Here is a 57,671-nt window from a genome sequence, read left to right as displayed (position 1 = left end):
CGAAAGGAGCTAGGGGAGAAGGAAAGCTTCGAATTTAGCTATATAGTTAATTCTGACAAGGTTAGGACAGTAGAATATAAGCGTCTTTTAATGGATGATACTGGAAAGCCTATTAAGGCTTTAATGGGCTATAAAAGAATTCTAGATGATAGAGCTGAGGTTTTTAAGCTTAAGTTAGAGAGAAAAAAGCACAGAGATCTTTTAGAGGAAAAGCTTAATGAAGCGAAAGCTGCAAGCCTTGAAAAGTTGAGATTTTTATCAAACATGTCCCATGATATAAGAACACCTATTAGTTCAATGATGGGCTATATTAACCTATCTAAAACCCACATCGACAACAAGGATTTGGTTTTAACTTATCTTGATAAGATGGAGAGTAACTCAGAACAGCTAATCTCCCTTATTAATGATGTCCTTGATATTTCAAGGATTGAGAGCGGCAGGGCAAGCATTGAAGAATATCAGCAAAGTCTTTATTCAATTATTGAGGAAGTTAAGGACTTAATAGAGCCTATAGCTCAGTCAAGGGAACAAAACTTTAATGTAAATATAGAAGTGGAAAATGAAGAGATTCTAGCAGATAAGTTAAGACTAGTTAAGATTTTATCTAACATCCTTACAAATGCTGTGAAATACACACATAGATGTGGAACTATAGATTTTACAATTAAAGAGGATTTAGAAAGGAAAGAAGAGGGCTATATAGCTTATCTTTTTGAAATAAAGGATAATGGTGTGGGTATTAGTGAAGAGTTTTTACCACGTATTTTTGATCCCTTTGAAAGAGAAAATGATAGAGAAATCGCAGCCATACAAGGAACTGGCCTTGGCCTTTCTATAGCAAGGGAATTAACTAAGATGTTATCTGGTGAACTTGAGGTGGAAAGTGAGAAATATAAGGGCACAAAGGTAACAATAGCCATGAAGTTTAAGCTCTTTAGACAGGATATCCTTGCTAATAAGTCTAATTTAATTCACGAGTCTAACTTTAGAAGAGCCGAGGATTTGGCTAATCAGAGAACTTTTGAAAGAAAGAGATTCTTGATTGTGGATGATAATGAGGCAAACCTAGAGATTTTGTCTACATTTTTACAAGACCTAGGAGCTAGCACAGATACTGCAACTAACGGTTTTGATGCCCTAAATAAGTTTAAGAAAAGCAGAATCTATCAGTATAATGCGGTGCTTATGGACATTAAGATGCCAATTATGAATGGAAATGATACAACAAGGGAAATTAGAAAGCTTTCCAATAGAACCCTTGCTGCCGTTCCTATTGTGGGTATTAGTGCAAATGTATATCCCCAGGATAGATTAGATTCCCTTGATGCAGGGATGGACGCCTATTTAGTAAAGCCTGTTAATACCACAGAACTTATTAGAGTTTTAAAGGAAGTAATGCTCTAAATTTTGTAAATAATAGACATATTAGAATTGAATAAAAAAGACATAAAAATGCTATGTAACTAAAAGGGGTTGTTACATAGCATTTATTTTTTGACCGTATTTATTCTGCTTATACAAGGCTATTTAGCTCTGTTGCAAGATTATCAAGATTAGATGCGATATTGCTATCTAGCTTATCTATCTTTGTCTTTGCAAGGGCACGTTTTAAGTCGTTTAGGGAACGCTTAACTTCCTTTTTCTTTTGCTTATCCCAAATCTTTTTATTTGCTTCTAAGAGATTTACAGCATTGTTATAAGCTTTAGTTGCTTCATTATAGCTATCAATATAGCCCTGGTAGGTTTCATCCCTTTTACCATAGATTTCAGCTTCCCACTTTGCCTTTGCGATTTCTTCCTCTGTCATGTTGTCATTAGAAGTGATGGTAATGGATTGCTCATTTCCTGTACCTAAATCCTTAGCAGATACATTTACAATTCCATTGGCATCAATATCAAAGGTAACTTCAATCTGTGGGATACCAGCGGCAGCTCTTTTAATTCCTGAAAGCCTGAAATTTCCAAGTAACTTATTGTCTCTTGTAAATTTACGCTCGCCCTGGAAAACCTTAATATCAACGGAAGTCTGGAAGTTTCCAGCAGTTGTAAAAATCTGGCTGTGTCTAGTTGGAATAGTTGTGTTTCTCTCAATTAATCTACTTGAAATACCACCTACTGTCTCAATAGATAGAGAAAGTGGTGTTACATCCATAAGTAAAATCTCAGAGGCCTTAGAACCAGGAACTAACTGGTTTCCTAGCTTACCACCCTGAATTGCAGCACCTAGGGCTACGCATTCATCTGGATTAATATTTCTTGTAGGTTCCTGTCCCATGATTTGACGAACCATGTTAACTACAGCAGGGATTCTTGTAGAACCACCAACTAAAACTACCGAATTAATATCATTTTTACTAAGCCCCGCATCCCTTAGGGCATTCTCCACTGGAGGGATTGTTCTCTCCACAAGGTCCTGGCATAATTCTTCAAACTTAGCTCTTGTAATATTAGATTCTAAGTGATATGTCTGGCCCTTTTGCTGTGTAATAAAGGGAAGATTAATATTAGCGGTTGTGGCGCAGGAAAGGACCTTTTTAGCATTTTCCGCTTCTTCATATAAACGTCTCTTTGCAGCGTCATCCTTTGCTAGATTAATTCCATGGGCCTCTTTAAATTCTTCTATTAAATATTCTACAATTCGTTCATCAAAGTCATCGCCACCTAGGTGATTGTCGCCGGATGTGGCTAAAACCTCGATTGTGTTGTCATCAATTTCAATTACTGATACATCAAATGTACCACCGCCTAAGTCATAGACCAAAATCTTTTGAGATTGTCCATTATCAAGTCCATAAGCTAGGGCAGCAGAAGTTGGCTCATTAATTATTCGTAGTACGTTTAGACCTGCAATCTTACCAGCGTCTTTAGTGGCTGTTCTTTGAGCGTCGTTGAAATAAGCGGGAACAGTAATAACAGCGTCTGTAACTTCTTCTCCTAAATAATTTGAGGCATCTTCTTTAAGTTTCATAAGGATATATGCTGATATTTCTTGAGGGGTGTATACTTTTTGGTCGATCTTTTTAGTGAAGCTTGAACCCATATGTCTCTTTATTGAGAAAAATGTTCTGTCGGGATTAATAGCTGCCTGTCTTTTAGCTAAATCTCCCACTAATCTCTCTTTATTCTTATCAAATGCAACAACTGATGGAGTTGTTCTATATCCTTCTTTATTAGTGATAACTACTGGCTTATTACCTTCAATTACAGCAACACAACTATTTGTGGTGCCTAAGTCAATTCCTATAACCTTACTCATAATCTGCCTTCCTTAGAAAATATTCATTTTTATTTAACTCTATTGTAGCATGTCCTTAGAAATATAAAATGGATAAAAAATGATAAATGATAAAAAAAGTATAAAGAAAATTATAGGTTTAATTTTAGCTTAAAATATGGTAACTTATTATGGTATAGAAGCAGAAGTGTTTTCTATTTTCGATATGTAATAAGTTTTGTAAGAACGTCCAAACTACTTGTTTGTGACTTTGATTGGAGGTAAATTTTGGCAGGCTCAACATTTGGCAACATTTTTAAGATATCAACTTGGGGAGAGTCCCATGGAGAGGCTCTAGGCGTCGTAATTGACGGTTGTCCCGCAGGACTTAAACTAGAGGCTAAGGATATTCAAGATTTCCTTAATAGAAGAAAGCCAGGTACATCTAAGTTTACTACACCAAGAAAGGAAGACGATGAAGTTTCCATTCTATCAGGTATTTTTGAAGGTAAGACAACAGGATGCCCAATTTCTTTAGTAGTATTTAATAAGCAGCAAAGATCCGCTGACTATAGCGAGATTGCAAGCTATTATAGACCAGGTCATGCAGATTATACATTTGATATGAAGTATGGTTTTAGAGACTACAGAGGGGGCGGTAGAAGTTCTGGTAGAGAGACTATTGGTAGAGTTGCAGCAGGAGCAATTGCAATTAAGATTTTAGAAAGTCTAGGAATTAAGATTGATGCTTATGCAAAGGAAATTGGTGGAGTTTCTATTGATTATAACAATTTTGATTTAAAAGAAAGAGAAAAGAATCCTTTTAATATGCCAGATAGCAAAGCAGCTAGTGAGGTGGAAGAGCTTGCTAGTAAGAAGAGAGCCGAAGGGGATTCCCTTGGTGGAGTCATTGAATGCCAGATAAAGGGCGTCATGCCAGGAATTGGCGAGACAGTTTTTGATAAGTTAGATGCTAGACTAGCACAGGCTATTATGTCTATCGGGGCTTGCAAGGGCTTTGAAATTGGAAAGGGCTTTGAAGTGGCTAGTATGTTTGGCTCTACTAATAATGATGCATTTTCAATAAAAGATGGCAAGATAACTAAGGGAACTAACAATGCCGGCGGAATACTTGGCGGTATGTCAGATGGTAGCGATATTATCTTTAGAGCTGCCTTTAAGCCAACACCATCTATTTCTAAAATGCAGAACACAGTTAATAAATCTAACGAAGAAATTGAGGTTAGCATTAAAGGCCGCCATGACCCATTAGTGGTTCCAAGAGCGGTGGTTGTAGTTGAAGCAATGGCAGCCCTAAGCCTTGTAGATTTAATATTTACCAACATGACAGCAAGAATGGACAAGATTGTTGATTTTTATAAAAATTAGGAGAAAATAATATGTATAAGATTTTAGCAACTTCAGGAAATGCTAAGAGAGCTGAATTTACAACAGTTCACGGAACAGTTCAAACTCCTGTCTTTATGAATGTAGGTACAGTTGCAGCAATTAAGGGTGCTGTAGCAACAACAGACCTTCAGGAAATTGGCACACAGATTGAACTTTCTAACACATATCATCTTCATGTACGTACAGGAGATAAGCTAATTAAAGAATTAGGCGGCTTACATAAGTTTATGAATTGGGATAAGCCAATCCTTACAGATTCAGGCGGATTCCAGGTATTCTCTCTTGCAGGCTTAAGAAAGATTAAGGAAGAGGGAGTTACTTTCCAGTCTCACATTGATGGACATAAGATTTTTATGGGTCCTGAGGAGAGTATGCAGATTCAGTCAAACCTTGGTTCAACAATTGCCATGGCCTTTGATGAGTGTGCTCCTGCTAAGGCTGATAGAAACTATGTTGAGAAGTCAGTAGCAAGAACTACACGTTGGCTTGAGCGTTGTAAGAAGGAAATGGATAGACTTAATTCTTTAGAGGATACAGTTAATCCACATCAGATGCTCTTTGGTATTAATCAGGGTGCAGTTTATGATGATATTAGAATTGAACATGCAAAGAGAATTACTGAGATGGATCTTGACGGTTATGCTGTTGGTGGTCTTGCAGTTGGTGAGACTCATGAGGAAATGTATCACGTACTTGATAAGGTAGTGCCATACCTTCCAAAGGAAAAGCCTACATATCTTATGGGTGTTGGTACACCAGCTAATATCTTAGAGGCAGTTGATAGAGGTATTGATTTCTTTGATTGCGTTTACCCATCAAGAAATGGTAGACATGGTCATGTTTATACTAAGTTTGGTAAAATCAACCTCTTTAATGCTAAGTATGAAAAGGATTTAGCACCAATTGAAGAGGGCTGTAATTGTCCTGCTTGTCGCAATTATTCAAGAGCCTATATAAGACACTTACTTAAGGCTAAGGAAATGCTTGGTATGAGACTTTGCGTATTACACAATCTCTATTTCTATAATCATTTAATGACAGATATTAGAGGAGCTATTGAAGCTGGTAATTATAAGAGCTTTAAGGATGAGAGATTATATTTACTAAAAACTTATGATAAGGATAAAAAATAATTGTTTGAATTTATTATTATTTAATGGACATAGCAGTTAATTTGGTTTATTATTCTTAAAGTGAAGTTAGTTTTAGACTAGCGATTAATGAAGAAAAATTAGGAGGTTATTTATGTCAGCTATAGTTATGGTCATTTATATTGTTGCTATCATCGCTATGATGTATTTCTTGGCAATTAGACCACAGAAGAAGCAGCAGAAGGAACAGCAGATTCTTATGGAATCAATGGAGGTAGGAGATGTAGTTCTTACTACTAGTGGTTTCTACGGAGTGATCATCAGTCTTTCTGAGGATGATGTTATCGTTGAATTTGGTAACAACAAGAACTGTCGTATTCCAATGCAGAAGAAGGCAATTGCTCAGGTTGAAAAGGCTACAACATCAGAAGATAACTAATTTATATAATAAAGCTTAAGTCGCTAGAGATTTCTAGCGACTTTTTTTAATGCAAATTTTTTATAGTCATGATATAATATATAAAAATATTGTGATTTTAACTCAGTCGGAGTACAAGCTCCGACTGAGTTAAACGCTCCGCGAGGATGCGCACGGATTCGGACAGGAATTTGTCTGCTGAAGGAACATCAGCCATTAGAATTTTGCTTGAGCAAAATCGGGCTGACGCTACATCGTAACTGCTTCGCAGTTGCGACATCTGTAGCAGACCCGAATCCGGCGCGCAAGACTCGCGAGCGAGTCTTGACATTAGTCTAAGTATTGGGGGTAAAAGTGAAATCTAAACTAGTAAAATTGCTAAAAATCAATCTTAGTTTACTTATATATGCGCTTCTAGTCTTAATTGTTGTGATTACATTTTCATATGCCAAATATCTAGACAAGGCTAATGAGACCATAAATTTAACCATTGAGAGCATTCAGACTAATATTGATAAAGAGGACTTAGAAAATCTAAATGCTTACGTTTCTAGCATTTTTTCAAGTCTTTCTGATAGAAATGTGGCAGAAGACGAGATAAACACTAAGCACACGGCAGATTTTGGCCACATAAAGGACTATAAGGAATATGTATCCATAAAGAATGCCCTTTCCCTAGTTTATGGGGCCAATGAAAGTATCTATGACTTGTCGCTTTTATACATAGATCTTGATAATAACAGAATGGTATATTTAGCTGATGAGGGGCCATATGATTTAGGGGTCTTTAGGGGACTTAGCTATTCTTATTATAGTAAGATTGTCTTAAAGAAGAAGGCTAGCCTATCAAGCTTAAATAAAACCTGGATTGTCTACAGGGGCGCTAATATCTATAACGACAACAACAAGGTAATTGCCACTATCAATGTAAGTATTAATATGGATTTGTTTAAGGAAAATGTAATCTCTATATGCATTTTATGCTTAATAATCTATCTTTGTACTTGCCTAGTAGTTTCCTTAGTTTTCTTAAAGCTACCGGCAGCCTATAAAAAGGCCAGCGTCTATTTAAAGGCTAATGAAATAATTGTCCTATCTAAGAAGGAAAAGAAAAGAAGGGCAAAGGAAGAAAAGAGACTAAGAAAGAAGGAAGCCAAGGCAAGGGAAGAAAAGGAGTTAGAGGAAGAGTTTAAAAAAGATATCTTAGAGGAGAATAAAAGAAATTATGAAACTGAGGAAACTAAAGAGTCCGAAGAACTAAAGGAGCCTGTAGAGTTAAAGGAGACACAAAAAAGTGATGCAGCTAAGGAAATCCTAGAGGATTCAGATATAGATTCTAATTCTAAAACCGAGACTTCATCTGCAGATATGGAGCCTATGTCAAAACCAAGAGAAACTAAAGAAGGGGAGGAAGAGCATCCAGTTATTGACTGGATTGTTGATCAATTATAAGCTTATTTGAGCCTCTTAATAAATTATAGTAAATTTTAGAGCTATCACTAATAATGGAAATCAATTTTTAAATTAAGAAAAATAAAATTAAGTTGTAATACAACTTGACTTATGCGGTTAGACAACTGTAATATATAATATAAACCAAATACACTTGGTTTAAATTAGGATAAGAGGTATGTAGTTATGGAATGTAAGATTACTTTAATTCCTGGTGATGGAATCGGACCAGAAATTGTAGGAGAGGCAGTTAAAGTGCTAAATAAGGTGGCTGATAAGTTTGGTCATACTTTTAATTATACTAAGATTTTAATGGGAGGTTGCTCCATTGATGAGTATGGCGTTCCACTAACTGATGAGGCGGTAGATATTTGCAAGGCTTCAGATGCAGTATTACTTGGCGCAGTTGGCGGTAATGTAGGTAACTCAAGATGGTATGATGTGGCACCTAATTTAAGACCAGAGGCTGGTCTTTTAAAGATTCGTAAGGATTTAGGTTTATTTGCTAATCTAAGACCTGCTTATCTTTATAATGAGTTAAAAAAAGCTTGTCCTTTAAAGGAAGAAATTACAAAGGATGGCTTTGATATGATTATTGTAAGAGAGCTTACAGGCGGTCTTTACTTTGGAGAAAGAGAAACTAAGACAGTTAATGGTATGTTAGAAGCTAGAGATACTCTTACATATAATGAAGAAGAAATTAGAAGAATTGCTATTAAGGCATTTGAAATTGCAAGAAAAAGAAAGAAGAAGGTAACATCAGTAGATAAGGCTAATGTACTTGATTCTTCTAGACTTTGGAGAAAAGTTGTAGCTGAGGTTTCTAAGGATTATGAGGATGTAGCCTTAGAGAATATGTTAGTAGATAACTGTGCAATGCAGCTTGTTATGAACCCTGGACAGTTTGACGTTATTTTAACTGAGAATATGTTTGGTGACATTTTATCAGACGAGGCAAGTATGATTACAGGTTCTATTGGAATGTTATCTTCTGCTTCTCTTGGTAAGACAAAGCTTGGACTATACGAGCCTAGTCATGGTTCGGCACCAGATATTGCAGGACAAAACAAGGCTAATCCAATTGCAACAATTCTTTCAGCAGCAATGATGCTTAAGTTTAGTCTTGATCTTGATAAGGAGGCTGATGCTATTGAGGAGGCAGTGGCTAAGGTATTAAGTGATGGTTATAGAACAGTTGATATAGCTTCTAATGAGACAAAGGAAGTTGTAGGAACTGATAAAATGGGCGATTTAATCGCTGCTAATATTTAATTAAAGGAAGGAAGTAGGATTATGAAGAGTGATAACGTAAAAAAAGGTATGCAACAGGCACCACATCGTTCCCTTTTTAATGCCTTGGGTTTTACTGAGGAAGAAATGGAAAAGCCATTAGTTGGTGTCGTTAGCTCATATAATGAAATTGTTCCAGGTCATATGAACCTAGATAAAATCGTAAATGCTGTAAAGATGGGTGTAGCAGAAGCTGGCGGTGTTCCAGTTGTTATTCCAGCTATTGCTGTATGTGATGGTATTGCTATGGGTCACATCGGTATGAAGTATTCTCTAGTAACTAGAGATTTAATTGCAGATTCAACAGAATCTCTTGCAATTGCTCATCAGTTTGATGCCCTAGTTATGGTACCTAATTGTGATAAGAACGTACCTGGTCTTCTTATGGCAGCAGCTAGAGTAAATGTACCTACTGTATTTGTTTCAGGCGGACCAATGCTTGCTGGTAGAGTTAAGGGTCACAAGACCAGTCTTTCTTCTATGTTTGAGGCAGTTGGTGCTTGCGCAGCAGGTAAGATGACAGAAGAGGATGTAAAGGAATATGAGCATAAGGCATGTCCTACTTGTGGCTCATGTTCTGGTATGTATACAGCTAACTCTATGAACTGCTTAACAGAGGTTCTTGGTATGGGTCTTAGAGGAAATGGAACAATTCCTGCTGTTTACTCAGAAAGAATTAAGCTTGCTAAGCATGCAGGTATGGCTGTTATGGAAATGTATAGAAAGAATATTCGTCCAAGAGATATCATGACAAAGGATGCTATTATGAATGCCTTAACTGTTGATATGGCCCTTGGTTGTTCAACAAATTCAATGCTTCACCTTCCAGCTATTGCTCACGAAGTAGGCTTTGATTTTGATATTAAATTTGCAAATCCAATTTCAGAAAAGACTCCAAACCTTTGTCACCTTGCACCAGCAGGTCCAACTTATATGGAAGACTTAAACGAAGCTGGTGGTGTTTATGCAGTAATGAAGGAGCTTGATAGCTTAGGACTTATTAATAGAGATTGTATGACTGTTACAGGTAAGACTGTTGGTGAGAATATAAAGGATGCTAAAAACTTAGATCCAGAAGTTATTAGACCAGTTTCAAATCCATATTCTAAGACAGGTGGACTTGCAGTACTTTCAGGTAACTTAGCTCCAGACGGTTCAGTTGTTAAGCGTTCAGCTGTTGTTGATGAAATGCTTGTACATGAAGGACCAGCAAGAGTATTTGATTGTGAAGATGATGCAATTGTTGCTATTAAGGGTGGAAAGATTAATCCTGGCGACGTTGTTGTTATTAGATATGAAGGACCAAAGGGTGGCCCTGGTATGAGAGAAATGCTTAATCCTACATCAGCTATTGCTGGTATGGGACTTGGCTCATCAGTAGCTTTAATTACTGATGGTAGATTCTCAGGCGCAAGCCGTGGTGCATCTATTGGACATGTTTCTCCAGAAGCTGCTGTTGGCGGACCTATTGCTTTAGTAGAAGAAGGAGATATTATTTCAATTGATATACCTAAGTTAAGCCTTAATCTAAAGGTTTCTGATGAAGAATTAGAAAAGAGAAAGAAGGCTTGGACTCCAAGAGAACCAAAGGTTACAACAGGTTACTTAAAGAGATATGCTTCTATGGTTACATCAGGTAACAGAGGTGCAATTCTAGAAGTTCCTAAGGGTGTAAACTAATATTTAGACTTTATTTATATATAAAAAAGTATTAAACTAAGTCTTAAGCTGTATTATGGCCACAGCTTAAGACTTATAACTTAATACCTAGGTATAATCGCATATAATTCAGTCGGAGTACAAGCTCCGACTGAGTTAAACGCTCCGCGAGGATGCGCACGGATTCGGATAGGAATTTGTCTGCTGTAGCAGACCCGAATCCGGCGCGCAAGACTCGCGAGCGAGTCTTGACAATAGGGTTTTAAGTATATTTTCCTAATAGTTACACATTTACTTTAAAAACTATAGGGTCGAAATAGGAGAGAAGGTTTATGAAAATTAATGGTTCAGAAATCATCGTTGAATGTTTGAAAGAACAGGGTGTTGATACTGTTTTTGGATATCCAGGTGGAGCTATCCTTAATGTATATGACGCTCTTTATAAGCATTCTGATGAAATTACTCATGTACTTACAAGTCATGAGCAGGGGGCTGCTCATGCTGCAGATGGTTATGCAAGAGCAACAGGTAAAGTAGGTGTTTGTTTTGCTACTTCAGGTCCTGGCGCAACTAATCTAGTAACTGGTATTGCTACAGCTTATATGGATTCAATTCCTGTAGTGGCAATTACTTGTAATGTTACTGTACCTTTACTTGGTAAGGATTCCTTCCAAGAGGTTGATATAGCTGGTGTTGCTATGCCTATTACAAAGCACAGCTATATTGTTAAAGATGTTAACAAGCTAGCTTCCACAATTAGAGAAGCGTTTAGAATAGCTAAAGAGGGACGACCAGGCCCTGTTTTAGTAGATGTAACAAAAGATGTAACAGCTAATTTAGCAGAATTTAAGAAGATGGAAATTGAAGCTCCAAAAAGAAAGGTTATTGACTTAACTGATGAGGATATAGATAAGGCAGTAGCAATGATTAAGCTTTCTAAAAAGCCTTTCCTTTATGTAGGAGGCGGTGTGATTTTATCTGATGCCTCTAAGGAATTAAGAGAATTTGCAGATTTGGTAGACGCACCGGTTTGTGATTCCTTAATGGGTAAAGGTGCATTTTCAGGACACGATAAGAAGTATACAGGTATGATTGGTATGCATGGTACTAAAACTTCTAACTTTGGTGTGTCTGAATGTGATCTTCTTATTGCCATTGGTGCAAGATTCTCAGATAGAGTAACAGGTAATGCTAAGAAGTTTGCACGTCATGCTAAGATTTTACATATTGATGTAGATCCAGCTGAAATTAATAAGAATATTCATACAGATGCCTCAATTATTGGCGATGCTAAGGAAGTCCTTACTCGCCTAAATGCTAAGCTTACAAAGCAAGATCACACAGAGTGGATTAAGCATATTGAGGAATATCAAAAGAAGTTCCCAATGAAGTTCAATAAGGATTCGCTAAATGGTCCTAATATTATGGAAAATATCGATAGAATCACTAAGGGTGAGGCTATTATTGCAACTGATGTTGGACAGCACCAGATGTGGGCAGCCCAGCATTATAAGTTTACTAATCCACGTACACTTCTTACATCTGGTGGCCTTGGAACAATGGGTTATGGCCTAGGTGCAGCAATTGGTGCTAAAGTGGGTGTAAAGGATAAGGTTGTAATTAATATTGCAGGTGATGGTTGCTTTAGAATGAATATGAATGAAATAGCAACAGCAACTCGTTATAATATTCCAGTTATTGAGATTATCTTTAACAATCATGTACTTGGTATGGTAAGACAGTGGCAGGATCTCTTTTATGGCAAGAGATATTCTGCAACAGTTTTAGAAGACCAGGTGGATTTTGTTAAGGTTTCAGAAGGTATGGGTGCTCATGCTGTAAGAGTAACAACTATTGAAGAGTTTAATAAGGCTCTAGAGGAGGCAATTAAGCTTAATATACCTTGCGTTATTGAATGTGTAATCCAAAAGGATGATAAGGTATTCCCAATGGTTTCTCCAGGGGCAGCTATTTCTGATGCATTTGATAGAGAAGATCTTAATAAAAAGGAAGCAGAAGCAAAGAAGGCTTCTAAGTAAAATAAATAACAGCTTCTAAATTTAGAGGCTAAAAAGTCACTAATTAATGCCATTAGCATTTATTAGATAGAAAATGTTTATAGCTATTAGCTTTGTTAATTAGTTGACAAAACTAGAACTATAAACTAAAATTCTACTTGTCTGATATCTTTTGGCTGATGTCAGACAAGCTGGGAAGCCCCAAATCTCTAACCGCAGACAAGAGAATATGGCTACTTAAGGGGCTTTGCAATTTAAAATCTAGGAGGAAGAGAAAAGTGGCAAGAGTTTATAACTTTAGTGCAGGTCCAGCTGTTTTACCTGAGGAAGTATTAAAAGAAGCAGCAGACGAAATGTTAGATTATAAGGGTTCTGGTCAGTCCGTAATGGAAATGAGTCATAGATCTAAGGTTTATGATGCAATTATTAAAGAGGCTGAGAAGGATTTAAGAGATCTATTAAACATTCCTGATAACTACAAGGTATTATTCCTTCAGGGTGGTGCATCACAGTTCTTTGCTGAAGTACCAATGAACCTTATGAAGAATAAGAAGGCTGGTTATATTATTACAGGCCAGTGGGCTAAGAAGGCCTTTGCTGAAGCTAAGATTTATGGTGAGGCTGTCGAATTAGCATCTTCTGCTGATAAGACTTTCTCATATATTCCTGATTGCTCAGATTTACCTATTACAGATGATATGGATTATGTATACATTTGTGAAAATAATACAATTTACGGAACAAAGTATAAGACTCTTCCTAATACAAAGGGTAAGTTACTTGTATCTGATGTATCTTCATGCTTCTTATCTGAACCTATGGATGTAACTAAGTATGGAGTAGTATACGGTGGTGTTCAAAAGAATATTGGACCTGCTGGTGTAGTTATTGCAATTATTAGAGAAGATTTAATCACAGACGATGTATTGACAGGTACTCCAACAATGCTTAAGTGGAAGACTCAAAGTGATAATGATTCACTTTATAATACACCTCCTTGTTATAATATTTATATTTGCGGTAAGGTATTTAAGTGGATTAAGAAAATGGGTGGCCTTAGCGCTATGAAGGAACATAACGAGAAGAAGGCTAAGATTCTTTACGATTTCCTTGATGAATCTAAGATGTTTAAGGGAACTGTTCGTAAGGAAGATAGATCTCTTATGAATGTACCATTTGTAACAGATAGCGAAGAGCTTAATGCTAAATTCATTAAGGAAGCAGCTGAAGCTGGTTTTGTTAACTTAAAGGGACACAGAACAGTAGGCGGTATGAGAGCTTCTATTTACAATGCTATGCCAATTGAAGGTGTAGAAAAGTTAGTAGAATTCATGAGAGAATTTGAACGCAGTGTAAGCAATGCCCCGCTTTAAAAGCGGAAGCTTTAAGCGGGGGTATAAAGCTTACTAGTGTCAGAAGGGGTTAAAGCCCCTTCTGACAGGTGGCACAAAGTGCCACTGCGTTCGTGAGGAAGTAGCGAAGCGGATTCCGAATGTCCGCTTTTACTAGAAGAACGCTTAAACTTACGAGTGAGTCTTGACTGAATTTGGAAAAAGGGAGATTAAAATGGTTAACGTACATTGTTTAAATAATATAGCTAGCTGTGGTTTAGACCTATTCACAGCAGATTATAATACAGAAAGTTCATATGAAGATGCAAATGTTGTTTTAGTAAGATCTGCAAAGATGCATGATTTAGAGCTTTCTAATAATTTAGTAGCAATTGCAAGAGCTGGTGCTGGTGTTAATAACATCCCTCTTGAAAGTTGTGCAGAGGCTGGTGTTGTAGTATTTAATACACCAGGTGCTAATGCTAATGCTGTTAAGGAGCAGGTTCTTGCTACAATGTTACTTGCTTCTCGTGATTTAATTGGCGGTAATAAGTGGGTAGAAGATAATAAGGATGATGCTGATATTGCTAAGTCAACAGAAAAAGCTAAGAAGGCTTTTGCTGGTAGAGAAATTGCAGGCAAGAAGCTTGGCGTAATTGGTCTTGGTGCTATTGGACAGTTAGTTGCTAATGCAGCTATTAGTCTTGGCATGGAGGTTTATGGTTATGATCCATATCTTTCAGTAGCAGCAGCTCTAAATCTTTCAAGAGAAGTAAAGCATGTTATTGATGTTAATGAGATTTATAAGGAATGTAATTATATTACAGTACATGTACCAGCACTTGATTCAACAAAGGGCATGATTGGTAAGGAAGCCTTTGAATTAATGCAGGATGGAACAGTAATTATTAACTGTGCAAGAGATGTATTAGTTGATGAGGATGTTATTGGAGATTATTTAAAATCTGGTAGAGTTAAGTGCTACGTTACAGATTTCCCAAATCCTAAGACAGCTAATATGGAGGGTGCTCTTTGCTTCCCTCATCTTGGTGCTTCTTCAGCAGAAGCTGAAGATAACTGTGCTATTATGGCAGTTAATGAAGTTAGAGATTTCATCGAGAATGGTAATATTAAGAATTCTGTAAATTATCCAGCTTGTAATTTAGGTGTTTGTGCTACTGAAAGTAGAGTTGCAGTTTGCCATAAGAACGTACCAGCTGTAATTTCTAAGATTACATCTGCTATGGGTGGAGCAAATGTAAACATTGAGTCTATGGCTAATGCTTCAAGAGGAGAGTATGCATATTCATTACTTGATCTAGATAAGCAGCCAGATACTTCAATTATTACAGAACTTGCTTCTATTGAAGGTGTTATTAAGGTAAGAGTTGTAAAGTAAATTATATAGTGCTATAATTTTTTGCGGGTATTGAGAGGTTAACTTTCAATACCCGTTTATTTTTTTGCTTATTTAGGAGTAATTTATGCAAATAGAGAAGAAATCAACAGTTAAAGATATGACAAGTGGAAATATTGGAAAACAACTTATTTTGTTTATGATTCCCTTGCTTGTAGGTAACATTTTTCAACAGCTATATAATACGATTGATAGTATTGTAGTTGGTAATTATGTAGGAAAGGATGCCCTTGCTGCAGTAACAAGTACATCACCAATTTCAATTATGCTTGTAGGATTTTTTATGGGTATGTCAACAGGTGCTGGTGTAATTGTTTCTCAATATTTTGGCGCAAGAGATGAGAAATCCTTAAGAAAAAGTGTTCATACAGCTATTATGTTAACCATTATTTTAGGCGTGGCATTTATGATTATTGGATATTTTATTACTCCAATAATGCTTAAGCTTATGGATACACCTGATTCAGTAATGGCAGATGCCAACACTTATCTTAGAACTTACTTTTTAGGTATTTTAGGCCTTATGCTTTATAATATGGCCTCAGGAATTTTAAGGGCTGTAGGTGATTCTAAGACACCGCTATACATTTTAATATTTAGCTCAATCCTTAATATCATTCTAGATTTATTATTTGTAATCGTGCTTAAATTAGGAGTTGCTGGCGTGGCCTATGCAACAATTATTTCTCAGTTTTTATCAGCTTTAATTGTAATAGGCATGCTTCTTTTGAGTAAGGATATTTATAGCCTAAGATTAAAGGAATTAAGAATTGATATGCCAATTCTTAAAAAGATAGTAAAGGTGGGACTTCCAGCAGGACTTCAAACAGCCATCGTTTCATTTTCAAATGTATTCGTTCAGTCTTATATCAATCACTTTGGGGCAGAAGCCGCTGCAGCTTGGGGCGTTTATAGTAGAATTGATGCCTTTGTTATTTTACCAATGCAGAGTATGGGACTTTCAATCACAACCTTTGTTGGACAAAATGCAGGTGCCGGTAAGAAAAAGAGAATTAGAGATGGTATTAGAATTGCCATGATTATGGCTATTGTTATAACTACAGTTATTTGTCTGCCTCTAGTTTACTTTGCACCAAAGATTGTAGTTTTGTTTAATAAGGAAGCACAGGTAATTGCCTTTGCCGCCCTCTTTATTAGAGTTAACGAGCTCTTTGATATTGTAGCTTGCACAAACCAGATTCAAGCCGGTGCCCTAAGAGGAGTTGGTAATGCCATAGTTCCTTCAATAGTTATGATTTTTAGTTTTGTATTTTTTAGACAAATTTATCTAAAAATCGTATCTATACTAACAAGCTCAATTATACCTATTGCCTGGGGTTACCCTGCAGGATGGATTTGTTGTAGTATAGTGCTTTTTATTTACTTTAGATTTAATAAAATAGCCTAAAAATATCTATAAATAATTGTAATAAACTAACTTCAATGATACAATATAATACGTGGAAAAATGATTTAAACAATGGTTTTTTGCCACTATGAGGAACTGGTAAAGAACATATTTGTTTAGTAAAACTATTGCATTTGGAGGAAGTTTTATGGCAATAATTAGACCATTTGAATGTGTAAGACCTAACACAGAGGTGGCATCAAGATTTGCGGCTCTCCCTTATGATGTTTATAACAGGGAAGAGGCAACAAAGGAAGTAGAAAGAGAACCAATGTCTTTTTTAAAAATTGATAGGGCAGAAACTCAATTTGGCGAAGACGTTGATACTTATGCGGATGAGGTATATTTAAAGGCAAGAGAACTATTTTTAAAGGCCCTAGAGGAGGGCACATTAATTACTGATAGTGATAAGGCTTATTACATATATGAATTAACAATGGATAACAGAACACAGACAGGTATTGTGGCAACTGCATCTATTGATAATTATGAGAATAATATAATTAAGAAACACGAGAATACTAGAGCCGATAAAGAAGCTGATAGAATAAGACATGTAGATAGTCTATCAGCTCAAACTGGCCCTATCTTTTTAGCATATAGAGCTAATGCTGTTATTAATGAAGAGGTAAGAAAGGCTAAGGAAAGTAAGCCTCTATACTCTTTTGTATCAGAGGATGGCATTAAGCATAGAGTATTTAAGATTAGTAATCCTGAATCAATTTCCTGCATTAGACAGGCTTTTGAAAAAATTGATTCTATCTATATAGCAGATGGCCACCATAGAGCAGCTTCAGCTGTTAAGGTTGGTTTAAAGCGTCGAGCTGAGGCTAAAAACTATACAGGGGAAGAAGAGTTTAATTTCTTCCTTTCAGTTTTATTCCCAGATGAAGAATTAATGATTATGGACTATAATAGAGTTGTTAAGGACTTGAATGGGTTAACAGTTACACAGTTTATAAAGGCCTTAGAGGATAAGGGCTTTAATGTGAAAAAGGCAACTAAGCCAGTTAAACCTAATAAGAAAGCAAGTTTTGGTATGTATATAGAGGAAACTTGGTATGAATTAGAGGCAAGAGAAGAGATTTTATCAAAAGATCCTGTAGATGGACTTGATGTGGCAATTTTACAAAACAATTGCTTAACTCCACTTCTTGGAATATCAGATCCAAAGACAGATAAAAGGATTGACTTTGTTGGTGGAATCAGAGGTTTAAAGGAATTAGAGGATAGATGTCATAAAGATTGTGTTTTAGCATTTTCAATGTATCCAACTTCAATTCAGGAGCTTTTTGCAGTAGCAGATGCTAGTAGACTAATGCCTCCTAAATCAACTTGGTTTGAGCCAAAGCTTCGTTCAGGATTATTTATCCATAGAATTTAATCAAATAAATTCTTAAAAATTTTATTGGAAATATAAGAGGTATTATTATGATTCACGAAAGCTTTGAAATCGATATAGACTACGAAAAATTAGGTCTAAAACACGATTGTAAAAAAGCGACAATAACAACTTATATTAAGGATTCTTATCCTAATGATCAGGATAAGTTTAATAGACCTTTAATTGTTATTTTCCCAGGAGGGGGTTATCACCATCATTCTGTAAGAGAGGCAGAACCTATTGCAATTAAGATGATGGATTATGGCTTTAATGCAATAGTTGTTCGATATTCGCTTATGCCAAATACTTATCCTTGCCAGTTATATGAAGCCTGTGCTGCTATGAAATATGTTAGAGATAATGCAGCAAAATGGGATACTAATCCAGATAATATTGTAATTGCAGGTTTTTCAGCAGGTGCTCATGTGGCAGGACTTCTTGGAACTAAGTGGAATACTAGGGAAGTTGACCCCATCTTAAAGGAGCTAAATTGTGATAGGGAATATATAAAGCCTAACAAGATGATGCTTGGCTATCCTGTTATTTCTTCAGGAGAATGTGCTCATAGAGCTTCTTTTGAAAGACTTATATATGGTGGCACTAAAAACGAATTAGAAGGTCAAAGACTAGAAGGAATTGCTGGCCAGGATGGAGATTTAACAGGTGGAATGCTAACAGGAGATAGGGATTATCTTTATGAAGAATTGTCTTTGGAAAAATGTGTCACAAAGGATACTCCAACAACTTTCCTTTGGCATACTTTCAGTGATGCTTCAGTGCCAGTAAAGAATTCTTTACTAATGGCAGAAAGCCTTGAGGCTAACAATATTCCTTTTGAATATCATGTATTTCCAAAGGGACATCATGGCTCAGCTTTAGGAACTAGGGAAACCGCATCTAAAAACCTAGGTCATTATGAACCAAGTCTTGCTATATGGACTAAGATGTTTAGGAATTTTGTCTTGGGAGAAATTGTCTTATAGTAATGGAGAAATTGTAAAAGAGTAGATATAAAATGGGAGGTAGAAAAATGAATAAGAAATTGTACAGCGTTATGAATTGGCCAGAAATTGAAGGGATTGTTTATGCAGAAGCTAGTAATCCCTTTAGTTTACTGGGATCACATTCAATTAAGGAAGGTAATTTAATCCAGATTTTTAGACCAGATGCAGTAGCTGTGGCGGTTAAGGTAGATGGAAAGAATTATGAATTAGAAAAGGTAGATGAGGCTGGCTTTTTTGCATGTCTTATTCCTTCAAAAAAGAAAAAGCTAGATTATAGTGTAATTATAGAGGATGTTAAGGGTAAGACTATTAGCTATAAAGATGCTTATTCCTTTGATACATTTTCAAAAGCAACAGTTTTTAAAAACTTCTTTGCAGGTATGGAGTATAAGGCAAATGAAATCTTTAGCCCTAAGTTAACTAGTATTGATGGAGTAGAAGGCTGTCTATTTACTGTTTGGGTAGAAGATGCAATTAGAGTTAGTGTGGTAGCAGATTTTAACAACTGGGATGGACGTATTCATCAGATGGAAAAAATTGATGATAGAGGTATTTTCCAGCTCTTCATTCCTGGAGTTACTGCTGGGGCTAAGTATCTATATGAGATTAAGATTAGAGGTCAAAAGGTTTATAGAAAGTTTGACCCTTACGCAATTGAGATGTCAAAAAAGCCTGAAGATTGCTGTATTGTTATGGAAGATAAATTAGAGGCTAATATAGTTAAATTTAAGACTAAAAATAGTGATGCCCCTATTAGAATCTATGAATTAAATCTAGATGCCTGGAGTAAGAAATCAGAAGCGAAGACTTATAAGTATTTGGCAAATGATATTATTTCCTATGTTAAAAAGGTTGGCTATAACTATATTGATTTAATGCCAGTAGCACACTACCTAAATGATAAGACCTATGGATACACAACAGTTTCTATGTTTGCTCCTAGTTCTAGATTTGGTAGCCCAAAGGACTTCCTTGAATTTGTTAATGAATTCCATAAAAATGGCATTGGAGTAATTATTGATTGGAATTGCGCTTACTTTGGAACAGATGCTAGAGGCTTAGATAAGTTTAACGGAACTAATATTTATGGCGGGTTAAAGCCTATTTTGGAAAAAGATGAAACATGGGATGTTTATACCTATGATTATTATAACAACTGTGTTTTATCTTTCCTTTATAGTAGCTTGTATTACTGGATTGAGAATTTCTCAATTGATGGAATTAGAATAGATAGCCTTGCATCTATGTTATATCTTGATTATGGCAAGGAAGCAGGAAGCTGGATTCCTAATATTTATGGTGGTAATGAGAATTTAGCAGCAATTGATTTTATTAAGAAGGTAAATAAGATTGCAACTAAAGAAGGCATAATTACTATAGCTGATGAAACTAGTGGCTGGATTGGAATTACAAAGACTTTTGATGGTGATAATTTAGGATTTGATTATTTACAAAACAAGAACTGGACAGAGGAATATTTAAATTTCTATGAACAAGATCCTTTATTTAGAAAAGGCTTATATGAGAATTTAACCTTCCCTATGGTTTATCATTTTAATGAGAAATTTATTCAGAAATTTTCAAGTGCAGACCTTTATGGAACTGGAGTTTCTCTTTACTCATTAGCAGCTGGTAAAGATGATGAAGAAAAAAAATCCGATTTACGTACAGCTCTTGCTTATCTTTATTTCTATCCAGGTTCTAAGATGATTGCTTTTGGTCAAGATTTAGGATTTGATATGACAAATCCTGCAAAAAAGGAAGCGTGGGAATTAGTTGATGAGAATAGAGAAAACTATATTAAGTCATTAAATGGCTTCTTAGATAAATATGCAGATGTATTTAAGAATGATAATAATGAAGATTCTTTTGAATGGTTAGAAAATAATAATGCAACAGAGACTGTTTTAAGCTTTGCAAGAAAATCTGCAAAGGGTAAGATTTTAACAGTAGTATTTAACTTTACACCAGTAGAAAGAAAAGCATATAGATTATTCGTTTGTGAAGAAGGTAAATATAAGGAATGTTTTAATTCTTCTTTAAAAGAATTTGGTGGAAATTTGGCTAAAACAAAAACTGTATATAGATCAGATAGAGAAGACGAACATCCTGATGCAAGAAAATTTATTGATATTGATATTCCAGGATTTAGTGCTGTTTGTTATGAATGTGAGGCTTATACAGAAGAAGAAATTGAAGAGAATAAGATATTAAAGGAGGCTGCAGTTGCTAAAAAGAATGCTGAGGATAAAGCTAAAATAGCTAAAGAATTAGCAACTAAAGCAGAAGAAGAGGCAAGAGTTGCCCTTGAAGCAGAAAAGAAGGCTAAACAAAAAGCTGATGAAGCTGTTAGGGCTAAGGAAGAGGCTGAAAGAAAAGCAAAGGAAGCAATTAAAGCCTCTATAAGAATAGACGAAGAGACAAAATTACGCTTAGAGAAGTTAAGAGCTAAGCTTAATTTAGTAGATGATAAGTCTAAGAAGTCTACAAGTAAAAGAACTAAGAAATAGGATGGTTTGATTTATGTTAGAAGTATTAAATTCTACATCTGTAAATAATGCAACTACACAGATGACAACTTTTTTTTCAAAAGAAAATTTAATGAATCTAATTACTGATTTTTGCAATTGGGCAGTAGGAGCAGTGGGTACTCTTGTTCTTGCAATTGTAATATGGATTATTGGAAAAAAGATAATTAAGGCAGTAGGAAAGTTTTTAAGGAAAGTGCTTGATAGGGGAAAGCTAGATGAAGGGGTTAAAACTTTTGTGTTATCAGCAGCAAGAGTGCTTTTATACATTTTCTTATTTATTATTGTAGTTGATACATTGGGATTTCAAACTACTTCCTTAATAACACTTTTAGGTACAGGTGCCCTGGCTATTGGTATGTCACTACAAGGAAGTTTGTCTAATTTTGCAGGAGGAGTTTTGATACTTATATTTAAACCATTTACTATTGGTGATTATATTGTGGCGCAAAATTCTGAGGGTAGTGTAGTTTCTATAGGTATTCTTTATACTAAACTTAGAACAGTTGATAATAAAGTAATCATGTTACCAAATGGTACACTTAGTAATTCTAATATTACAAATGTTGGTGCAGAAAATTTACGTAGACTTGATATTGAAGTGGGAATATCTTATGAGGCTGATATTAAGGATGCAAAAAGAGTTTTATCTGAAATTATTGCAAAGAGAAAAAATATCCTTACATCAGCTGGAAAAGAACCTAGAGTTATTGTTAAGAGTTTAGATGATTCTTGTGTAACACTTGAGACAAGAACATGGCTAAAAACTGAAGATTATTGGGATACAAAATTTGAATTGCTAGAAGAATATAAAGAAGAACTTGAAAAGAATAATATTAGTATTCCATATAACCAAATGGATGTGCATATAATTAAATAAGATATGACTTTTGAGTAAAATTAAGTGCTATTGGAAGGGCTATAATATGTTTTGTTATTATAGCTCTTCTTTTTTGTTTTTAGTATATTTGAAAAATGATTTTGACCGATTAAAGCCAATCTATTGTAATATATAAAAATTATGATAAAATAAATTTATAAAACTTTTTTATAAATGGGAGGGATTTATGAAACTAAAAAGATTTTTTGTAGCGGCGTTATTGACATCGTCAGTTATATTGTCTTCATTAGCATTGGTATATGCAGGGGAGAATGTTGGAACATATGGATATGCGTATCGAAATGTAGAAGGAAGAGATAGGGTGTATAAAATTAATGCTGGTACAGTAAGAAGAAATGGTGCACAACAATCATCAGTTAAAATAACAAAGACATATGAGGATGGTGATTTTGAAACAATACATTCTGGTGTGAAAAATGAAGATGTTAGTTACACAAGCGGTTATGAATACATAGAAGATTATGTAACGGAACACAAAACATATAAGAATTCTTACCCAGTGTATAGTATTACATTGTATAAGTAATAGTAATTAATATTTATAAAATTTAGCAAGTAGATTATAATAATAATCTACTTGCCTAAAGATTATAGATTAAAAAAGGCGATATAATAGAGGGTGAATATGGTAGATGCTAGATTAATTTACAGAATATTTATGAAAAGACCATTATCTATATTTGTTATGACAATAATGACAATAATTTCTTTTTATATGATTTCCAATGAATTGATGGAAAGTATATCTAATAAAGTTTATACTCAAAGAATTCACAATATGTTTTCAATAAATGAAAGTCGAGTTGGATTGATAAAAATGACTGATGATGTTGAATCAGGAAATATTGATATAAAAAAAGTAAAGCAAGATTTTGAAAAAAGTGAATATATAAAAGGTATTGGTTTTAATTCCACAGAGTATATTTATGAAGGGATAAATGCAGAACTTTATATTATTGATGAAAGTATGTTAGCTTCATATAGTATAAGTGTGGAAAATGAATTAAAAGAGAATATGTTAAAAGATACAGAATATATACCGGTTGTAGTAGGTTACAATTTGAGAAATAAGTTTGATATAGGTGATGTTATTAATTTAAGCAGTGGAAAACAGTGTAAGGTTTATGGCTATTTAGATAAAGATGATGCTATGTATCATGAATCAGATTTATTTGGGGGCTGGTTTAATTCTGATTTATATAATTTGGATGATTCATTTGTTGCTATTGTAGATAATGTAGAGGATTATCAATTTTATAATTGGCATTATATAAATTTCTACGTAGATGAAGGTGATTATAATCTTGCAAAAGAGGAAATTTTAAAAATTGCAGAAAGTGATAACATCAACATACAAGTTATAAATAGGGGAGAGGAAATATTAGAAGCACAGGAAGATAATAATATTCTTCATAGTCCCAATCTTTATATTTTAATTGTAGTATTACTAGTTAATATAATTACTATAACTATAATGACAATAACATATGTAATGATTGAAAAAAGGCAATATGGTATTTTATCTATATGTACATATAGTAGAAGAAAGATATCATTTTTAATCATCAAACAGAATGCAATTATAGTCTATTTAGCAGCAATAATTGCTTGGACCATTAATCAAAAGTTATATAATGGAAGCATTATTATAAAATTAGCATATTACCCATCAAATTTGCCTTATAAGATAACATTATATAGTACAATGATTATTTTGCCATTAGTATTATTTCTTATTGCATCTCTTATTATAGTAATTTCAAGTATGATTCCGGTTATTCTAATAAATAGATATAAAATACCAGAGTTAATTCATAGTAATAATTAAACTAGAGGTGGATTAGAAATGAAAAAAATAATAAATATACTTTTTAGACATAAAATGATATTAATATTTGTTATGATAGGGCAATTTGCAATCTATATAAGTGTATTTGGAATTCTAAATACACTTAATATTGCTGAATTAAAAGAAAAGGATAGGATAGAATCTGTATATAAATCAAGAATAAAAATGGAAATAATGAAATCTTCTGATTCCTCTTTTATATCAGAGGATTTAAAGAATATTGATAAAGCTAATATTATTATTACAAAAGGCTTGGCTGTAAATTATAAAGAAGCAAATTCGTCATATATAGCAGACCTTATTATAGCTTTAAATGAAGAATTGCCCTACAAATTAATAGAGGGACATATACCAGGCACAGATCCGGATGATAAAGGGAAAAATCTTGTAGCAATAGGTAGAGATAAATGTAAATATACATATGAAGAAAATGGGAAAAAATATATTACTCTTGATAACGAAAAATATGAGGTATGTGGTATATTAGGGAGTAAATATTCAGATTTTTGGGATTATAAAATTATATTAAATGTAAATAATATTGGAGATAATATAATAAGTAGAATTAACGAGCTTACGTATTTTAATATAGAGATTTTATCAAATGAAATTAATGTAAGTGATATTTATGAAGATGTTTATGTTGCAATAAAAACATGTAATAATGACGCTGCTATAGATTCATATCAACTTTATGGTAGAGGAGAAAGTGAAATTGGAAAAACTTTAGCTAGAAATAACATTAGCAAAAAAATATGTATTTTGTTATTTAGTTTATGTAATTGTATTGTAATATCGGAATTCTATTTCCTAGACTATAAAAAAGAAATAGTAATTTATAAAATTCTTGGCGCAAAAAATTCATTCATCATAAAAAGATTAATGATATCATTTGTTGTTATTAGTAGCTTTACATTAATTTTATATGGATTAGTTGCTACATTATTAAATACAATTGGAATGAATGGATTAATGTATTTTAGTGTTGATGCTAAGAATATAATAAGTATGTTTATAGTTATATTATTAGTTACAGCTTTATCTATGATATATCCATATATAAAAATGACAAAATTAAATATTACAAGCATGAGATTAAAGGAGTAGTTATGATAGATATTAAGGGGTTAACAAAAGTTTTTAAAGATGGTGATTATAATAAAGTCGCTTTAGATGATATTAATTTAAAAATCAATGATGGAGAAATGGTTTCTATAATGGGCCCATCTGGTTCAGGAAAATCTACTTTGCTAAATATTATTGCATGCTTTGATGATGTAAGTAAAGGTGAGGTGTATATAAATGATAATAATATAACTTCACTTAAAAAAAGAAAAAAAGAAAAATTTAGAAGAGATAATATAAGCTTTATATTTCAAGATTATGCCTTATTAGAAAATTTTACATGTTATGAAAATGTAGAATTACCTTTATTAATTAACAAAGTAAGATCAAGAAAGACTAAGACCTTATCTTTATTAGAAAAGATGAATTTGTTAGAAGAGAAGAATAAAAAAATTAATAAATTATCAGGTGGACAAAGACAAAGAGTAGCAATTGCAAGAGCTCTAGCACTTGATACAAATTTAATTCTTGCTGATGAACCTACGGGTGCATTAGATCAAAAAATGGGTGAAGAAGTAACAGATATCTTACGCAGTATTAATAAAGAAGGAAAAACAGTTATTATTGTTACACATGATGAAAAGGTGGCTAATAAAACAGATAGAATTATTAAGCTAATGGATGGGAAAATAATAGATGATATAAAAAATGCTTAGATTAGGTAAAATCAAAGATTAGAAATTATAAAAGGTTATCAAGTAGCAAAACTTGATAACCTTTTTTGTTCACAAAGAAGTCTTTTTTCATCCACAATTAAAACACATATTTCAATTAACATAATAAATGTAAAGAGGAGATACATTAGTATTTAATTGAAAGGAGTAGTTATGGCTATTGAAGTATTTAATAGATATGAAAAAAAGTACATGCTGACAAAGAAAAGTTTTAGAAAGCTTTTAACTAGAATTGAAGATCATATGGATATGGATAAATACAATATAAATGGTAAGCCATACACAATAAGTAATATATATTTTGATACAGATAATGATGCCCTTATAAGAGCTTCTATTGAAAAGCCTGTGTATAAAGAAAAATTAAGAATGAGAGCATATGGCACACCATCACTAGATGATAAGGTTTTTATAGAAATAAAGAAGAAGTATGACGGCATAGTTAATAAGAGACGTACTTCTATGACTCTTAAAGATGCCTATAATTATATACTTAATGACAATCCACCAACACCCGCTTCAGGAAAGATTAATACTCAAGTCTTACAAGAAATCGACTATTTTAAAGATTTCTACAAGGTAAAACCTAAGTTATATCTTTCTTATGATAGATATGCATACTTTGAAAAAAATGATGGCGATTTCAGAGTAACATTTGACACAAACATTCAGACAAGACGATATGATGTTGCACTAGAAAAAGGCCAGTATGGAAAGCAATTATTAGAAGCAGACCAGGTTTTAATGGAAATTAAAATCAGTGGCGCGGTTCCTATGTGGTTTACGAAGATTTTATCAGAATTAAGAGTCTATCCAGTATCATTTTCTAAGTACGGAACGGAGTACAAGAGATATGTATTAGAGAATACTCAAAGAGAATTTATTGAAAATAAAGGAGAAATAATATGTTCGAATCAATTTTATCCTCAGCTACAAGCAGTAGCTTCACTGTAAATGAGTTTTTAATTGCCGAAGTAGTAGCTATTGTTTTAGGTTTAATTATTGGCGTTGCTTATATGGTAGCTTGCAAGAATGACGGTTATTCTAAGAATTTTATCGTGGGTTTATCAATCTTACCAACAGTTGTGGCGGCAGTAATTTTATTTATCGGTAGTGATGTAGCAAGAGCATTTTCAATGGCAGGAGCCCTTACACTTGTAAGATTCAGATCTGCTCCTGGTAATGCTAAAGACATTTCAGTAGTATTTTTATCTATGGCAACAGGCCTAGGATGTGGTTTAGGTTATATAGGATATGCAGTGATCTTTGCAGTAATAGCAGTAATTCTATTAATTATTTTAAGCTTAAGTACATTTGCAAAAAAGCCATCTAACAAGAAACAGCTTAGAGTAACAATTCCAGAGAACTTAAATTACACAAATGCTTTTAATGATGTGTTTGAAAAATTTGTTAATGAATGTAGACTTACAAGAGTAAAGATAACTAATATGGGTACAATGTTTGAATTGACTTATGAAGTGTCTTTAAAGGATGAATCAAAGGAAAAGAAATTTATTGATGAACTAAGAACTAGAAATGGCAATTTAAATATTATTTTTGGGATGATGCCAGCGGGAAATGAAGGTTCATTAAACGGTTAATCAATAGAATATAAAAGCCGCATCTAATGCGAGCACTTCCCATTATAATTTTCGTGAAAAAGCAGGTTGGCGTACTAGCTAGCCTGCTTTTTAAAAATATTGTATACATGTCCATTTCTATCTAAAATTTATTGACTATTCTATAAGATAGGGTTATTATAGAAGTAGCTTTTTTAAAACATTTTTATAAAAGTCTAGTTTATAATGTATAGGGAGGTATGCAAATGAAATCTAAAAGTTTGCGTAAAGCATTAGCGCTAGCTATGGCAAATGCCATGATCCTTGGGGTAGTAGGATCAAATTGTAGCTTAACTAGTGCATCGGGGTTACCATCAACTAATGGACATGATACTTATGTCAATAGTGATGTGTTTTCAGTAATATCAAGTGATAGTTTTGGTACAACAGCACTTGATAGTCCACTTTTTTCAAAAAATATTGGTAGTTATGATATTACTAATCTACAGGTACCAACATTAGCCTATGATGATACAAGCATAGGCTTGGTTTGGGAAAAACCAGAAAACTATGAAAATGTAGCTGATTATCATGTATATATTAACGGGGAATTACAGGAAACAGCTAGGGAAAATTTTAAAGAAAATGCTAAATGGACTTATACCTACATGCAGTCTTTCTACGATTATTATGAGACAGCTTCTGATGTAGATATGGTAGATGTAGATATCCATTCTTTTAGAGCAACAGATTTAAGTCCAGAGACAAGTTATGAAATTAGTGTCGTTGCAATTGATGCAAATGGTAATGAACTTGGTAATAAGGTTTCAATTACTGCAACAACAACTAAGACACCAGAAGTAGTTAATGTCTTAGATTATGGAGTTACATATACAGAAGGCTATACAGAATATAATGATGAAATCAATGCAATTATCGAAGCTAATACTAAGGCTATTCAGGCTGCTATTGATGCAGTTCCTGAAGGTGGTAAATTAGTTATTCCAGATAATGACCAGGGACTTGTATTAGTATCTGGTGCTCTTTGGCTTCATTCTAATATGACTCTTGAACTAGATGGAACACTTTGGGCTTCACCAAATTCAGATCATTTTGAAATTGGTTTCCTTATGTATCCATTCTACACAGATACAAGAGATTGGGGCCTTATTAATGCAGTTTCTCAAGATGAGAATGCACCACTAGAAAACATTAGAATTACAGGTAGTGGTACTCTTTACGGTAATGGTTGGAAGTATGGCGCAGGCGATACAATGTATGGAGATGGTTATACATCTAATGCTGGAGTGAATACTCAAAGTGGAGACCCAGATGTTAAAGATACTCAGTCTGAATACGGTCTTCCTAGATTTATGGGTGGTAGTAATACTAAGGTTTACTATTATGGTATTCAGGCAGCTGATTCTGCTAAGAAGTATTTAGCTAATCTTTACAATGAAGATGGTACAAGAAAGTATTCTGATGAATTAATTGAGAGCTTGACTTCAAAGATTAAAGCTAATAAGAGTGATAAGTTATCAAGTATTGAGACACAAGATTTAAAGGATGCTTATGCTACAAGAGCTTCTCTTTTAATTATGAGAAATGTAACTAATGTTTATGTAGCAGATATTACAGTAGAAAATCCTTCAAATCACTCAGTAAATATTCTTGATTCAAGAAATATTGCTACAACTAATGTTAAGGTATTCTCGTATGATGGAAACAACGGTGATGGTCTTGGCTATGGTTGTTCTCAAAATGTAATTTGCTGGAATAACTTTACAGATACAGGTGATGATAACTTAGGCTTTGGTGCATCTGTAGGTGAAGGAGCAAGAGATTGTGACATTCAGACAAACTCAGAGCTTTGGATGTTTAATAACTTCCTTCGTGAAGGACATGGCGGTCTTGCTGCTGGTTCTCATACAGGTAACGGTATTCAGGATGTATTATTTGAAGATACAGTAATGAACCATATTGATATGGCTTTTAGATTTAAGTCAGCACCTACTAATGGTGGTTTTGCTGCAAATATTACAATGCGTGATTGTGCTATTGCAGATACAAATCAGGCTTGGGTATTAACAACCTCTTATTCAGATCCTAACTCTGCATCTTCAACAGAGGCAGCTGAAATTGGAGAGTTTTATAATTTTGCATCTTATAACGTATCTGTTTATGGAGCAAGCCAGAACACAATTTGTGTTTATGCAGATGTAGATTATGATTCAAATCCACAAAAGCCAGCACATTGCCATCATAACTTATATTTCCAAGATATTACTTTTGGAAATGTAGGTGGAAATGGTAGCTATAAGTATTACAATGGTTGGGATACACTTACAGGCTGTGAAAATTCAGTATTCTATAATGTTAAAACAGTATCTTATAATAGTAAGGCAGTTTCTAAGAAAACAAATGCTGCATGGACTAATATAAAGTACTGCAAGAATATCATTTTCCAAGGAACAACTCTTGATAGTTTAAATATTAATAGTTCTAATGTGGAAAATGCTATGCAGGCACCAGAAGTAATTGACAATAATATTACAGCAACAAGTGCTGAAGATGGAAAGAGCGTTAGCTTGTCTTGGGCAACACAAAAGGATAACTATTCTATGACTTATGGAGTAGATACTTATGTAAATGGCGAAATGGTTGATTTTGTATCAGGCTTATCAGACACACAGACAACTATTAGCTCACTAAGCCCAGGAGTAGATTATACTTTCAAGGTTTATGTATCAGATAAGACAGGCAATAAGACATTAATTAATGAAGTATCTGTTAAAACAAAGGGTGAAGATACAGAAAGCATTGTAGCTCCAGCCTCTTCAACAGTTACTTTAACAAATCCAATTTACACATGTGCACAAGCAAGCTTTGCATCTGCTTATGTGAATGATAATAGAGTAAGAGGTTATAAAATTTATGCTAATGGTACATTAGTAAAGACAATTTATAACTATCAGATAAAAGATTACAAGAGTGCTGCTAGCATTTCAAATCAGGTTGGTAGATTAACAGCAGGCATTAATAATGAAGTAAGTGTTGTAGCCTTTACAGATTCTGGTAAGGAATACAAATATGATCTTGCATATGTAACAACTCTTGGTAATTATGATTATAAGGCACCTGTATTTGCAGCTACTGCTAAGATTACAGCAGTTGTAAATAAGGATAATACAATTGATTTAAGCTGGGATGAGGCAGTAGATGATACAGCAGTTGGCGGCTATAGAGTTTATGTAGATGGCGTAGCTGTTTATACAGAGGAATCAACAGATACTTTCAATCCTGTAAATGGTGCTTATACAACTAATAAGACAGAAATTACATTAACAAATGTAGATACAACTAAGTCTCATACAATTACAGTTCAGGCTGGAGATACATGGTGGAAAGCTGCTAAGACAATGGGTAACTTTGATAAGATGGCTTCTTATAACTGGACAGTTAAGGGTTTAAAGTTAACTACACAGGCTTATGAAGAGCCAACAACAGAGGAACCAACAACAGATGAGCCAGAAACACCTAGCGAAACTCCATCTGGTGATGTGGCAGCAGATACTGACATTGTTTATACAATGCTTACAGGTAGCGAGATTAACTATGTAAATGGTGAAAAACTAGTTCTTCGTAGTGAAGCAGACTTTGATAAGTTTGTGGGAGTAAGAGTAGATGGAACATTAATTGATAAGGCTAATTATAGTGCCTACTCAGGTTCAACAATTGTTGAGATTAGCGAAAACTACATGGCAAGCCTTTCTAATGGCAAGCATGATTTTGAAATCCTTTCTAAGGACGGAAGTGCTAAGGCTGTTGTAGTAGTTAATAAGCCTGAAAATGTATCAGATAAGAATACAACAGTTTCTAATGGTGCAGTAACTGAAGTAGCAGCAGATTCAAGCGAAGTTACAAATAGCTCAAAAAATACAGCAGACTTAAATAATATGTTAATTTATTTCTTAATGATTCTTACTTGTGGCACAATTAGTTTTGTGGTTGCAAGAAGAGAATATAAGAATCGTATGAACTAAAAATCTTACATATAAAAAACTTCATAAATCTATAATTTCCGTAGGGATTAATGACTATTAAAATTGTAAAAAAGAGACATTTTTATAGTTAAAATCCCTACGGATTTTTCATCTTAATCAGTTAAATACTTAACACAGTTAAATCCACAAAATATTTAGTGATTTAGCGTACTAAATTTATGCAATTTTAACATTGATATAAAACTTTAATTATGAAAAAATAACCTTACCGTGTGGTAAATGTTGAAATGAATGGAGTTTTAAAGTTATGGCAATCAATGTAGTAGAAGAAGCAAAAAGGTGCTTACAATGTAAAGTACCAATGTGTAGAAAAGGATGTCCGATTTCTACAAATATTCCAGAGATGAACAGACTCTTTTTAGAGTTTAAAAAGGATGAAGCAGGAAAGATGCTTTTTGATAATAATCCTCTTTCTGCCATCTGTTCACTTGTCTGTAATCATGAAAAACAGTGCGAAGGTAACTGCGTACTAGGAAGAAAGAGTTCCCCTGTACATGTATCAAGCATTGAGAATTATATATCAGATGCTTATCTTGATCATTTAAATTTACAAAGAGAAGATGATAAGAAGCAGAGAGTTGCTATTATTGGTGGTGGTCCTGCTGGTATTACAATTTCAGTAATTCTTGCACAGCGTGGATATGATGTAACAATTTTTGAATCAAGAGATAAGATCGGTGGCGTTTTAAGATATGGTATTCCAGAATTCAGACTTCCAAAGACAGTTCTTGATAGATATGAAGAAAGATTAAAGAAGTTAGGTATTAAGATTCGTCCTCATACAGTAGTAGGCTATGCCTTAACTATTGATGACCTTGAAAGAGATGGCTATGAGGCAATCTTTATTGGTACTGGTGTTTGGAGACCAAAGAAGCTTGGAATTAAGGGTGAGAGTTTAGGAAATGTACATTTTGCCATTGACTATCTTGCTAACCCAGATGTATATGACTTAGGTAAGAGAGTCGTTATTATTGGTGCCGGTAATTCAGCTATGGATGTGGCAAGAACTGCTACAAGAAAGGGCGTATCTGAAGTTTATGTATTCTGTAGAAGAGGACATGCAGCAGCTTCTGTTCGTGAATTAGAATACGCTGAGGCTGATGGCGTACAGATTCTTTACGGTTATAGACCAGATGAATTTACTGATAACGGCGTATTATATAAGATTGCAACAATGGATGAAGAGGATAATGTCTTAGAGATGAGTGAGCAGAAGTTCTTTGAGGCAGATAGTATTGTTGTAGCTGCATCTCAAGGTGCTATGAATAGAATTGTAAGTACAACAAAGGGTATTGAGACTAACGAGAAGGGCTTACTTAATACTGATGAGAAGGGTAGCACATCAAGACCTGGTATCTTTAGTGCTGGTGATGTTGTAAATGGCGCAAGAACAGTAGTAGAAGCAGTTAGATATTCTAAGGATGTAGCAGAGGCTATGGATGAATATTTAAAGGCAAAAAGAGAAGAAAAAGAAAATGCTAATGAGGATGAAGAAGTAAAGGCAAGCTAAATATTTGTCTTAACATACCTTGTTTGAAATATTAGGAGATTTATATAAAGGACCTATGTCATATCTTAGACATAGGCCCTTATTTTTTATAAAGACTATATATAGTAGATTTTTTTAAAAATAAAAAAGAAAATATCCAAGAAATTGTGAAAATTTATCGAAAGATTTCCCTTTAGTACTTGTTAAATAAGTAGATTTATTATATTATTAATACATATATAGGAAGGACGTGATTTATATGGCAGATAATAACACACAATTTTTTAAAACACAGCCTGAAAAGACAATTTCGGTTGAAGGAATTATTGAGCAAGTTTATCTTGCTTTAAAGGAGAAGGGATACAATCCTGTGAATCAAATAGTTGGATACATTATGTCTGGGGACCCAACTTATATTACTAGTCACAACAATGCTAGAAGTTTAATTATGAAAGTAGAACGTGATGAGCTTGTTGAAGAAGTAATCCGCTATTTTATTGAAGGTAAGGGACTTTAATCTTACATGAGATATTTAGGATTAGATTATGGCAGTAAAACTGTAGGCGTTGCGCTGTCTGACCCTCTTGGTTGGACAGCACAAGCCTTTGAGACAATTACAAGAAAAGAAGAGAATAAGTTAAGAAAGACTTATGCAAGAATAGAGGAAATAATAAAAGAATATGGAGTTACTAAGGTAGTAGTGGGCTTACCTAAGAATATGGACGATACGGAAGGTGAGAGAGCTCTATTAGCAAGAGATTTTGCAAGTAATATCCATAGAAGAACAGGGATAGAAATCGTTATGTGGGACGAGAGATTAACCACAATTGCAGCTGATGAGGTTCTAGAAGAAGCTGGAGTTAAAAAGGAGAACAGAAAGGCTGTTATAGATCAGATAGCAGCAGTTTTTATATTACAAGGTTATCTTGATTTTGAGGCAAAAGAGGCCAAAAAGCAAGATTTCAATAAATAGGATGGCTAATCATGGGGAGTTTTAGCACTGTGATTAGAGTCTTTTTATGTCTAGATATATGTGAAATATTTAGGCGAATGTATTAGGGTTTAAAATTTTTTTTTGGAGAGAGACATTTATGGAAAAGATTAGTTTTGTTTCAGAAGGTGGAGATAAGATTGAACTCTATGTTCTAGAAGAGACAAGAATTAGTGGAATTAATTACATTTTAGTCACTGAATCAGATGATGAGAATGAAGATGCAGAAGTTTATATCTTAAAGGATACTTCTAAGAGCACAGAAGCTGATGCTATTTATGAATTCGTGGAAGACGATAGTGAACTTGATGCAGTAGCAAAGGTTTTTAGTGAATTACTAGAGGATGTAGAATTTAGATAATTTATAACGTGAAATTTTATATGAAAGATATATTTTTAAATTAAGGAGAGTTATATGAAGAAAGAGGCGAATGCTACTTTAAAGATTGTGCCTTTAGGTGGTTTGGAACAAATTGGTATGAATATAACTGCGTTTTGCTATGAAGATAGTATTATCGTAGTGGATTGTGGACTTAAATTTCCAGATGATGATATGTTAGGTGTAGATTTAGTTATCCCTGACGTAACATTTTTAAAGGATAATATTGATAAGGTAAAGGGTTTTGTAATCACTCATGGTCATGAAGATCATATTGGTGCTATTCCATACATTTTAAAGGATATTAAGGTTCCTGTTTATGGTACAAAGCTTACAATTGCTTTAATTGAGTCAAAGCTTAAGGAACACAACATGATGAAGGAAGTTAAGAGAAAGGTTGTAAAGTACGGCCAGTCTATTTCTCTTGGAGACTTTAGAGTTGAATTTATTAGAACTAATCATAGTATCGCTGATGCAGCAGCACTTGCTATTTATTCACCAGCAGGTACTGTAGTTCATACAGGTGATTTCAAGGTAGATTATACACCAGTTGATGGAGATCCAATTGATTTACCTAGACTTGGCGAAATTGGTAAGAAGGGTGTACTTGCACTTATGTGTGATTCTACTAATGCCATTAGACCAGGTTTTACAATGTCAGAGCGTACAGTAGGTGCAACTTTTGATAAGATTTTTGCTGATAATAAGAATTCAAGAATTATCATTGCTACATTTGCATCAAATGTAGATAGAGTTCAGCAAATTATTAATACTGCGATTAAGTACGACCGTAAGGTTTGTGTTGAGGGACGTAGTATGGTAAATATTATTGAAGTCGCTCAAGACCTTGAATACCTTAAGTTCCCAGAGGGCACAATTATTGAAACAGAAGAAATGAAGAATTATAATCCTGAGCAGATTGTACTTATTACTACAGGTAGCCAGGGTGAATCAATGGCAGCTCTTTCAAGAATGGCAGCTAACATTCACCGTAAGGTTTCTATTATACCTGGTGACTGTGTTGTATTTTCATCAACACCAATTCCTGGTAATGAGAAGTCTGTATCAAAGGTTATTAATGAATTAGGAATGAAGGGCGCTAAGGTAATCTTCCAGGATACTCACGTTTCGGGACATGCCTGTCAGGAAGAAATCAAGCTTATTTATTCTTTAGTACGTCCTAAGTATTCAATTCCAGTCCATGGTGAATATCGCCACTTAATCGCTCAGAAAGAGCTTGTTATGGGACTTGGATATGATAAGCAGGATGTAATTATTGCTAAGTCTGGTGATATTATTGAATTATCAGAAAAGGAAGCTAAGATTGTTGGTAAGGCACCAGTTGGTGAAGTTATGGTTGATGGTCTTGGCGTTGGTGATATTGGTAATATCGTACTTCGTGATAGACAGAACTTAGCTGAGAACGGTATTATTATTGTAGTATTAACATTTGAGAGAAACTCAGGTCAGTTAATTGCTGGACCAGATATTGTTTCAAGAGGTTTCGTTTATGTACGTGGAGCTGAGGAATTACTTGATGAGGCAAGACTTATTGTTGAAGATTCAGTTCAGAAGTGTATTGATAATAGAATCTCTGACTGGGGCAAGATAAAGAATATTATTAAGGATGACTTATCAGAATTCTTATGGAAGAAAATGAAGAGAAATCCTTTAATTCTTCCAATTATTATGGAAGCTAATTTATAATTCAGACTTAAATAGGCGGCTAGATAAAAGGCCGCCTATTTTTAAAAGAAATCATTTAGGGAAAGTTAGTAGCAATTAGGTTTAAGTATTAATAGAGGTGAGAGACTATGACAGGGGATAAACTTGAAACACTAAAAAAGGAACTAACACAGACTATACTTGAAAGTGATGAGTATAAGGAGTACAAGCGCTTAGAGGCTATTATTAATAGAAACCCAGATTTAAGAAGAAGCGTGGACGAATTTAGAAGAAGAACATTTGAGATAGTTAATAATGATGATATTGAAGATGTCTATACAGCTATGCTAAATCTTAATATTGAGTTTGATAATATGAGAAGACAGGATATAGTTAATAGATATCTAACAGCAGAAATATGTTTTAGTAGCTTAGTAAAAGACATTGTAAAGTCTATTGTTGAGCCAATTGATATGGAACTTGATTTTTTGCGTTAAAACCCTTATTATAGCAAGTGATGGTAAAAAATGGAGGATTTCATGAGCAATAAAAATATTAGACTTATAATAGCAGTGTCAGTTAACGTAATAGTAATTCTTATTGGCGTTTTAATCATCTATAGAGTAGGAACTTATGCTTATACATTAGGCAATAACATATTTAATGAGGTTGCAGTAGATGATAGTTCTAATGCAAGATCTGTAGAAGTTACTATAACATCATCTATGTCTGCTAAGCAGGTTGCTAAATTATTCTACGAAAAGGGCTTAGTAGCTAAGGAGAAGCTTTTTTATTATCAGATTATAGCTTCAGATTATAATGGAGATTGGCTTGATGGAACATATACTCTAACAACAGATATGCTCCCAACAGATATGTTAAAGGCAATCTCAACTGCAACTACAAGCAGTAATTAGTGTGCAATTAATAATCAATTATGAATTTAATTTAGAAAGAGGATTATTTATGATAGTCAACGAAAGAATTGTGGCTTATATTAATTCTCTTGATTGTGGTAATTCAGATATTGTTAATACAATTGAAAAAGAAGCGATTGAAACAGGTGTTCCAATCATAAGGAAAGAGATGGGGAATTTACTTAAGGTCTTGCTTTCATTAAAGCAGCCCTTACGTATCTTAGAAGTAGGTACGGCAGTAGGTTACTCATCTATTCTTATGAGTGAGAATATGCCAGAGAATTGTCATATTACTACAATTGAGAATTATGAGAAAAGAATTCCAATAGCTAAGGAAAATTTTAAAAGGGCTAAAAAAGAAGATAAGATAACTTTAATTGAAGGCGATGCCACTCTAGTTTTAAAAGAATTAGAGGGAAGTTATGATTTTATTTTCATGGATGCGGCAAAGGGGCAGTATATTAACTTCCTCGATGACATTTTAAGGTTACTTAGTCCAGGAGGTCTACTAATTTCAGATAATATCCTACAGGAAGGCGAAATTGTAGAATCTCACTTTACAGTGGCAAGAAGAGATAAGACTATACATACAAGAATGAGAGAGTATGTCTATACCCTAACTCATCACAAAGACTTAATTACATCCATTGTTCCAATTGGCGATGGAATTACATTAAGCGTAAAAAGAAGCTAGGACTAGTATTACAGATATTAGTTAGATGTACTAGTTATATAAGAAAGGATTTATATGAGAAACAGAGTTTATAATGGTAGAAAGCTTGAATTACTTATTCCAGCTAGCAGTTTAGAAGTACTAAAGATTGCAGTTCTTTACGGAGCTGATGCAGTTTATATTGGTGGTGAAGCTTTTGGTCTTAGAGCTAATGCTAAAAACTTCTCTCCAGAGGATATGAGAGAGGGTATTAAGTTTGCCCATGAAAGAGATGTTAAGGTTTATGTCACAGCTAACATCTTAGCTCATAACTATGATTTAGAGGGCGCAAGACAGTATTTTGAAGAGCTTAAGGAAATTGGTCCTGATGCTTTAATTATTTCTGATCCTGGTATGTTTTCAATTGCTAAGGAAGTATGTCCTGAAATAGATATTCATATCTCAACTCAGGCTAACAACACTAACTATTTAACATACAATTTCTGGTGGAAGCAGGGAGCAACAAGAGTTGTATCTGCTAGAGAATTAAGCCTTGCAGAAATTAAGGAAATTAGAGAGCATATTCCAGAGGAAATGGAAATCGAGAGCTTTATGCATGGTGCTATGTGTATTTCATATTCAGGTAGATGCTTACTTTCTAACTATATGGCAGGAAGAGATGCTAACAGAGGTGCATGTACTCATCCATGCAGATGGAAGTATTCAATCGTTGAAGAAAACAGACCTGGTGAATATATGCCAGTATTTGAAAATGAAAGAGGAACATACATTTTCAACTCTAAGGATCTTAACATGATTGAACATATTCCAGAGATGGTAAGCTCAGGTATTGATTCCTTTAAGATTGAAGGTCGTATGAAGACTGCTCTTTATGTAGCAACAGTTGCAAGAACATACAGCCTTGCAATTGATGATTTCTTAGAAGACCCTAAGAAGTATGAAGCTAGAATTCCATTCTATAAAGAAGAAATTGGAAAATGTACATACAGACAGTTCACAACAGGCTTCTTCTTTAATAAGCCGACAGAAGAAACTCAGATTTATGATAGCAACACTTATGTTACAGAATATAAGTATCTTGGTATTGTAGGTAAGAAGAATAGCGAAGGCCTTTATAATATTGAACAGCGTAATAAGTTCTCTGTAGGTGAAACAATTGAGGTTATGAGACCTAACGGAGATAACATTCCTGTAGTAGTTAAAAGAATTGTTGATGAATTTGGACATGATATGGAAAGCTGTCCACATCCAAAGCAGCAGTTATTCATTGATTTAGGAATTGAGCTTAATGAGTTTGATATTTTAAGAAGAAAAGAAGGAAATAAAGAAATTGCGTAACATAATGTTCCTTACTTGTAGTAGAATAGCTAGTGAATACATTTATGAAGGAAGGTTTACTTATGTCGAAGGTAGAAACAATTAAAGAGAGATTGGCTTCTGTTAGAGAAACTATGGCTAAGACAGGGGTTGATATTTATCTCGTATTAACAAATGATTATCATATCTCTGAATATTCAGGAGATTACTTTAAGGAAAGAGAGTTTATAACTGGATTTACAGGTTCAGCAGGAACAGCTGTCATTTTAAAGAATGAAGCAAAGTTATTTACAGATGGTAGATATTATGTTCAGGCTGCAAAGGAAATCGAGGGTACAGGCTTTGAACTTATGAAGGATGGTTCTGCAGGTGTACCAACTTTATCAGAATATGTAGCTTCTAAGTTGGAAGAGGGTATGTGTCTAGGTTTTGATGGTAGAACAGTAGATGCAAGATTAGGTTTTAAATTAGCTGATATTGTAAAGGTTAAGAAGGCAACTCTTAATCTTTCCTTTGATGCTATAGCAGATATTTTTACTGATAGAGCAGCATTTCCAGAAAGCAAGGCTTTTTATCTTGACGAGAAATATTGTGGAACAACAATTAGTGAGAAATTAGAAATGGTTAGAGAAATCCTTAAGAAGGTTAATGCAGATTCTAATATTATTGCAAGCCTTGATGATGTTTGTTGGTTATTTAATATTAGAGGTAATGATGTTTGGTGTAATCCAGTAATTATGTCTTATGCTTACGTAAGTTTAGATAAGGCAATTCTTTATACTGATGGCGATAGATTTAATGAGGAAATCTTAGCTAAGTTTAAGGAAGCTAATGTAGAAATTCGTCCATATGAGGCAGTTTATACAGATGCAGCTAATATTTCAGGCCGATTAATTGTAGACCCTAAGAGAGTTAATATGCGACTTTATAACATTTGCATGGATAATGAAAACTTAAATTGTTTACTTTTAGAGAACCCTACAGTTTTACTTAAGTCTATTAAGAATGAAACAGAGATTAAGAACTTAAAAGAGATTCATCTTGAAGATGGTGCAGCTCTTACAAAGTTTATCTTCTGGACTAAGAAGCAGGTAAGAGAAGGAAAGCAGATTACTGAGGCAGATGCAGCCGAGTATCTTGATTCTTTAAGAGCTAAGATTAGTGATTATATTGAACTTAGCTTTGATACAATTTCAGCTACAGGTCCTAATGGTGCTATGATGCATTATCATGCAACTAAGGACAATGCTGATATTTTAAAACCAGAAGGTATGTTACTTGTAGATTCTGGTGGACAGTATTTAAGAGGTACAACAGATGTTACAAGAACTTTTGCCCTTGGTCCTGTAACAGATGAAATGAAGAAGTGCTTTACTCTTACACTTAAGGGAATGCTAAATCTTGCTAATGCTAGATTCCTACAGGGATGTAATGGCTTTAGTTTAGATATTCTAGCTCGTGGTCCATTATGGGATGAAGGTATTGATTATAGATGTGGAACAGGTCATGGAGTTGGATATTTACTTAATGTTCACGAATCTCCTAACGGCTTTAGATGGAGGCATATTCCTGGAGTTAATGATTTAGCAGTTCTTGAGCCTGGTATGGTTACTTCTGATGAACCAGGTGTATATGAAGAAGGCAAGTTTGGTATTAGAATTGAGAATGAAATTGTATGCAAGAAGGATTACGAGAACGAATATGGTACTTTCTTAAGCTTTGATATGCTTACAATGGCACCTATTGATTTAGAGCTTGTTGATCCTAAATATTTAGAAGCAGTTGATATTAAGCGTCTTAATGCTTATCATGAGGAAGTTTATAATAACTTAAAGGACTTCTTTACTGGAGAAGAATTAGAAGAGCTTAAGGCGGCAACGAAAGCGATTTAATTATGAAAGAATTTATTAGTAAGAAAAGAGAGAATAAAGACTTAAAGGAAATGAAAAGAGTGGTACCTGGAAAGGTAATTGCTTTAGTATTTATTGCACTAATAGCTGTAGTTATGATTATTGGATTTATTATTTATAATAATAGATTTGATGTTAGAGATTACATATCTGTTAGTTATGTGGGAGCAAATGATTATGCAAGCCCAGAATTTAGCCTAGATAAAGAAGGTCTTAAAAATGCCCTTATAGGAGATAAGACAGATGCTAATGTATTATCTGCAATTAATAGTTTAGTTAATTCCATTGAGGTTAGCTCAGAGGCCACAGATCTATCAAATGGGGACAAGATTGAGGTTTATATAAACTATGACAGTTCCTATGAAGATGCTGCTGGGGTTAAATTAAATCTTACAAAGTATAGTCTTAGGGTAGATGGAATATCTTCCGGCACTAAGATATCTTTATTTGATAATATTGAAGTCACATTTCAGGGCATAAGTCCAGAGGCTACTGTTTTAATTACTAATAATGCTAGTGACGAATATTTACAAAGCTTAACATTTACAGCAGATAAAACTACTAACATTTCCTTTGGTGATACAGTTATAGTAAGCTGTGATCAAAACTATGAAGATATAGCAAGACATGGATATTTAGTAGATAGCTTAGAAGCTAGTTATACAGCTGATAAGCTAGGAGAATATATCAATGGCGTTGAAGATATTGATATTAGTGTAATTAATGAAATTGTAGAAGAAGCTAAGAGTGCTATTACTACAGAGACTAATGATACAACCTTTAGAATGCTTTATAAGGCCAGTGGAAACAAGGACTATTTAAAGCAGGCTAATACTGAAACAGCCACAGATATTACTCTTGTTTCAAAGTATTTGTTAGCTAATGGAACTAATGGCAGCGATTACAATAATGTAATAATACTTTTATTTAGCGCTAAGATTTCAAATCAAGAGTCTAGCGAAACGGTTTATTTTGCATTTTCATATTACAACAGTTACATAAGCGTTGATAATCAGTTTGACGTAGTTAGAAATTTATCTACTGAGAATTACGAAGTAAGCACAAATCTTGATTCCTTGGTTAATAGCCTTATTAATTCACAAAAGGAAAGATATACGGTTTATGAGTTAAGCAATTAATAATTAGAAATCATATTAAAATATTATATTAGAAACACTTCTAGGGATTATCCTAAATTAGGATTTTCTTTGGAAGTGTTTTTTATTATTTTAAGGTTTTGACTGCCAGCTTTAGCCCATGCTTTCTTGACTTTACTAGGCTTCAATGCTATGCTTTAATTAAAAGTTTGGTAGAATTCAATATAACAATAATCTATATTTTTCATATGGAGGCTGCTAATGAATTATAGAAAAAAAGTAAAGTTAGGCAGTTTATTAGTGTCTAAAAATGTAATTAGCAATGAGCAGTTAGACTCAGCCCTAAAGGAACAAAGGCAGAGAGGTTTAATGCTAGGTGAGACCATTGTGGCCCTTGGTTTTGCTAGTCAAAGCCAGATAAATGAGGCTTTGTGTGAAAGTCTAGGCATTGAATTTGTAGATATGAGAGCTGTAGAGGTGCCAGAAGAGATACTAAATCTTTTAGATGATACATTTATGAGAAAGAATCTTTTAGTGCCCCTAGGCTTTAGACAGGATGAGGGTGGCAGCTTAAAGGTTGCCATGGCAGATCCAACTAATATTTATGCCATGGATGATGTAAATATTATTACAGGTAAGCAGGTTATTCCTTATCTTGCAGATGGCAATGCCATTAAGGCCTTTCTTGATAGAGTTATTAGTTCTAAGGAAGCTCAAAATATTATTGATAAATATAAAAAAGAGCAGGAAAATGCCATTAGTAAGGAAGAAGAGGATAGGGAAAGAGACAGACAGGCAAATATTGAGTCTGCCCCTATTGTTGTGCTTATAAATAACCTAATTGAGGCAGCAGTTAGAAACAGAGCCTCAGATATTCATATTGAACCCTTTAAGGATAATATAAGGGTTAGATATAGAATTGATGGTAGTTTAAGGGAAGTATTAAGCTATGAGTCTAGTTTATATGGTGCCATTATTACTAGAATTAAGATTATTTCTGGTATGGATATTTCTGAAAAAAGAAAGCCTCAAGATGGCAGAATCACTATAAATGTAGATGATAAGGAATACGATATTAGAGTTTCAGGCCTTCCAACTATTTATGGAGAAAAGTTTGTAATGAGAATTGCAGCGAAGGAAGGCTTTAATAAAGAGGCTTCAGAACTTGGATTTTCTGAGCGTGACCTAAAGGTTTTTAATGACATTTTAAAAAATCCTCATGGAATCATCCTAGTAACAGGCCCTACAGGTTCAGGTAAGTCTACTACCCTTTATACAGCCCTTTCAAGTTTGAATAAAAAGGACGTAAATATTATTACTGTTGAGGATCCAGTAGAGGCAAATATTGATGGGGTAAATCAGGTGCAGGTAAATACAAAAGCAAATTTAACTTTTGCCAATGCCCTAAGATCAATCCTAAGACAGGATCCAGATATAATTATGATTGGTGAAATTAGAGATTCAGAAACTGCTCAGATTGCAGTTAGAGCCTCTATTACAGGACATTTAGTAGTATCAACTATTCATACAAATTCCACCGCTGCAACAGTGGCAAGACTTATTGATATGGGAGTTGAAAACTATATGATTGCAGATTCTGTGGTGGGAATTATTGCCCAAAGACTAGTAAGAAAGCTATGTAGCTGTAAACAAGAGCGACAAGCAACAGATTCTGAGAAAAAGATTCTAGGAAAGTCCTTAGAAGAGGATGTAAAAATCTATGAGCCCGTAGGCTGTAAACTTTGTAATGGCACAGGCTATTATGGCCGAACAGCTATTTATGAGATTATGAAGATTACACCTGCTATAAAGAAGCTTATTATTGAAAATGCAGGCGCAGACAGGATTTTAGAAGAGGCCAGAAAAGAAGGCATGCTAAGCTTAAAAGATTCTGCAAGTCTTTCAGTGCTTGAGGGGGTAAGCTCTATGGCAGAAATGATTAAGGCAACTTATGAGACAGAGGATTATTAAATTTTAGAGGTGGATTATGGTTACTGTTGAACAGTTACTTATGCTTGCTAAGGAGAAAAAGGCTTCTGATGTACATATAACAGTAGGTCTTCCTCCCAAGGTAAGAATTAATGGAGAGTTAGTAAATCTTGATTATCCAAGACTTTCCCCTGAGGATTGTCAAAAGTTAATTGAGGAAATAATGGATGATAGGCAGTGGGAGATTTTTAAAGAGGAAGGCGAGGCGGATTTCTCTTTCTCAATTCCAAGAGTAGGTCGTTTTAGAGTAAATGTATATAGGCAGAGAGGCTCTGTTGCTTGTTCAATGCGTATTGTGGGTACTGAAATTCCAAAGCCAGAAAAGCTTGGTCTACCTAGGTCTGTAATAGATTTATATGATAAAAAAAGAGGCCTTGTACTAGTTACTGGTCCTACAGGTTCAGGTAAATCAACAACTCTTGCATCTATTATTGATAAGATAAATGATGAGAGAAATGCCCATGTTATTACCCTAGAAGACCCGATTGAATATTTGCATAGTCATAGAAAGGCTATGATTAATCAGAGGGAAATTGGCATTGATACAGCAAATTACGCCAAGGCCCTACGTGCTGCCCTAAGAGAAGATCCAGATGTAATACTTGTTGGAGAAATGAGAGATCTAGAGACAATTTCAACAGCTATAACTGCCGCTGAAACAGGTCATTTAGTATTCTCAACTCTTCATACCATTGGAGCCGCAGCAACCATTGATAGAATTATAGATGTATTTCCACCACATCAACAACAGCAAATAAGAATTCAGCTAGCAGTAGTTTTAGAGGCTGTTATATCTCAACAATTAGTGCCAACTCTTGATAAGCTAGGACGAGTGGCAGCTTTTGAGGTAATGCATGCAAACATTGCCATTAAAAATCTAATTAGAGAAGGCAAGACCCATCAAATTGAGGGCATTATGCAAACCTATAAAAAGGATGGCATGATTACCATGGATGATGCCTTATTTGACCTTTATATTAGGGGAGAAATAAGTGCTGAATCGGCCCTTAGTTTTTCACAGGATATGGCCTATTTAGACAGGAAAATAAATAACTTATATTAGTATTTATAGTTGTTTAAATTGTTGAATGGGAGCAATACATTTGCTATAATGAGTATAGGTAAGGATAAGTTTGCGTGGAGCATGACAAGTGAATATGAGAGGTGAGTATGGAGACATATTTATATCAAGCCATAACCTTAGAGGGTATAGAAAAGAAAGGTTCTATAAAAGCGGAGAATGAAAGAGAGGCACAATTAAGGATTAGAGAAACTGGATTAATTCCTATTTCCGTATCAAGACAGAATTTTCTTAATAAAGATATAGAGCTTTCATTCTTAAAGGGGAAAGTTAAACAAAGGGATATGGCGGTTTTTTGCCGACAGTTTTCTAGCATTATAAAAGCTGGAATATCTATTGTTAGCGCACTTGAGATGTTAGAGGAACAAACAGAGGACTCTAGTTTAAAAGAGGGAATTAAAAGAGCTAGAGCAGGGGTAGAAAAGGGCGAGTCACTTGCAGACGCCCTAAGAGAAGATAAGATTTTTCCAAGTATTCTAATTGAAATGATTAAGGCTGGTGAGAGTTCAGGCAGCCTAGAAAAGTCTCTTGATAGAATGGCGATTCAATTTGAAAAAGAGGCAAAACTAAAGGGAATTATAAAAAAGGCAATGATGTATCCTATTGTTTTATTAATCGTAATGATAGGCATTTTAGTGGTTATGCTAACCTTTGTAATTCCAAACTTTGTGACCATGTTTGAAGACTTAAATACAAGCCTTCCAACTTCCACAAAGTTAATCATAGGGCTTAGTGATTTATTTAGAAACTATTGGTTACTATTAGTTGTATTGGTAGCCTTTCTCATATTTTTATACAAAATCTATAAAGCTAGTGATGGTGGTAGACACAAAATAGACGGGCTTAAATTAAAGCTTCCAATCTTTGGAAAGTTAGCTGTTAAAACCGCATGTGCTTCCATTTCAAGAACACTTGCAACCCTTATACAATCAGGCATGCCACTGATTTCGGCCCTAGATATAACGGCCCAGACCATGCCAAACATTCACTATAAGGATGCATTAATAAAAATGAAGGGCGGAGTAGCACTAGGTATTCCCCTTTCATCACAAATGAAAACAATGGATATTTTTCCAGCTATGCTAACACATATGGTGGGCATAGGAGAGCAGACGGGTAACATGGAGGAAATGCTTTCTAATAGTGCAAATTACTACGAGGAAGAGGTTGAAATTACAACCACAAGTCTTACAGCATTATTAGAACCAGTTATTATAATTATCATGGCGCTTTTAGTAATACTACTAATTGCAGCAATTTATCAGCCAATGATTCAATTATATAATAGCATTTAGAAAGTGATGATAGCATCGCAACAAAGAACAAGTGTGTTATAAACTTAGGAGTTAAGTTTATATAAAAACTAAAAAAGGAGAACGAAAATGGTTAGATCACAGAAAAAGTTAGGAAACAAGGGTTTTTCATTGGTTGAATTAATAGTAGTTATTGCTATTATGGTTGTTTTAGTTGGCGTTCTAGCACCTACACTTTTAAGAAGTGTGGAAAGATCTAGAGAATCAACAGATTTACAGACACTTGATTCAATCAGAGAAGCAGTTATGGTGGCAACGTCAGATGAAGCAATTGAAAATGAAGTTGCAGATGGTGCCATTATTGACCTAGGCTCAGGGGATAGCGCAGATTTAGAGGGAACAAGTTTATCTAATTATTCTTCACTTCAGCAGGAACTTCAGGCAACACTTACATCAAGCATTACAATGAAGTCATCAAAGGCAAAGTCAGGCAATATCTATATTGTTATTGCAGATAATGGCTCAGTATGTGTAATGGTTGCAACAACAGCACCTACATCAACAACACAGTTACCAGCAGATACTGATGCAGTAGCTTGTGCTAGAGTTACAGACGCATACTTTATTGTAAAGTAGAGTAAAGGACTTAATTAAAATGCAACAAGAAATTTACCTGTATATAATAATTTTTATTTACGGCTTAGTAATTGGCAGTTTCATAAATGTATTAATTTATCGACTACCAAAGAAAGAAGATATTATAATTAAAGCTTCAAGTTGCACTAATTGTGGCCATAGATTACAGTGGTACGACCTCGTACCACTGTTAAGCTACATTAGTTTACGAGGCCGTTGTAGATATTGTGGCAAAAAAATAAGCCTACAGTATCCAATTATCGAATTAGTTAATGCTTTATTATACTTAGTTATATTTTTAAGATTTGGATTTGGAATTTATGGAGTTTTAGTTAGTTTATTTAGCTCCATTTTACTTGCAATAGCAGTTATAGATTTTAAAAGCTATATTATTTATGATGGCTTAAATATAGCCTTATTAGTTATAGCCATTATTAACGCAATTATAAGCATAAATTTAGCTGATAAATTTTTAGGCTTTATAGGAGTTAGTGGCGTTATGTATTTACTAGTTGTAATTTTTAGACATTTTAAAAACATAGACGTCTTTGGAGGAGGAGATATAAAGCTTATGGCAGCCGCAGGACTTTTCTTAGGACTAAAAGAAACAGTTCTGGCTTTTTTTATTGCATGTATTTTAGGAAGTGTAATACATACTATTAGAATGAAACTGACAAATGAAGGACATATATTGGCTTTTGGACCTTATTTATGTTTAGGAATATATTTTTCTATTCTATTTGGAAAGGAAATAGTAGCCGCCTATTTAGGCCTATTTATATAAGGAGGGCATATGGCATTTGTGAAAGTTAAAGGAAAACTAATTAGTGCAGTCCTAAATAATGAATTCATAAAGATGATGGAGGTATCACTAGTAGGTAAGCAAATCCATGTTTATAGAGCTGTGACCATTGAAACACCTAAGGACTGCGTAAATGATGGCATATTAACTGATCTTGATAAAATAGCTAAGGCTATGCAAAATGCCATGCTTGAAAAGGGCTTTGAATCTAGTAATATCTGCTTTTCTGTAAGCTCTACAAAGATTGCTACAAAAGAAATTGTTATTCCCAATTTGCCAAACACTAAGATTGCAAAACTTGTAGAGGCAAATGCATCTGAATATTTTCCAGTAAATATTAGTGATTACATAGTTGAATATTCTATAGTAGATAGATTTAATGAGGATGGGGCTAGTAAGTTAAAACTTATGCTTGCAGCCCTTAATTTGGATACGGCAAAAAGCTATTATGAGCTTGCTAAAAAGCTTGGCCTTAATTTATCTTACATAGATTATACAGGTAACTCTGCCTATCAGTTAGTTAAACACCAGATTAATAGCGATTGTAATTTAGTTGTGGAGATTGAAAATGATGGCACCGTAGTTAACATTTTCAAAAATAATGTCCTAAAATTACAAAGAATAGTTCCTTATGGAAAGTCCCTTTTAGTGGACGCAGTTATGGAAGAATTTGACCTAACCTATGAGGCAGCCCTACTTAAACTGCAAAATGAAGAACTGCTTCAAAGTGAATTTGATGGGGATGCAATTACAGAATCTTTACGCTATTTAATTGGAAATATTAATAGAATCATGGATTATTACACCTCAAGAAATAAGGGTGATGAAATTGCAAAGGCCTATGTTTTAGGTAATGCTATTACTATTAAGGGCTTTAACGAGCTTTTATCTAATGAGATTAAAAAGGAAGTTACAAATCTTGTGGATTTAAATAATGTAATCTGTGATAAGAAGACAGCTTTTGAAAAAAGAAGACTTAATTCTTATTTGAATAACCTAGGTGCTTTAATTGAACCAGTAAATTTTATTCCAAAAGATATTGAAAAAGAAGTAGTATTAAGGGGGGAATTAAAGCCTTTTAAGTTAATCTTAGGACTATCAATTATTGTGACGGCGGTTTTGATTATATATCCTCTAACAAAGAATTTCTATCTTGTACAAAAGGAGAAAAATCTTAATAAGTCCATAAGTCAAAAGAGTGAAATAAGTGAAATTGTAAATGAATATTATGATGCTAAGGATGCCTATCTTGATGCTAAGGCCTTTAAGAATTTGACAGTTAGTAGCGATGATGAATTAGAAAAGCTAGTTAGCATTTTAGAAAAAAATTTACCAGCAGATGTTGTTATAAAAAATATGACTGTATCTAATGGCTATGTAACTATATCAGCAACAGCAAGTTCAAAGCTATCTATTGCTGCAATGATTACACAACTAACTAATACTTCTGGTATTAGTAATGTGGAATTGCCAAGCATACAGGAAAGTAAAAATAGCTTAGAGACAATAGTACTTTCCTTTAGTGTTAGCTTTAACTTTAGCGACCTTAGTGATGAGTCTTAGATAGAGGGGTGGTTATATGAGTAATTTTTTTAAAAATCTTTTTAAGAAGTTAAATATTAGCACCGAAGTTTCAACTAGAGATAAAAAATTATTGTTATTGCTTTGTTCTTTTCTACTAATTATTGCCGCCTATTATCTTGTATTTACTAGGGTGGATGCAAAAAATGAAAAGCATGAGGTAGAAATTGTAAAGCTTGAAAAGCAAGTAAAGGACCTAGAAGAGAAGACAAAAAATAAGGATAAGTATTTAGAAGACACCAAGGATTACACAAGCAAAACAGAAGAAATACTATCAAATTATTCCTCAGGCAGCAGTAAAGCTTATATCATAAATTTTCTAAACACAGTAGAGTCAAGCACCGGAGTATGGATTAAATCTGCCGCCTTTGAAACAGCTAATCCAATTTATACCTTTGGTATATTAAATAGCTCAAATCCCGCAAGTACAACTAGTTATGAAACAGATATGGTGGGCTATAGTAACAGCCTATCTATTGCCTATGAGGCAGATTATAATAAATGGAAAAATTTTATTAGCTATGTAAATAGCTATTTTAGTAAGAATACAATAGATAATATATCTTCTTCCTATGATGCTTCCTCTAATATCGTGTCAGGCACCATGACTATTAGTATGTATTATATTACAAGCACTGATAGGGAGTTTAAGGAATCCACTTATGATTTTATAAGAGGAAAAGACAATTTATTTATGGAAAATGTAGACACAACACAGTCAGTTACAGTTAGTGATTAGTAAGGTGGTCCTATGGATAAAAGAAAAGGAAATGAAGGATTTTCTTTAGTAGAGGTTTTAATAAGTATAGCTATATTAGTTATTGTAACTCTGCCAATTTTATCTATTTTTACAAATGCTGCAAAGACTAATTCAAAAGCTCGTCGCACTGAAAATGCCAACACTGCAGCAAATAATATTATTGAAGAGATAAAAAATGTATCAGTTTCTAATTTAGAAATTGAAGATCTAAATTATAGCTACCAAAAGGAGAGCAATCAAAGCTTTGAAGATGAGCAGGGAGTGCTCAAATTTTTGGTGTCTAATAATGATAAAGATAGCTATACAGGAATTGATGGGGAAGACTTTATAATAGAGGCAACGCTTGATCCTAGTTATTATAATGACAACTTTACAAATGGAGAGTCTAATAGCAAGAATAATGTCAATAGCTTCGGCCTTTCTAGCTATGCAAGTCTAGATAAGGAAAAGAATATTATTTACACAGACGATGCCATAAATGAAGAGGCCGCCACCTACTTTTTAGAATCCACAGGAGACCTTTATGACAAATCTTGTATAAAAAAGACATCTGTTATTGATGTTAGTATAACTAAAGATAGAACAAGTTCTGATTTTGTCTCTTATATTCAAAAACTAGATGTGACAATTTCCTATTCCTACATAGACGAGGCTAGACCTGACCTTAATATTGCTGACTATATTAGAGAGTTTAATTATGCAACGAAACTAATTACAGCCTCTAATTTAGATACAAAACTAGAGCCAGATTTATCAGAAGATGATTATGACTACATAATTTCTTCTTCTAGTGATTACGAGAATAATGCCAACAAGATATACATTTTCTATAGCATCTTTGATGATTATTATGCAGATGAAAATGTATCTATAGTTGATGGACAAAAAAAGCAGTATGCAAAGGATGAAATCACCATAAATTATTCCTATGATACTAGCTTTAATAAAAAGGTAGCCTTTTTAAATTTAGACCTACTTTTTATAGAGCAGGAAAAGCAAGAGGATGAAGGCTATGTAGTGCTTAGTAATGATAAAGTAACTTGTAATTATTATAGTGATGCCAATAAAAGCTTGAGGGAAAATTCAAGTCAAAAGGAAGTATCAAAAGACTTAGTGGTGTCCATTTTTTCCAATGTTGAAAACTGGGCCTTATCCATTGAAAATGGCATAAAAAGTCCTGGCAAAAACTACATCTATAGGCTTATTGTAAAGGTCTATTATAGAAGTAGAGAAGAAGAGAATTTACTTACAACTATTGTTAGCACAAAGATAGAATAGAGGAAATCCTATGAAGATTTTTAATAGAAAAAAATCAAAAATAAATTTAAAAATGAATAAAGCAGGTTCGACTCTTATTATTGTGCTAATTATGTGCTCTTTTATTCTTATTTTAGCAAGCTCAGTAACCTCTGTAGTTATGCTAAATCTTCGCATGAAAAAGACTAAGCTTAATTCTAAATCTAGTTTCTACAGCTCAGAAGAGGCTGTAGATGAGATTTATTTAAGCCTTTCAAAGACTGCCATGGAAAGCTTTAATATGGCCTATATTGATGAATTAAGGCGCTATTCAGATAATCTAAATCAAGCAAGAACCGATGCAAGCTTTACTAATGCAAGTGCTAATTCCCTTTTTAGAAAAAACTATACAATAAGACTCCTAGAAAAGCTTGGCATAATCACTGAAGCTAACAGGGATAGTTATCTATCTGACATATACCTTTCAGGTAATAGCTTTGATACCCTTTTTGGAGAATTTGATGTAGATAAAAAGGAAAATTTAATTGAGACACTAAAGTCTTATCTTGAGACTAATACAGAAGGAAAGCTTGATGTTAAGGACATTTTAAGCCTTAGTCTTACTAAGGAAAATGAAACGCTAACAGATTTTTCAGGCCTTAATGTAAGTCTTGATAATTACACTTTGAAAATAAAAGACATAACTATTAGCTATATGACAAGTGCTGGTTATTATTCAGATATAACTATTGATCTTGATATTAGCTTTCCATCAGAGCTTCTTGACCTTGTGGATACTAATTTAATTGCCACAACTAATTTTTCAAAATACGCTCTTATTGGAAACACAGGCATTATAAACACTGGTAGCACTAATCTCTATGCAAGTGCTTATGGTGGTGGCGAAACTGGAATTACAGTAGATAATAATGCTAGCCTAAATTTTAGAGGCGGGGAGAATTCTAATTTAATTTCCGGGTCTGACATAAATATTAAGGGGGGCAGTTTTAATCTGCTTTCTGGAAGGCTCTGGGGGGGAAACATTTTCACAAAAAATAACCCTTCAAGCCTTACAATTGCAAGCAATGCCAGCGCCTATCTAAAGGATGATTTGCAGCTAGAAGCAGATAAATCTACTGCCACAATTAATGGAAACCTCTATGGCTACGGCTATGTGACGGCTAACGGGGCTAGTCACCTTTACTCAAGCTCCATGATAATTAACAGTAATGAGAGCAATATTTATATTAATGCCAATGCAAATGTATTGCTATCTGGCAATGCCTATATTGGATATAACGGCTTAGAAAGCCCCTATGCTACTGGCTTTTCCTATGCAGGCTATGGCAATCAGGAAAGCTATCTAGTGCCTTCTAGATACATTTCCGCTAAAGTAAATCCGGTGCCACTAATTACTGCCACAGACTACAACACTGCAGGAAACACAGGTGTCATAAACTATAAGGGTAAGGAAACTACAATTACTATTGATGAGTCATTCTTTGCCTACGCCTTTCTTAATAGTGATAAGCCCTACGAACTTAAGTTAATTTCAAACGGAGATTCTACTGGCAGCGCCTATTATTATCTTAATTTTAAAAATGCAGCTCTAAAGGCAGTTTATGCAAAACTAATTGAGTCTGATGAGGCCTTTGAGGCCTTTAAGGAAAATAGTAGTTATTATCAGGGCTTAAGCAATAGCAAAAAGGAAGAGTATGAGGAGATTAGAGATGCCCTACATGATAGTCTAAGGGTTAATGCTTCCTCTACAGCTAGCAATATTTATCTTAGCGATTATGCTAATATGACTGCCCTTTCAGATAGCATTTATGATAGTTATCTAAGGGCGGTTAATACAGGCTCTACAACTATAGATTTTAACTATGATGCTTACCTTGCTAAATATAATAATTACTCCATAAGATATAACATTTTACATAAGATCTTGCTTCCAATAGAGGATGTGGATACTAGACTGCTTACAAGTGCAGATATTGGCAGCGAAGAGGTTATGGATGTTGCGGCCTATAGCGACAACGTTTTCAATAATTTTATATCTAGTGAGGGCTTTAGAAAATATATTCAAAACCGAGCAGTAGCGGCGCACAACTACGGTGTTATATCAGAGGATGACTATATGCTTGTTGCCATTGATAATGAGGGCGCTAGTAAAAATGCTGTAATTGTGGATTCTAGTCTAGCTAATTCAAGCTACAGCCAGGGTAAATTAAAAATGTCAAAGGGCATAATAATTGCCTCAGGAGATGTAACTGTAAGATCTGATTTTACTGGGCTTATTATGGCTAAGGGCACAATTAGACTTGAGGGAAATGTAAATATTTACCCTCTAACTGAAAGCCAGATTATGAATATGATTGAAGCAGATGATGGTGTTACAAATGGGGCTGGAAACGGTCTTTATCCTTTTAAGTCGATTTTCCTTTATGGCTATGAAGCAGAGGATGAGGACAGCCTAAATAGCACAGACCTTGAATATACGGATTTAGTTGAGATAAAGAATTGGAGAAATTAATGAAAAAAATGGACATGAAAGGCTTTAGTTTAATTGAATTACTAATAACGCTTGCCATAATGCTTGTGGTAATATCAGGCAGCGCTATCCTTATGTCCACTTTAGTCAATGCCAATGAGCAAAGGGCAGTAAATTCCCTAAAATCAGAGGTGGAGATGCTTAGAAGCAACACCCTTTCAATTGATAATTCCTACTATATAGAAATTACTAATAAAGAGGGAATAATCTATATAAATAGCTATAAAAATGGTGATTTAATGGATTCTACTAAGCTAGGCTCTAGGATATCTCTTTCTATAAGCTTTACAGAAGGGGATACAAGCACAGGCCTTGCCCTATCAAAGGGCACTAGTCTCTTTATTGAATTTGACAAATCAAAAGGTTCTGTTAAAAGCCTAAATTATGGAGGAAGTGCAGTTAATTCAACTGAGGATGTCAATGGAAGTAGCGTTTATTACATAACTTTTACAGGGGGAACTAATCTAATAGAGAATAGCTTTATAAACTTTAATATAAAGGGCAGAAAAACAAAGTCTTTGCTACTTTATTTAAAGACAGGAATCTTTAAGGAATAGGTGGAACTATGAAGGAAAACGAAAAGTCAAAAATTACACAAAATAATAAAGGCTTTAGTTTTGTAGAACTTATCATTGCCCTTGCAATTTCAAGCATTGTATTATTTGCCCTAGGTGTTTTTGTAAGCCAAAGCGTAAGGTCTTATAGAAGGTCAACAGTTAATGCAAAGCTTGAGACTAAGCTAGATAATGCCATGGCCTTTGGGGAGAGTTGCGTACTAAACGCTAGCTCTATAAGGCTTTTTAAAGTTGGAGATTTAGTTTATCTACTAAGCTATGATAGTGACAACAATCAAGTAGGCCTTAAGTATGAAAATGAGACTCTGTATTACATTTTCAATCAAGAGGAAAGTTTTATAGCAGGAAACATTAGCGACTTTAGTGTAAAGCTAAATAAGGACATGATAAGCCTAACAAGAAAAGATTCTAATAGCTTTAATCTAGATTATGTCTCAGATTATCCAATGCTTGATATAACTATTAGCTCAAAGCTATCGGGCCAGGAAAGGACCATAAATAAGAGCTTTAGCACTAGAAATAGCTGTAAGGATAAGCTTTATTTAGGGGAGGGAAATAGTGAGTCTAGTATAGATTTTGTAAAGCTTAGTACTAGTGAAAATCAAGTAATTCCTACTAGCTTAGTTGATAGTTTTATAAATCAGTAAACAGGAGTGCATATGAATAAGGAATTTAAAAAGGATTTGTATAAAATAGCCCTTTTATTAGTTGTTATTTTTTGCATTTCGCTTCTAGCAATCTTAAAGGGAAATAAATCAAGTACGGTGGCAGCAGATACTGTTAGCTACCCTATTAGAGTGCTTGAAATTGAGCCAAGTGGTGCAAGCAAATATAACAATTATTCATCGGCTAAGCAGATCCTTAAATGGTTTGGTTTTAAGGTAAAGAATATAAAGTCTAGTAATTACAAAAATTATGTAACCATAGATAGCATTGCCTCAAACGGTTTTATTGGCATGAACTCTGATATTGTAAATGACTATGATTTAGTAATTATAGGAGATTATAATCCTAAAGGTTATCTTGCAAGCGGCGCCCTTCAGGGTAATGGAAACTACTCGCCAGCAGGTAAATTTTTAAAGATGAATTTATCCATAGAATCCACAGGAGAGACGGTTTATGCTGCCTTTAGTGGCAATGACTTTACCCTTAAAAGCCTTAATAAATTGATGAATTTTATAGACAATGGTAAGCCCCTAGTTTTAGCTAATTCCATTTATAATGCCATTAATGAAAAGACCTCAACTAATAGTAGTAATTACAGCGTAAATGTCTATAAATTAGCCCCTTATTATTTAGAAAAAAATGGACATAATACCTCTAATATATTTGATGAGACGAAGAATATTTCTCTTAACTATATTAGTCATCCAGAAATAAGTCTAGATGATGATTTTAAGGCAGATTATGACAGTAATAAGATAATTAATTCAAAAAAAGTTTTAGCTTCTTCCCTTTCTAGTTTTGAAATTTATGGACAAATTGGAACTACTAGTGAGAGCTATGACCTTGATATTTATATTGATAAAAACGGCGATGGTATATTTTCAGAAATAGCAGGTGAGGAGTATGAGCTTTACTATTCTTCAACTCGTTCAACAGATAGTAAAATTACCACGGATAATAAGGGTAACTTTAGAGTAAGTCTTGCCCTTCCAACAGAGCTTAGAGGCTATGTTGGAATTAAGCTGGTGGCTACAAATAAGACCGGAGGCTCTTGTCAGGATACAGGCTGTATTATTGTTTCAGAAGAGGATGTAAGCGAAGTTAAGGTATTACAAATTGTTCCTCTTGATGATGTAACCACAGGAAATTTCTTACTTGAAGATGAAGCTTTTATGGAAAGATTTGATGCCATTTCAGATTTGGTTGGAATTGATTTATCCATTGATAGTGTCTCAGTTAATGACTTTGTTAGCTGGTATGATGGGGTTGATTATGAAATGAATGGGCTGGATATCTATGATGAGTCCAAGAATAAATTGTATAAATACGACATGCTAGTCATAGGCTTTTACGATAACTTTAACCGTGAGGATATTGAAAGTGAAAGTGCTCTAAATAATATTGAGGACTTTATAAATTCCGGCCGTGCAGTGTTATTTAGCCACGATAATTTTATTTACTCCGCCTATTCAGATGTTAATTATGAAAATGTAAGAGTTCTAGATATGTCGTCTGCTAAGAAATCTAATATTGATACCTCCTTTTATTTAACCTCAAGGTTTAGAAATATGGCAGGTATGGATAGATACGGGGTTTCTGATAAGTCGGTTACAAGTGTAGCAGGGGCTAATAAAGCCACGGTTTTTGATGATAATTATCAGGGCTATACTAATTTAAATATTATGAGAAGAGGCACAGATAATGGGAATCCTTTTAAGATATATACTAATATTTCCGATGAGATAAATAAAAGTGTTCTAACCACTACTAATGTAAGGCAGCTAAATAAAGGTCAGGTTACAGAATACCCTTATGGAATTGATGAGAGTATTACAGTTTCAAAGACCCACTCCCAGTGGTTTGTGGTGGATTTAGAGGCAACAAATTCAAAGCTAATTGATTCTTCAAAGGATGTAGTGGTTTGGTATGCTCTCTACTCTTCAGATACGGGCTCTTATTACCACCTATCAGGAGTTGACGCCCTTAATAATTACTACATTTACTCTAAAGGAAATATTACTTATTCCGGCTGTGGTCACTCAGAGGTTACAAAGGATGCAGAACTTAAGCTTTTTGTTAATACTGTAGTTAAGGCCATAAAGTCTGGTAATTCTACACCTAGGATTTCAAGCACTACAGGAATTAAGACGGGCTCTAATTCCTACGAGCAGGCAATTAGATCAAATGATCTTTCTTACTTATCAGACCTTACTACAACCACTAACTATTTAAGATTTACAGTAACAGATATTGATATGGGTATTTCAAATGGTGCCTATTCCTATGGAAGAGCCTTCTGGGATG

General features: G+C 34.1%; 46 protein-coding genes (2 of these 46 cut by a window edge). 45 read left to right on the top strand and 1 reads right to left on the bottom strand.

All coding sequences use genetic code 11. The features are described from left to right. Positions 1 to 1,407, top strand: partial view of a hybrid sensor histidine kinase/response regulator gene (locus G600_RS0107585; protein WP_027431413.1) — the 3' portion only. 234 nt of this gene lie to the left of the window's left edge; only the last 1,407 of its 1,641 coding nucleotides appear in the window; its start codon lies off the left edge, out of view; the stop codon is at positions 1,405 to 1,407. A 109-nt stretch (positions 1,408 to 1,516) separates the two neighbouring features. Here the strand turns inward: G600_RS0107585 and dnaK are convergent, their stop codons facing one another. Further along, positions 1,517 to 3,259: a molecular chaperone DnaK gene (gene dnaK / locus G600_RS0107580; protein ID WP_027431412.1), complete on the bottom strand. Its 1,743-nt coding sequence runs from the start codon at positions 3,257 to 3,259 to the stop codon at positions 1,517 to 1,519. Between the two features lie 246 nt (positions 3,260 to 3,505). On the opposite strand from dnaK, the gene aroC reads away from it, so the two are divergent. The 44 genes from aroC to G600_RS0107360 form a co-directional block, all read left to right on the top strand. After that, positions 3,506 to 4,606 carry a chorismate synthase gene (gene aroC / locus G600_RS0107575; protein WP_027431411.1) on the top strand — a complete coding sequence of 367 codons (1,101 nt, stop codon included), beginning with the start codon at positions 3,506 to 3,508 and terminating at the stop codon, positions 4,604 to 4,606. Between the two features lie 11 nt (positions 4,607 to 4,617). After that, complete coding sequence (tgt, locus tag G600_RS0107570; RefSeq protein WP_027431410.1) at positions 4,618 to 5,760, top strand: tRNA guanosine(34) transglycosylase Tgt; 1,143 nt, start codon at positions 4,618 to 4,620, stop codon at positions 5,758 to 5,760. A 112-nt stretch (positions 5,761 to 5,872) separates the two neighbouring features. Beyond that, the gene (yajC, locus tag G600_RS0107565; RefSeq protein ID WP_027431409.1) at positions 5,873 to 6,157 is read left to right on the top strand and encodes a preprotein translocase subunit YajC; all 285 of its coding nucleotides are present in this window, start codon (positions 5,873 to 5,875) and stop codon (positions 6,155 to 6,157) included. A gap of 333 nt (positions 6,158 to 6,490) precedes the next feature. After that, positions 6,491 to 7,588 (top strand): cache domain-containing protein, encoded by a 1,098-nt coding sequence (locus G600_RS0107560; protein WP_027431408.1) that lies wholly within the window; start codon positions 6,491 to 6,493, stop codon positions 7,586 to 7,588. Positions 7,589 to 7,774: 186 nt separating this feature from the next. Next, the gene (leuB, locus tag G600_RS0107555) at positions 7,775 to 8,860 is read left to right on the top strand and encodes a 3-isopropylmalate dehydrogenase (protein WP_027431407.1); all 1,086 of its coding nucleotides are present in this window, start codon (positions 7,775 to 7,777) and stop codon (positions 8,858 to 8,860) included. Positions 8,861 to 8,881: 21 nt separating this feature from the next. Continuing rightward, positions 8,882 to 10,558 carry a dihydroxy-acid dehydratase gene (gene ilvD / locus G600_RS0107550; RefSeq protein ID WP_027431406.1) on the top strand — a complete coding sequence of 559 codons (1,677 nt, stop codon included), beginning with the start codon at positions 8,882 to 8,884 and terminating at the stop codon, positions 10,556 to 10,558. A gap of 311 nt (positions 10,559 to 10,869) precedes the next feature. Beyond that, positions 10,870 to 12,576, top strand: coding sequence for a biosynthetic-type acetolactate synthase large subunit (gene ilvB, locus G600_RS0107545; protein WP_027431405.1), 1,707 nt, complete (start codon positions 10,870 to 10,872; stop codon positions 12,574 to 12,576). A gap of 257 nt (positions 12,577 to 12,833) precedes the next feature. Further along, positions 12,834 to 13,928 (top strand): 3-phosphoserine/phosphohydroxythreonine transaminase, encoded by a 1,095-nt coding sequence (serC, locus tag G600_RS0107540; protein ID WP_027431404.1) that lies wholly within the window; start codon positions 12,834 to 12,836, stop codon positions 13,926 to 13,928. Positions 13,929 to 14,121: 193 nt separating this feature from the next. Continuing rightward, positions 14,122 to 15,285: a phosphoglycerate dehydrogenase gene (locus G600_RS0107535; protein WP_027431403.1), complete on the top strand. Its 1,164-nt coding sequence runs from the start codon at positions 14,122 to 14,124 to the stop codon at positions 15,283 to 15,285. Between the two features lie 85 nt (positions 15,286 to 15,370). After that, the gene (locus G600_RS0107530) at positions 15,371 to 16,711 is read left to right on the top strand and encodes an MATE family efflux transporter (protein WP_027431402.1); all 1,341 of its coding nucleotides are present in this window, start codon (positions 15,371 to 15,373) and stop codon (positions 16,709 to 16,711) included. A 148-nt stretch (positions 16,712 to 16,859) separates the two neighbouring features. Continuing rightward, positions 16,860 to 18,095 carry a DUF1015 domain-containing protein gene (locus G600_RS0107525; protein WP_027431401.1) on the top strand — a complete coding sequence of 412 codons (1,236 nt, stop codon included), beginning with the start codon at positions 16,860 to 16,862 and terminating at the stop codon, positions 18,093 to 18,095. 47 nt (positions 18,096 to 18,142) lie between these two features. Further along, entirely contained in the window at positions 18,143 to 19,078 is a 936-nt protein-coding gene (locus G600_RS0107520; protein ID WP_027431400.1) for an alpha/beta hydrolase, read from the top strand. A 47-nt stretch (positions 19,079 to 19,125) separates the two neighbouring features. Next, positions 19,126 to 21,609 (top strand): 1,4-alpha-glucan branching enzyme, encoded by a 2,484-nt coding sequence (gene glgB, locus G600_RS0107515; protein ID WP_027431399.1) that lies wholly within the window; start codon positions 19,126 to 19,128, stop codon positions 21,607 to 21,609. A 13-nt stretch (positions 21,610 to 21,622) separates the two neighbouring features. After that, a complete protein-coding gene (locus G600_RS0107510) occupies positions 21,623 to 22,507 on the top strand; it encodes a mechanosensitive ion channel family protein (protein WP_027431398.1) in 885 nt (294 codons plus the stop codon). A gap of 187 nt (positions 22,508 to 22,694) precedes the next feature. Continuing rightward, positions 22,695 to 23,054, top strand: coding sequence for a hypothetical protein (locus tag G600_RS0107505; RefSeq protein ID WP_027431397.1), 360 nt, complete (start codon positions 22,695 to 22,697; stop codon positions 23,052 to 23,054). 99 nt (positions 23,055 to 23,153) lie between these two features. Continuing rightward, complete coding sequence (locus G600_RS0107500) at positions 23,154 to 24,356, top strand: ABC transporter permease family protein (protein WP_027431396.1); 1,203 nt, start codon at positions 23,154 to 23,156, stop codon at positions 24,354 to 24,356. A gap of 18 nt (positions 24,357 to 24,374) precedes the next feature. Next, on the top strand, positions 24,375 to 25,484 hold the full coding sequence (locus tag G600_RS0107495) for an ABC transporter permease (protein WP_027431395.1): 1,110 nt from the start codon (positions 24,375 to 24,377) through the stop codon (positions 25,482 to 25,484). Positions 25,485 to 25,486: 2 nt separating this feature from the next. Next, positions 25,487 to 26,158 (top strand): ABC transporter ATP-binding protein, encoded by a 672-nt coding sequence (locus tag G600_RS0107490; protein WP_034245913.1) that lies wholly within the window; start codon positions 25,487 to 25,489, stop codon positions 26,156 to 26,158. A gap of 171 nt (positions 26,159 to 26,329) precedes the next feature. Next, positions 26,330 to 27,130 carry a polyphosphate polymerase domain-containing protein gene (locus tag G600_RS0107485; protein ID WP_027431393.1) on the top strand — a complete coding sequence of 267 codons (801 nt, stop codon included), beginning with the start codon at positions 26,330 to 26,332 and terminating at the stop codon, positions 27,128 to 27,130. Then, on the top strand, positions 27,082 to 27,777 hold the full coding sequence (locus G600_RS0107480; protein ID WP_027431392.1) for a DUF4956 domain-containing protein: 696 nt from the start codon (positions 27,082 to 27,084) through the stop codon (positions 27,775 to 27,777). The genes G600_RS0107485 and G600_RS0107480 overlap by 49 nt, the downstream gene beginning before the upstream one ends. A 224-nt stretch (positions 27,778 to 28,001) precedes the next feature. Beyond that, on the top strand, positions 28,002 to 31,778 hold the full coding sequence (locus tag G600_RS0107475) for a hypothetical protein (RefSeq protein WP_027431391.1): 3,777 nt from the start codon (positions 28,002 to 28,004) through the stop codon (positions 31,776 to 31,778). A gap of 268 nt (positions 31,779 to 32,046) precedes the next feature. Next, on the top strand, positions 32,047 to 33,309 hold the full coding sequence (locus G600_RS0107470) for an NAD(P)-dependent oxidoreductase (RefSeq protein WP_027431390.1): 1,263 nt from the start codon (positions 32,047 to 32,049) through the stop codon (positions 33,307 to 33,309). 238 nt (positions 33,310 to 33,547) lie between these two features. Beyond that, positions 33,548 to 33,805, top strand: a complete 258-nt coding sequence (locus tag G600_RS0107465) for an IreB family regulatory phosphoprotein (protein ID WP_027431389.1) — start codon at positions 33,548 to 33,550, stop codon at positions 33,803 to 33,805. Positions 33,806 to 33,811: 6 nt separating this feature from the next. Continuing rightward, positions 33,812 to 34,261 (top strand): Holliday junction resolvase RuvX, encoded by a 450-nt coding sequence (ruvX, locus tag G600_RS0107460; protein ID WP_027431388.1) that lies wholly within the window; start codon positions 33,812 to 33,814, stop codon positions 34,259 to 34,261. A gap of 118 nt (positions 34,262 to 34,379) precedes the next feature. After that, positions 34,380 to 34,640: a DUF1292 domain-containing protein gene (locus tag G600_RS0107455; protein WP_027431387.1), complete on the top strand. Its 261-nt coding sequence runs from the start codon at positions 34,380 to 34,382 to the stop codon at positions 34,638 to 34,640. A 54-nt stretch (positions 34,641 to 34,694) separates the two neighbouring features. Next, on the top strand, positions 34,695 to 36,365 hold the full coding sequence (locus G600_RS0107450; RefSeq protein WP_027431386.1) for a ribonuclease J: 1,671 nt from the start codon (positions 34,695 to 34,697) through the stop codon (positions 36,363 to 36,365). A gap of 107 nt (positions 36,366 to 36,472) precedes the next feature. Then, a complete protein-coding gene (locus G600_RS0107445) occupies positions 36,473 to 36,820 on the top strand; it encodes a YlbF family regulator (RefSeq protein ID WP_027431385.1) in 348 nt (115 codons plus the stop codon). 42 nt (positions 36,821 to 36,862) lie between these two features. Further along, on the top strand, positions 36,863 to 37,240 hold the full coding sequence (locus G600_RS0107440) for a hypothetical protein (RefSeq protein WP_034245909.1): 378 nt from the start codon (positions 36,863 to 36,865) through the stop codon (positions 37,238 to 37,240). Positions 37,241 to 37,289: 49 nt separating this feature from the next. Further along, positions 37,290 to 37,934 carry an O-methyltransferase gene (locus G600_RS0107435; protein ID WP_027431383.1) on the top strand — a complete coding sequence of 215 codons (645 nt, stop codon included), beginning with the start codon at positions 37,290 to 37,292 and terminating at the stop codon, positions 37,932 to 37,934. A 54-nt stretch (positions 37,935 to 37,988) separates the two neighbouring features. Further along, positions 37,989 to 39,251, top strand: a complete 1,263-nt coding sequence (locus G600_RS0107430; RefSeq protein ID WP_027431382.1) for a peptidase U32 family protein — start codon at positions 37,989 to 37,991, stop codon at positions 39,249 to 39,251. Between the two features lie 62 nt (positions 39,252 to 39,313). Further along, positions 39,314 to 41,122 (top strand): aminopeptidase P family protein, encoded by a 1,809-nt coding sequence (locus tag G600_RS0107425; RefSeq protein ID WP_027431381.1) that lies wholly within the window; start codon positions 39,314 to 39,316, stop codon positions 41,120 to 41,122. Positions 41,123 to 41,124: 2 nt separating this feature from the next. Beyond that, a complete protein-coding gene (locus G600_RS0107420; protein ID WP_027431380.1) occupies positions 41,125 to 42,279 on the top strand; it encodes a hypothetical protein in 1,155 nt (384 codons plus the stop codon). 219 nt (positions 42,280 to 42,498) lie between these two features. Next, positions 42,499 to 44,208, top strand: coding sequence for a GspE/PulE family protein (locus G600_RS0107415; protein ID WP_027431379.1), 1,710 nt, complete (start codon positions 42,499 to 42,501; stop codon positions 44,206 to 44,208). 16 nt (positions 44,209 to 44,224) lie between these two features. Continuing rightward, positions 44,225 to 45,289, top strand: a complete 1,065-nt coding sequence (locus G600_RS0107410; RefSeq protein WP_027431378.1) for a type IV pilus twitching motility protein PilT — start codon at positions 44,225 to 44,227, stop codon at positions 45,287 to 45,289. A gap of 107 nt (positions 45,290 to 45,396) precedes the next feature. Beyond that, complete coding sequence (locus G600_RS0107405; RefSeq protein WP_027431377.1) at positions 45,397 to 46,602, top strand: type II secretion system F family protein; 1,206 nt, start codon at positions 45,397 to 45,399, stop codon at positions 46,600 to 46,602. A gap of 87 nt (positions 46,603 to 46,689) precedes the next feature. Then, a complete protein-coding gene (locus tag G600_RS14045) occupies positions 46,690 to 47,196 on the top strand; it encodes a type II secretion system protein (protein WP_051195419.1) in 507 nt (168 codons plus the stop codon). 19 nt (positions 47,197 to 47,215) lie between these two features. Further along, complete coding sequence (locus G600_RS0107395) at positions 47,216 to 47,980, top strand: prepilin peptidase (protein ID WP_027431376.1); 765 nt, start codon at positions 47,216 to 47,218, stop codon at positions 47,978 to 47,980. Positions 47,981 to 47,989: 9 nt separating this feature from the next. After that, positions 47,990 to 49,561, top strand: a complete 1,572-nt coding sequence (pilM, locus tag G600_RS0107390; protein ID WP_027431375.1) for a pilus assembly protein PilM — start codon at positions 47,990 to 47,992, stop codon at positions 49,559 to 49,561. Between the two features lie 16 nt (positions 49,562 to 49,577). Beyond that, a complete protein-coding gene (locus G600_RS0107385; protein WP_027431374.1) occupies positions 49,578 to 50,318 on the top strand; it encodes a hypothetical protein in 741 nt (246 codons plus the stop codon). Between the two features lie 12 nt (positions 50,319 to 50,330). Further along, positions 50,331 to 51,617, top strand: coding sequence for a type II secretion system protein (locus G600_RS0107380; RefSeq protein WP_027431373.1), 1,287 nt, complete (start codon positions 50,331 to 50,333; stop codon positions 51,615 to 51,617). Between the two features lie 10 nt (positions 51,618 to 51,627). After that, positions 51,628 to 54,108 carry a hypothetical protein gene (locus tag G600_RS0107375; protein ID WP_027431372.1) on the top strand — a complete coding sequence of 827 codons (2,481 nt, stop codon included), beginning with the start codon at positions 51,628 to 51,630 and terminating at the stop codon, positions 54,106 to 54,108. Further along, complete coding sequence (locus G600_RS0107370; protein WP_027431371.1) at positions 54,108 to 54,683, top strand: pilus assembly FimT family protein; 576 nt, start codon at positions 54,108 to 54,110, stop codon at positions 54,681 to 54,683. The genes G600_RS0107375 and G600_RS0107370 overlap by 1 nt, the downstream gene beginning before the upstream one ends. Before the next feature lie 8 nt (positions 54,684 to 54,691). Beyond that, positions 54,692 to 55,348 carry a PulJ/GspJ family protein gene (locus G600_RS0107365; RefSeq protein WP_027431370.1) on the top strand — a complete coding sequence of 219 codons (657 nt, stop codon included), beginning with the start codon at positions 54,692 to 54,694 and terminating at the stop codon, positions 55,346 to 55,348. A gap of 12 nt (positions 55,349 to 55,360) precedes the next feature. Beyond that, positions 55,361 to 57,671: the 5' portion of a DUF5057 domain-containing protein gene (locus G600_RS0107360; protein ID WP_027431369.1), read on the top strand. It continues 260 nt past the right edge of the window; 2,311 of the gene's 2,571 nt are visible here — the first part of the coding sequence; its start codon is at positions 55,361 to 55,363; its stop codon lies beyond the right edge, outside the window.

Source organism: Lachnospira multipara ATCC 19207, assembly GCF_000424105.1.
GTDB classification, from domain to species: domain Bacteria; phylum Bacillota; class Clostridia; order Lachnospirales; family Lachnospiraceae; genus Lachnospira; species Lachnospira multipara.
The sequence above is the reverse complement of the archived record's forward strand: the minus strand, read 5'-3'. Positions and strand labels throughout refer to the sequence as shown.

Excerpts from the sequence above, each read along its gene's own strand:
- glgB (WP_027431399.1), top strand. The coding sequence starts at position 19,126 with ATGAATAAGAAATTGTACAGCGTTATGAATTGGCCAGAAATTGAAGGG.
- G600_RS0107510 (WP_027431398.1), top strand. The coding sequence starts at position 21,623 with ATGTTAGAAGTATTAAATTCTACATCTGTAAATAATGCAACTACACAG.
- G600_RS0107395 (WP_027431376.1), top strand. The coding sequence starts at position 47,216 with ATGCAACAAGAAATTTACCTGTATATAATAATTTTTATTTACGGCTTA.
- G600_RS0107505 (WP_027431397.1), top strand. The coding sequence starts at position 22,695 with ATGAAACTAAAAAGATTTTTTGTAGCGGCGTTATTGACATCGTCAGTT.
- G600_RS0107380 (WP_027431373.1), top strand. The coding sequence starts at position 50,331 with ATGGATAAAAGAAAAGGAAATGAAGGATTTTCTTTAGTAGAGGTTTTA.
- ruvX (WP_027431388.1), top strand. The coding sequence starts at position 33,812 with ATGAGATATTTAGGATTAGATTATGGCAGTAAAACTGTAGGCGTTGCG.
- G600_RS14045 (WP_051195419.1), top strand. The coding sequence starts at position 46,690 with ATGGTTAGATCACAGAAAAAGTTAGGAAACAAGGGTTTTTCATTGGTT.
- G600_RS0107420 (WP_027431380.1), top strand. The coding sequence starts at position 41,125 with ATGAAAGAATTTATTAGTAAGAAAAGAGAGAATAAAGACTTAAAGGAA.
- G600_RS0107480 (WP_027431392.1), top strand. The coding sequence starts at position 27,082 with ATGTTCGAATCAATTTTATCCTCAGCTACAAGCAGTAGCTTCACTGTA.
- G600_RS0107415 (WP_027431379.1), top strand. The coding sequence starts at position 42,499 with ATGAATTATAGAAAAAAAGTAAAGTTAGGCAGTTTATTAGTGTCTAAA.
- G600_RS0107455 (WP_027431387.1), top strand. The coding sequence starts at position 34,380 with ATGGAAAAGATTAGTTTTGTTTCAGAAGGTGGAGATAAGATTGAACTC.
- G600_RS0107475 (WP_027431391.1), top strand. The coding sequence starts at position 28,002 with ATGAAATCTAAAAGTTTGCGTAAAGCATTAGCGCTAGCTATGGCAAAT.
- G600_RS0107470 (WP_027431390.1), top strand. The coding sequence starts at position 32,047 with ATGGCAATCAATGTAGTAGAAGAAGCAAAAAGGTGCTTACAATGTAAA.
- G600_RS0107385 (WP_027431374.1), top strand. The coding sequence starts at position 49,578 with ATGAGTAATTTTTTTAAAAATCTTTTTAAGAAGTTAAATATTAGCACC.
- G600_RS0107465 (WP_027431389.1), top strand. The coding sequence starts at position 33,548 with ATGGCAGATAATAACACACAATTTTTTAAAACACAGCCTGAAAAGACA.
- G600_RS0107500 (WP_027431396.1), top strand. The coding sequence starts at position 23,154 with ATGGTAGATGCTAGATTAATTTACAGAATATTTATGAAAAGACCATTA.
- pilM (WP_027431375.1), top strand. The coding sequence starts at position 47,990 with ATGGCATTTGTGAAAGTTAAAGGAAAACTAATTAGTGCAGTCCTAAAT.
- G600_RS0107435 (WP_027431383.1), top strand. The coding sequence starts at position 37,290 with ATGATAGTCAACGAAAGAATTGTGGCTTATATTAATTCTCTTGATTGT.
- G600_RS0107425 (WP_027431381.1), top strand. The coding sequence starts at position 39,314 with ATGTCGAAGGTAGAAACAATTAAAGAGAGATTGGCTTCTGTTAGAGAA.
- G600_RS0107525 (WP_027431401.1), top strand. The coding sequence starts at position 16,860 with ATGGCAATAATTAGACCATTTGAATGTGTAAGACCTAACACAGAGGTG.
- G600_RS0107485 (WP_027431393.1), top strand. The coding sequence starts at position 26,330 with ATGGCTATTGAAGTATTTAATAGATATGAAAAAAAGTACATGCTGACA.
- G600_RS0107370 (WP_027431371.1), top strand. The coding sequence starts at position 54,108 with ATGAAAAAAATGGACATGAAAGGCTTTAGTTTAATTGAATTACTAATA.
- G600_RS0107520 (WP_027431400.1), top strand. The coding sequence starts at position 18,143 with ATGATTCACGAAAGCTTTGAAATCGATATAGACTACGAAAAATTAGGT.
- G600_RS0107440 (WP_034245909.1), top strand. The coding sequence starts at position 36,863 with ATGAGCAATAAAAATATTAGACTTATAATAGCAGTGTCAGTTAACGTA.
- G600_RS0107430 (WP_027431382.1), top strand. The coding sequence starts at position 37,989 with ATGAGAAACAGAGTTTATAATGGTAGAAAGCTTGAATTACTTATTCCA.
- tgt (WP_027431410.1), top strand. The coding sequence starts at position 4,618 with ATGTATAAGATTTTAGCAACTTCAGGAAATGCTAAGAGAGCTGAATTT.
- G600_RS0107410 (WP_027431378.1), top strand. The coding sequence starts at position 44,225 with ATGGTTACTGTTGAACAGTTACTTATGCTTGCTAAGGAGAAAAAGGCT.
- G600_RS0107445 (WP_027431385.1), top strand. The coding sequence starts at position 36,473 with ATGACAGGGGATAAACTTGAAACACTAAAAAAGGAACTAACACAGACT.
- dnaK (WP_027431412.1), bottom strand. The coding sequence starts at position 3,259 with ATGAGTAAGGTTATAGGAATTGACTTAGGCACCACAAATAGTTGTGTT.
- G600_RS0107535 (WP_027431403.1), top strand. The coding sequence starts at position 14,122 with ATGGTTAACGTACATTGTTTAAATAATATAGCTAGCTGTGGTTTAGAC.
- ilvD (WP_027431406.1), top strand. The coding sequence starts at position 8,882 with ATGAAGAGTGATAACGTAAAAAAAGGTATGCAACAGGCACCACATCGT.
- leuB (WP_027431407.1), top strand. The coding sequence starts at position 7,775 with ATGGAATGTAAGATTACTTTAATTCCTGGTGATGGAATCGGACCAGAA.
- yajC (WP_027431409.1), top strand. The coding sequence starts at position 5,873 with ATGTCAGCTATAGTTATGGTCATTTATATTGTTGCTATCATCGCTATG.
- G600_RS0107405 (WP_027431377.1), top strand. The coding sequence starts at position 45,397 with ATGGAGACATATTTATATCAAGCCATAACCTTAGAGGGTATAGAAAAG.
- G600_RS0107365 (WP_027431370.1), top strand. The coding sequence starts at position 54,692 with ATGAAGGAAAACGAAAAGTCAAAAATTACACAAAATAATAAAGGCTTT.
- G600_RS0107375 (WP_027431372.1), top strand. The coding sequence starts at position 51,628 with ATGAAGATTTTTAATAGAAAAAAATCAAAAATAAATTTAAAAATGAAT.
- G600_RS0107530 (WP_027431402.1), top strand. The coding sequence starts at position 15,371 with ATGCAAATAGAGAAGAAATCAACAGTTAAAGATATGACAAGTGGAAAT.
- G600_RS0107495 (WP_027431395.1), top strand. The coding sequence starts at position 24,375 with ATGAAAAAAATAATAAATATACTTTTTAGACATAAAATGATATTAATA.
- G600_RS0107450 (WP_027431386.1), top strand. The coding sequence starts at position 34,695 with ATGAAGAAAGAGGCGAATGCTACTTTAAAGATTGTGCCTTTAGGTGGT.
- ilvB (WP_027431405.1), top strand. The coding sequence starts at position 10,870 with ATGAAAATTAATGGTTCAGAAATCATCGTTGAATGTTTGAAAGAACAG.
- G600_RS0107490 (WP_034245913.1), top strand. The coding sequence starts at position 25,487 with ATGATAGATATTAAGGGGTTAACAAAAGTTTTTAAAGATGGTGATTAT.